Origin of the sequence: Catenulispora pinisilvae, assembly GCF_015356865.1 — a bacterium.
GTDB classification, from domain to species: Bacteria; Actinomycetota; Actinomycetes; order Streptomycetales; family Catenulisporaceae; genus Catenulispora; species Catenulispora pinisilvae.
In genome coordinates this window covers 1-47,258 of record NZ_JAAFZA010000061.1, presented here as the reverse complement: position 1 = coordinate 47,258, position 47,258 = coordinate 1, and the positions used below count along the sequence as shown (strand labels likewise).

General features: G+C 69.4%; 35 protein-coding genes. 20 read left to right on the top strand and 15 right to left on the bottom strand.

Translation table 11 applies throughout. The features are described from left to right. Nucleotides 1-389: 389 nt before the first annotated feature. From IZR01_RS18880 to IZR01_RS18865, 4 genes are all read left to right on the top strand, one after another. Nucleotides 390-2,603, top strand: coding sequence for a M9 family metallopeptidase (locus IZR01_RS18880; RefSeq protein ID WP_323747039.1), 2,214 nt, complete (start codon nt 390-392; stop codon nt 2,601-2,603). Nucleotides 2,604-2,679: 76 nt separating this feature from the next. Further along, entirely contained in the window at nt 2,680-4,380 is a 1,701-nt protein-coding gene (locus IZR01_RS18875; RefSeq protein ID WP_228559754.1) for an alpha/beta hydrolase, read from the top strand. Nucleotides 4,381-4,539: 159 nt separating this feature from the next. Continuing rightward, entirely contained in the window at nt 4,540-6,237 is a 1,698-nt protein-coding gene (locus IZR01_RS18870) for a DEAD/DEAH box helicase (protein ID WP_194924580.1), read from the top strand. A gap of 182 nt (nt 6,238-6,419) precedes the next feature. Continuing rightward, nucleotides 6,420-7,985 carry an oleate hydratase gene (locus IZR01_RS18865; RefSeq protein WP_194893168.1) on the top strand — a complete coding sequence of 522 codons (1,566 nt, stop codon included), beginning with the start codon at nt 6,420-6,422 and terminating at the stop codon, nt 7,983-7,985. A gap of 8 nt (nt 7,986-7,993) precedes the next feature. Here IZR01_RS18865 and IZR01_RS18860 read toward each other — a convergent pair whose 3' ends face one another. Then, nucleotides 7,994-10,357 carry an ATP-binding protein gene (locus tag IZR01_RS18860; protein WP_194893169.1) on the bottom strand — a complete coding sequence of 788 codons (2,364 nt, stop codon included), beginning with the start codon at nt 10,355-10,357 and terminating at the stop codon, nt 7,994-7,996. Between the two features lie 191 nt (nt 10,358-10,548). Between IZR01_RS18860 and IZR01_RS18855 the strand changes: the two genes are divergently transcribed. Continuing rightward, complete coding sequence (locus IZR01_RS18855) at nt 10,549-10,947, top strand: hypothetical protein (protein ID WP_194893170.1); 399 nt, start codon at nt 10,549-10,551, stop codon at nt 10,945-10,947. A gap of 42 nt (nt 10,948-10,989) precedes the next feature. On the opposite strand, the gene IZR01_RS18850 is transcribed toward IZR01_RS18855, so the two are convergent. The 3 genes from IZR01_RS18850 to IZR01_RS18840 form a co-directional block, all read right to left on the bottom strand. Further along, entirely contained in the window at nt 10,990-11,547 is a 558-nt protein-coding gene (locus IZR01_RS18850; protein ID WP_194893171.1) for a cysteine hydrolase family protein, read from the bottom strand. Between the two features lie 7 nt (nt 11,548-11,554). Beyond that, nucleotides 11,555-13,195 (bottom strand): MFS transporter, encoded by a 1,641-nt coding sequence (locus IZR01_RS18845; protein WP_194893196.1) that lies wholly within the window; start codon nt 13,193-13,195, stop codon nt 11,555-11,557. Nucleotides 13,196-13,323: 128 nt separating this feature from the next. Then, a complete protein-coding gene (locus tag IZR01_RS18840) occupies nt 13,324-13,773 on the bottom strand; it encodes a MarR family winged helix-turn-helix transcriptional regulator (RefSeq protein WP_323746227.1) in 450 nt (149 codons plus the stop codon). Nucleotides 13,774-13,993: 220 nt separating this feature from the next. Between IZR01_RS18840 and IZR01_RS18835 the strand changes: the two genes are divergently transcribed. The 3 genes from IZR01_RS18835 (at nt 13,994) to IZR01_RS18825 (ending at nt 20,995) form a co-directional block, all read left to right on the top strand. Continuing rightward, on the top strand, nt 13,994-15,646 hold the full coding sequence (locus IZR01_RS18835) for a protein kinase domain-containing protein (RefSeq protein WP_194924579.1): 1,653 nt from the start codon (nt 13,994-13,996) through the stop codon (nt 15,644-15,646). Nucleotides 15,647-15,676: 30 nt separating this feature from the next. After that, a complete protein-coding gene (locus IZR01_RS18830; RefSeq protein WP_194924578.1) occupies nt 15,677-17,257 on the top strand; it encodes a TNT domain-containing protein in 1,581 nt (526 codons plus the stop codon). Nucleotides 17,258-17,533: 276 nt separating this feature from the next. Then, on the top strand, nt 17,534-20,995 hold the full coding sequence (locus tag IZR01_RS18825; RefSeq protein WP_194924577.1) for a glycosyl hydrolase family 65 domain-containing protein: 3,462 nt from the start codon (nt 17,534-17,536) through the stop codon (nt 20,993-20,995). Nucleotides 20,996-21,055: 60 nt separating this feature from the next. On the opposite strand, the gene IZR01_RS18820 is transcribed toward IZR01_RS18825, so the two are convergent. Both IZR01_RS18820 and IZR01_RS18815 read right to left on the bottom strand, forming a co-directional pair. Next, nucleotides 21,056-22,408 (bottom strand): amidohydrolase family protein, encoded by a 1,353-nt coding sequence (locus tag IZR01_RS18820; protein WP_194924576.1) that lies wholly within the window; start codon nt 22,406-22,408, stop codon nt 21,056-21,058. After that, entirely contained in the window at nt 22,408-22,815 is a 408-nt protein-coding gene (locus IZR01_RS18815) for a MarR family winged helix-turn-helix transcriptional regulator (RefSeq protein ID WP_194893176.1), read from the bottom strand. The genes IZR01_RS18820 and IZR01_RS18815 overlap by 1 nt, the downstream gene beginning before the upstream one ends. 76 nt (nt 22,816-22,891) lie before the next feature. On the opposite strand from IZR01_RS18815, the gene IZR01_RS18810 reads away from it, so the two are divergent. Both IZR01_RS18810 and IZR01_RS18805 read left to right on the top strand, forming a co-directional pair. Next, a complete protein-coding gene (locus IZR01_RS18810) occupies nt 22,892-24,103 on the top strand; it encodes an amidohydrolase family protein (protein WP_194924575.1) in 1,212 nt (403 codons plus the stop codon). Nucleotides 24,104-24,175: 72 nt separating this feature from the next. Continuing rightward, the gene (locus IZR01_RS18805; protein ID WP_194924574.1) at nt 24,176-25,129 is read left to right on the top strand and encodes an amidohydrolase family protein; all 954 of its coding nucleotides are present in this window, start codon (nt 24,176-24,178) and stop codon (nt 25,127-25,129) included. Nucleotides 25,130-25,170: 41 nt separating this feature from the next. Here IZR01_RS18805 and IZR01_RS18800 read toward each other — a convergent pair whose 3' ends face one another. The 4 genes from IZR01_RS18800 to IZR01_RS18785 all read right to left on the bottom strand — a co-directional run bounded on the left by IZR01_RS18800 (nt 25,171) and on the right by IZR01_RS18785 (nt 28,183). Next, entirely contained in the window at nt 25,171-25,656 is a 486-nt protein-coding gene (locus IZR01_RS18800; RefSeq protein ID WP_194924573.1) for a ricin-type beta-trefoil lectin domain protein, read from the bottom strand. Between the two features lie 131 nt (nt 25,657-25,787). Continuing rightward, nucleotides 25,788-26,882 (bottom strand): hypothetical protein, encoded by a 1,095-nt coding sequence (locus tag IZR01_RS18795; RefSeq protein ID WP_194924572.1) that lies wholly within the window; start codon nt 26,880-26,882, stop codon nt 25,788-25,790. A gap of 21 nt (nt 26,883-26,903) precedes the next feature. Then, nucleotides 26,904-27,095, bottom strand: a complete 192-nt coding sequence (locus IZR01_RS18790; RefSeq protein ID WP_194924571.1) for a hypothetical protein — start codon at nt 27,093-27,095, stop codon at nt 26,904-26,906. 185 nt (nt 27,096-27,280) lie between these two features. Next, entirely contained in the window at nt 27,281-28,183 is a 903-nt protein-coding gene (locus IZR01_RS18785; RefSeq protein ID WP_194893182.1) for a LysR family transcriptional regulator, read from the bottom strand. A gap of 128 nt (nt 28,184-28,311) precedes the next feature. Between IZR01_RS18785 and IZR01_RS18780 the strand changes: the two genes are divergently transcribed. The 5 genes from IZR01_RS18780 (at nt 28,312) to IZR01_RS53335 (ending at nt 38,203) form a co-directional block, all read left to right on the top strand. After that, nucleotides 28,312-29,259 (top strand): YhjD/YihY/BrkB family envelope integrity protein, encoded by a 948-nt coding sequence (locus IZR01_RS18780; protein WP_194924570.1) that lies wholly within the window; start codon nt 28,312-28,314, stop codon nt 29,257-29,259. 104 nt (nt 29,260-29,363) lie between these two features. Beyond that, entirely contained in the window at nt 29,364-32,348 is a 2,985-nt protein-coding gene (locus tag IZR01_RS18775) for an ATP-binding protein (RefSeq protein ID WP_194924569.1), read from the top strand. A 145-nt stretch (nt 32,349-32,493) separates the two neighbouring features. Next, complete coding sequence (locus IZR01_RS18770) at nt 32,494-32,685, top strand: hypothetical protein (RefSeq protein ID WP_194893187.1); 192 nt, start codon at nt 32,494-32,496, stop codon at nt 32,683-32,685. A 29-nt stretch (nt 32,686-32,714) separates the two neighbouring features. Beyond that, the gene (locus IZR01_RS18765) at nt 32,715-35,300 is read left to right on the top strand and encodes a peptidase S8 and S53 subtilisin kexin sedolisin (RefSeq protein WP_194924568.1); all 2,586 of its coding nucleotides are present in this window, start codon (nt 32,715-32,717) and stop codon (nt 35,298-35,300) included. A gap of 71 nt (nt 35,301-35,371) precedes the next feature. Beyond that, nucleotides 35,372-38,203 (top strand): protease-associated domain-containing protein, encoded by a 2,832-nt coding sequence (locus tag IZR01_RS53335; RefSeq protein WP_194924567.1) that lies wholly within the window; start codon nt 35,372-35,374, stop codon nt 38,201-38,203. 111 nt (nt 38,204-38,314) lie between these two features. Here the strand turns inward: IZR01_RS53335 and IZR01_RS54805 are convergent, their stop codons facing one another. Continuing rightward, a complete protein-coding gene (locus IZR01_RS54805) occupies nt 38,315-38,626 on the bottom strand; it encodes a hypothetical protein (protein WP_228559750.1) in 312 nt (103 codons plus the stop codon). Here IZR01_RS54805 and IZR01_RS18755 point away from each other — a divergent pair. After that, complete coding sequence (locus IZR01_RS18755) at nt 38,598-39,116, top strand: peptidylprolyl isomerase (RefSeq protein WP_228559748.1); 519 nt, start codon at nt 38,598-38,600, stop codon at nt 39,114-39,116. The two genes, IZR01_RS54805 and IZR01_RS18755, sit on opposite strands and share 29 nt — an antisense overlap. A 180-nt stretch (nt 39,117-39,296) precedes the next feature. Beyond that, the gene (locus tag IZR01_RS18750; RefSeq protein WP_194924566.1) at nt 39,297-39,779 is read left to right on the top strand and encodes a hypothetical protein; all 483 of its coding nucleotides are present in this window, start codon (nt 39,297-39,299) and stop codon (nt 39,777-39,779) included. A gap of 49 nt (nt 39,780-39,828) precedes the next feature. On the opposite strand, the gene IZR01_RS18745 is transcribed toward IZR01_RS18750, so the two are convergent. Next, nucleotides 39,829-41,019, bottom strand: coding sequence for a nitric oxide synthase oxygenase (locus tag IZR01_RS18745; protein WP_323747038.1), 1,191 nt, complete (start codon nt 41,017-41,019; stop codon nt 39,829-39,831). A 279-nt stretch (nt 41,020-41,298) separates the two neighbouring features. Here IZR01_RS18745 and IZR01_RS18740 point away from each other — a divergent pair, with 279 nt between their 5' ends. Next, on the top strand, nt 41,299-42,015 hold the full coding sequence (locus IZR01_RS18740) for a response regulator (RefSeq protein WP_194893192.1): 717 nt from the start codon (nt 41,299-41,301) through the stop codon (nt 42,013-42,015). Here IZR01_RS18740 and IZR01_RS18735 read toward each other — a convergent pair. Both IZR01_RS18735 and IZR01_RS18730 read right to left on the bottom strand, forming a co-directional pair. Next, complete coding sequence (locus IZR01_RS18735) at nt 42,012-42,938, bottom strand: ribosome-inactivating family protein (RefSeq protein ID WP_194893193.1); 927 nt, start codon at nt 42,936-42,938, stop codon at nt 42,012-42,014. The genes IZR01_RS18740 and IZR01_RS18735 overlap by 4 nt on opposite strands. Nucleotides 42,939-43,419: 481 nt before the next feature. Next, nucleotides 43,420-44,016 carry a GrpB family protein gene (locus tag IZR01_RS18730; RefSeq protein WP_194893199.1) on the bottom strand — a complete coding sequence of 199 codons (597 nt, stop codon included), beginning with the start codon at nt 44,014-44,016 and terminating at the stop codon, nt 43,420-43,422. A gap of 154 nt (nt 44,017-44,170) precedes the next feature. Between IZR01_RS18730 and IZR01_RS18725 the strand changes: the two genes are divergently transcribed. Beyond that, entirely contained in the window at nt 44,171-44,851 is a 681-nt protein-coding gene (locus tag IZR01_RS18725) for a class I SAM-dependent methyltransferase (protein WP_194893194.1), read from the top strand. Nucleotides 44,852-45,397: 546 nt separating this feature from the next. Here IZR01_RS18725 and IZR01_RS18720 read toward each other — a convergent pair. After that, nucleotides 45,398-46,303: a helix-turn-helix transcriptional regulator gene (locus IZR01_RS18720; RefSeq protein WP_194900062.1), complete on the bottom strand. Its 906-nt coding sequence runs from the start codon at nt 46,301-46,303 to the stop codon at nt 45,398-45,400. Nucleotides 46,304-46,437: 134 nt separating this feature from the next. Between IZR01_RS18720 and IZR01_RS18715 the strand changes: the two genes are divergently transcribed. Continuing rightward, on the top strand, nt 46,438-47,258 hold an 821-nt coding region (locus IZR01_RS18715; RefSeq protein WP_194924564.1), incomplete at its 3' end, for an MBL fold metallo-hydrolase.

The window sequence follows — 47,258 nt, the reverse complement described above, 5'->3', positions numbered from 1 at the left end:
ACCCCGCAAACTCCACCCGCCCGAAAAAGAGGCCTCCTACCCGTTCAAACCGAACCGCCCACAGCGCTGCGGTCCGGATCAAACCCGCACCGGTTCACCCCCACCTCCGCCGCCGATGTTGTGATCGACAGCCGCGAGGTGCTGTATCTCAGCCCGTTGCCCGCTATCCATCTCAGTGCAATGTTACGTATCACGCCTCGCACTCGCCCGGAGGCGCCACCCATTCCCGAGGGAGCACCATGCCCCATCGATCACCCCTGCCCAGAATCATGGCCGCGGCAGTGGCGGCTGCGGGCCTCGTCGTCGGTTTGCTGGCCAACCCCGCTTCCGCAGCCGCTCATCCGTCGGCGCATCCGTCGGCTCAGGCCCCGGTGACAATGCACGCGTCGGTGACAACGCACGCCCCGGCGACACCGCACGCCGCCAAGACTCCGCCGTTGACGGGTGCGGACACCGCTGTCGACACGCAGCAGACCGCGGATCGGACCACGCCCGAACCCGCTGTGCTCCGTGGCGCTCCCGTGAAGCTCGCGGCAAGCGCACCCTCGCCGGGATCGGCGACGGCGCGCAAGGCGACGCATGCCGGCGGCACGACCACGTCGTCCACGAAGGCCACGTCGTCCACGAAGGCCGCGGTGACTTCGTGTACCACCGCCGACTTCGCTGATAAGAGCGGCGCCGCGCTGGTCTCCTACATCGAGTCCGTCGACTGGGTCGCCTGTATCAACCCCCTGTTCTCGCTGAGCGGGTCGGACGCGAGCGCGGTGTTCAACGAGGCCAACATGGTCACGGTGGCGAACGGTGTGGGCGCCTCGGCGGCGTCCTACACCGGCGACGACTCCACTGGTCTGTATGAGCTGCTGTACTTCATGCGGGCCGGCTACTACGTCCAGTCGCAGCCGAACTCCGGAGTCCCCGCCTACGACTCCACGCTCTCCGACGCGATCAAGTCCGGGCTCACGACGCTGTTCAACAGCCCGCACTTCAGCGATGTCAGCGCCGGCAACGGCGAGGTGTTGGGCGAGGCGGTCATCACGACTGACAGCTCGCAATTGCAGGGCGACTTCCTGGACGTCTACAGCCACATCCTCAACAGCTACACCAGCGCGTGGGATGCCTACCCCACCATGGACAACGAGCTGAACAACGTCTACACGCCGCTGTGGAACGGAACCTGGAACCCGGCGTTCGTCACGGCCGTCACGGCCAATCCCGCCGTCGCCGACGCGCTGTCCACCTTCGCGCTGAACCACCTGTCCCTGCTGGGCGGGGACAACGACGTCCTGGACAGCAACGCCGGTAACGACCTGGCCCGCATGGTCGGGATCACTGCGCTGCAAAGCAAGATACGGCCGCTGGCCAAGGGGCTGCTCACCGCCTCCTCGATCACCGGCCCGACCGCCAGCCTCTGGGTGCACGTCGCCTACCAGACCGGCCAGTACGACGACCCGTCGCAGTGCTCGTACTACGGCACCTGCAACCTGACCGCGCAGCTCACCGCGGCCTCGCTGCCGATCTCCTACCCGTGCAGCAACTTCACCATCATGGCCGAGTCGCTGACGGCGCAGCAGCAGAGCGACGTCTGCACCAGCCTGGCCAACGAGGTGCCGTACTTCCAGAACCTCGACCACGCCACCGGGCCGATCCCCGGCCAGTACTTCAACGTCAAGATGGTCATCTACGGCAGCCGGGCCGACTACGTCACCTACTCGTGGGCCATCTTCGGCAACTCGACCGACAACGGCGGCGAGACGCTGACCGGCGAGCCGACGGATCCCAACAACGTCGCCTACTCCATCCTCTACCAGGAGCCGACGGACAACGGCTTCACGGCCAACGCCTGGAACCTCAACCACGAGTTCGCCCACATCCAGCAGTCGATCTACGACATGAAGGGCGACTTCGGCAGCCAGATCGCGGTGAACGACGTCTGGTGGATCGAGGGCCAGGCCGAGTACGTCTCGTACTCCTACCGCGGGGTCACCGACACCGACGCGGCCACTGAGGCGGCCAAGCACACCTACACCCTCAGCCAGCTGTTCCAGAACAACTACACCGTCGACGACACCACCCGAACCTACCCGTGGGGCTACCTCGCGGTCCGCTACATGTTCGAGAAGCACCCCGACGTCATCAACAACATGCTCAGCGACTTCCGCACCGGTGACTACACCGCCGGCTACGCGGTCTACAACAGCATCGGCACCGGCTACGACGCCGACTTCAACTCCTGGCTCGACACCATCGCCAACGGCGGCGGCGGGACGACCCCGCCGGCCTGCTCGGACTCCAATCCGCAGGCCATGGGCCAGAACTGTTCCCGCTCCAACCAGTCGGCGACCGCCGGCAACACCGACTACCTGTGGGTCGACCTGCCCGCCGGCACCAGCACGCTGACCGTCGCCACCAGCGGCGGCACCGGTAACGCGGCCCTCTACTACGACCCGGACACCTGGGCCGGCCCCAACTCCTACACCGCCAGTTCCACGAACTCCGGAACCACCCAGAGCATCACCGTCACGAACGCCACGGCCGGCTACCGGTACCTCAGCCTGTATGCGGTCTCCGACTTCAGCGGAGTCACCGTATCCACTCAGTACTGATACCGCTGTCGAAGCGTGGGCCGGGCGGTCACAAGCCGCCCGGCCCACGGGCGTCCATCCCCATAGAAGGATCGAGATGAAGAAGACCGCGGTCATCGCCATTGCCGCCGCTATAGCAACCGTCGCCGCCATCTGCGCCGTACCCGCGTCCGCGGCACTGGCCGACCCGAACGCCGCGCTTCAGGCCGAAGCCGCCAAGGACACCGGCCAGGGCACGTTGAACTGGGCGTCGTGCAATGACCCGACGACGCCTGCTCTGCAATGCGCCATGCTGGAAGTCCCGGTCGACTACAGCAAGCCGCACGGCCAGAAAATCAAGATCAAGGTGGACCGGCTGCCGGCCACCGCACCCAAGGCCAAGCAGCAGGGGCCGATCCTGCTGAACCCCGGCGGCCCGGGTGACAGCGGCCTGTGGATGCCCGCGTACATCGCCGGACAGATGCCGGCTGATGTGGCCTCGGAGTACGACTGGATCGGATTCGACCCGCGCGGCACCAACGCCAGTGATCCCCACGTGACCTGCGATGCGAGCTACTTCGACGCTGAGCGCCCGGACTATCAGGTGTCGCAGGGGACCTCGCAGGCCTGGCTGGAGAAGGACGCGAAGTACGCGGCCGACTGCGCGGCCAACTGGAGCTGGCTGCTCCCGCACATGACGACCGTGGACAACGCGCGCGACCTGGACAGCATTCGCCGGGCACTGGACGTCTCGAAGATCTCCTTCTACGGGGGATCGTGGGGTACCTCGCTCGGCTCCACCTACGGGCAGCTGTATCCCTCGCATGTGCGGCGCATGGTGTTGGACAGCATCGTCGGGCCCACGATCACCTGGTACGACCACAACATCCTGCAGGACGAGGAACACCAGCGCCGCTTCGAGGCCTTCGCCGAGTGGACCGCCAAGGCCGACGACGTCTACCACCTCGGCACCACCCCCGACGCCGTCATCAAGAACTACAACGCCGTCGAGCAGGCGCTGCGCACGAACCCTGTCGACGCTTCCCCGGCCCCGGGCAAGATCGGCCCGGCCGAGTTCGAGGACACGTTCTACGGCGGCGGCTACAACTTCCTGCGCTGGCCCCGCATGGCGACGGTCCTTTCGGCCTACCAGGTCGACCACGACACCCGGCCGTTGAACATCGCCTACAACCGCTACGCCGCCCCAGGCCCGGACGACGGCTCATTCCCGAGTTACAACGCGGTGCAGTGCACTGAGAACGCCTGGCCCCGGGACTGGGAATCCTGGAAGAAGGACCAGGCCGCGGTCAATGCGGTCGCGCCCTTCTACACCTACAACAACATGTGGTACAACGCAGCCTGCATGTTCTGGCCCTACCAGGGCAACACGGCCGGCCGCCTGCCGATCACCGGCAAGGGCCTGCCGCCGGTGCTGCTGTTCCAGGCCACCGAGGACCCGGCGACACCGTATGCGGGCGCTGTCGCGATGCACCAGGCCCTCCCGAGTTCGAAGCTGGTGGTCCAGAACGGAGGCAGCTTCCACGAGATCCTCTTCCACGGCGACGCCTGCCTCGACGACACGTTCATCGCCTATCTGCGGGACGGCACCCTGCCGAACGGCAAGGGCTTCATCGCCAAGACCTGCGCTCCCGAGCCCGATCCGGCCCCGGCGTACATCGATCCCACAGCGGCGGCCGCGAAGAGCGCGCAGACCGGCGCGACTACGTCGACCACCGCGACCACTTCGACTACCGCAGCCACGTCGACCACCGCACGAACCCCGGCCAACGATCCGGAGGCGATCGTGGGCCGGTCTTGAGACCCGTACCCAACCGACCCCGTGGTCGAAAGCCACTCGATCGGTCGGTATTGTGCGCTCTGCGACCTACCGGCGGCTGCGCGGCGCGATCATTCACGGGATACTGGCAGCGGCGGGGGTGTGTCGGGAAAGTGCGATCTGGATGACGAAGGGTCTGTCATGGCAACGGCCACCGCCGAGGAGCAGGCCGGTTTCGCTGACCTCGGTCTGAAACCGGAGATCCTGGACGCCCTGTCGGCGCTCGGCTATGAGGAGCCCACGCCGATCCAGCGCGAGACCATCCCGAGCCTGCTGGACGGCCGTGATCTGCTGGGGCAGGCCGCCACCGGCACCGGGAAGACCGCCGCGTTCGCGTTGCCGGTGATCCAGCACATCCCGCGGGACCGCAAGGGCTCCGATCCTGCCGGCCTGGTGCTCGTGCCCACCCGGGAGCTGGCCATGCAGGTGTCGGAGGCGGTCCACCGCTACGGGGCCGGGCTCGGCGTCCGGGTGTTGCCGGTGTACGGCGGGCAGCCGATCGTCCGGCAGCTGCGGGAGCTGCAACGCGGTGTCGACGTGGTGGTGGCGACGCCGGGCCGGGCGCTGGACCACATCGCGCGCGGGACGCTGCGTCTGGACGGGCTCAGGACCGTGGTCCTGGACGAGGCCGACGAGATGCTCGACATGGGGTTCGCCGAGGACATCGACGCGATCTTGGACAACGCGCCGTCCGAGCGCCAGACGGTGCTGTTCTCCGCCACGATGCCGCGCCGGATCGACGCCCTGGCCAGGCGGCACTTGAAGGATCCGGTCCGGGTGCGGATCGAGCGCGAGGAGCCGGCGGCCGGCGAGGCCCCGCGGGTCCGGGAGATCGCGTTCGTGGTGCCGCGGGCGCAGAAGGCGGCCGCGCTCGGCCGGGTGCTGGACGTGGAGGCGCCGGAGGCCGCGATCGTCTTCTGCCGGACCCGCGAGCAGGTCGACCAGCTCTCCGAGACCCTCAACGGCCGCGGGTACCGCGCGGAGGCGCTGCACGGCGGCCTGAGCCAGGAACAGCGGGACCGGGTGATGGGAAGGCTGCGGGCCGGGACCGCGGATCTGCTGGTCGCCACCGACGTCGCCGCCCGCGGACTGGACGTCGAGCAGCTGACGCACGTGGTCAACTACGACGTGCCCTCCGCCCCCGAGTCCTACGTGCACCGGATCGGCCGGGTCGGCCGGGCCGGCCGCGAAGGCGTGGCCATCACGCTGGCCGAGCCGCGTGAGCACCGGATGCTCAAGTCCATCGAGCGGACGATCCGGCGGCGCATCCCGGTGGAGAAGGTGCCGACCGTCGCCGATCTGCGTACCCGCCGATTGGAGCTGACTCAGGCCGCGTTGCGGGAGAGCCTGCTGGAGGACGCAGACCTCGACCGGTTCCGGGTCGTGGTGGAGACCCTCGCGGACGAGTTCGACGTGATGGACGTGGCCCTGGCCGCGGTGAAGCTGGTGCACGAGGCGGGCGGCTCGGCGACGGACGAGGAGGACATCCCCGACGTGGCGGTGCCCGAGCGGTCGCAGGCGCAGCGTGCGGTGCCTGGTGGCCGGGCGCCTGACGGCCGGGCGTCAGGTGGACGCCGGGAGCGGCGCCAGCCCGGCGCGGGCACGGCACGGCTGTTCGTCGGGGCGGGGCGGGCAGCGGGCATCCGGCCGCAGGACCTGGTCGGCGCGATCGCCGGCGAGTCGCGGCTCAGCGGCCGGGACATCGGGGCGATCGAGATCGCCGACCGCTTCTCCCTGGTCGAGGTCCCCCAGGACGCGGTCGAGGAGGTCATTCAGGTGCTGCGGCGCGCGACCATCAAGGGGCGTCGGCCGATCGTTCGCCGGGACCGGGATCGATGAGCCGTCCGGTGGCGGGCGGCGATGGTGCCCGCGTCGATCGGGTGCTCTAGCCGGCGCGGTTCGCCCTGGTGGGTGTCCGGTAGCCCGAATGCGTGGATCTGGCGCGCTTGGTAGCGCACGCACATACCGTCGGCCCCGTTGTGTGTCGGTGACGCGTGAACCGAGGAGAGCGGGACTCAGCCATGGCGAAGGCGTATCTGGTCGGCAGCGGCATCGCGTCCCTGTCCGCGGCGGCGTTCCTCATCCGCGACGGTGGGTTCGCCGGGGCGGACATCGTGATTCTGGACGAACAAGACCGCGTCGGCGGCAGCCTGGACGCGTCCGGGTCGCCGGAGACCGGCTACACGATGCGCGGCGGCCGGATGTTCGAGCTGCATTTCCAGTGCACCTATGATCTGCTGGCCTCCATCCCGTCGCTGGACGACCCCACCAAGTCGGTCACCGAGGACACGTTCGCGTTCCACGACGATTTCGCCTGGGACGACCACGCCCGCCTGGTCGACGCCGAGGGAAAGGTCATCGACGCCCATTCGATGACGTTCACCGAGCGCGACCGCCTGGAGCTGGTGAAGTGCGTGGCCACGCCGGAGCGGATGCTGGACGGCAAGCGCATCTCGGATCTGTTCCATCCCGAGTTCTTCACCACGAACTTCTGGGCGATGTGGTGCACCACCTTCGCCTTCGAGCCCTGGCACTCGGCGATCGAGTTCCGGCGCTACCTCAACCGGTTCGTCCACCTGTTCAAGACCTTCGACACCATGTCCGGGATCTACCGCACCAAGTTCAATCAGTACGACTCGATCGTCCGGCCGCTGCTGAAATGGCTGACCGACCAGGGTGTCACCGTCCAGCTCGGCACCCGCGTCACCGACATCGGCCTGGCGGACGGCAAGGCCCTGACCGCCGAGTCGCTCACCTGGGAGCGGGCCGGGAAGGCCGAGCAGATCCCGCTGGCCGGCGACGATCTGGTCCTGGTGACCAACGGGTCGATGACGGCGAACTCGACCCTCGGTTCCACCGACACCGCCGCCGTCCTGGACACGGCGGCCGCCAGCGGTTCGTGGGCGCTGTGGGAGTCTCTCGCCGCGAAGCGTCCCGGGCTCGGCAACCCGAGCGTGTTCACGTCGAGCGTCCCGGACTCGACCTGGGAGTCGTTCACCGTCACGACGAAGGATCCGATGTTCTTCAAGCTGATGGAGGAGTTCTCCGGCAGCGAGGCCGGCAAGGGCGGCCTGATCACGTTCAAGGATTCGAAGTGGCTGCTGACGATCGTCTTGAACCATCAGCCGCACTTCCGCGAGCAGCCCGCCGACACGTTCGTGTGGTGGGGATACGCCCTGTTCCCGGACAAGGACGGCGACTTCGTGAACAAGCACATGTCGGCGTGCACCGGCCGGGAGATTCTGGACGAGGTGCTGCGGCATCTCGACTTCGCCGAGCGCGAGCAGATCCTGGACGGATCGATCGTCCGGCCGGCGCTCATGCCGTACATCACCAGCCAGTTCCTCGTCCGCTCGCACGGCGACCGCCCCGACGTCGTCCCGGCCGGCTCCACCAACTTGGCGTTCATCGGCCAGTACGCCGAGGTCCCCGATGACGTCGTGTTCACCGTCGAGTACTCGGTCCGCACCGCCCAGACCGCCGTGGCCGCCCTGCTGAACCTCGACACCGGGCCCAAGCCCGTCTACAAGGGCCAGCACGACCCCAAGGTCCTTGTCGAGGCGTTGCAGACCCTGCACAGGCGCTGACAGCCCTTTCACCCAGGGCTGCGAAACAGTGAGGTCTGTGCCGTGAACGTCGCGTCGAGGTCGGCCCGAAGCCTTCGAAGATAGGCGTCATCGACGTCGTCGACGATGAGCGATGCCTCCTCCCAGGCCGCGCGCGCGTCGGCGTGGTGACCGAGGCCGAGCAGGGCGCTGCTCAGGCCCAGCAGGCTCTCGGCGCGGCCGGTGTGGTCGCCGATGGTTCGGCGGAGGTTCGCAGCCTGAGCGAGGAGTCTGACGGCTTCGCGGCTGTTGCCCTGGTCGCGCTGCGAGGTGCCCAGTTCGTTGGTGGCGTAGGCGAGGGTGTAGAGCTCGTCGGCGGCCCGGGCGATCTGCACGGCCTCGGTGAGGTGGCGGTCGCCTTCAGCGGGTCCGGCGCACTGCCGGAGGATCAGACCCAGGTTGATCAGGTCTTTGGCGATGAGGTCCGGTTCGCCGATGCCGCGGGAGATCGCGAGTGCCCGCTCGATGAGGCTCGCGGCTTCCTGCGGGCGGTCGGCTTTCACCAGTGCCGCGCCGTAGGCGGTGTAGGCGTTGTTGAGGATCCGGGGATCTTGAAGGTGCTCGGCGGCTGCCACGCAGCGCTGTCCGGCGTCCAGGGCTTCGTCTTGAAGATGCAGCCGTCCCAGGGCGAAGGCCAAGGTGCTCAAGGCTCGCGCGTTGCCCGCTATGTCCCCGATCCGTCGGGTGCGCTGTTCGATGATGCGGCATAACTCGGCCTGGTCGGACCACAGCATCTCCGCGAAGAGGTACTCAGAGGTCTGTAGGGCCAGCGCATGTGCCTCCGGCCCCGCGAGGGCGGTATCGGCCAGGGTGACGGCGGCGAGCAGGTTGGGGCGTTCATCACGGAACCAGCGTTTGGCGGCGTCCAGGTCGTCGAAGGCTGGTATCGCGCCGTAGGCCGGGATCTCGGGCAGCGCCCGTTGCAGTGCACGTGGCGTTCGGTATGGCAGGTGGTCGGCCGCTGCTGCCACCGCGTGGATATACCAGCGCAGGCATCGAGTGACGGCCGCTGTCTGTTCCTCCGGTGAGAGTTCCCGGACGGCGAGCTCAGCGGCGAAGCCCCGCAGCAGGTCGTGAAGGTGGTAGCGGCCGGGACCCGAGGTCTGGACCAAGTACGAGTCGACCAGGGTCTCCAATGTCTCCTGCGCCCGGTCCTCATCGATGCCGGCGAGCGCGGCGGCCGCCGCGGCGCTGATGCTCGGCCCGGTCACCAAACCGAGCAAGGCGAACAGATGAGAAGGCGAAGGCCGGGCGTCGGCGTCGGGCGGGAGCGCGGCGAGGCTGACCTCGAAGCTCGTCCGGACGGCCAGGTCGCCGATCCGCAGCTCGTCCAGCCGGCGGTTCTGGTCGGCGAGCCGGGTGGCCAGGGTCGCGACCGACCACGACGGCCGGGCCCGCAGTCGCGCGCCGGCGATGCGCAGCGCGAGCGGCAGACCGGCGCAGGCGTGCAGGATCTGGGCCGTGGCCGACGGTTCCGCGCGCAGCCGTTCGGCCCCGACGACCTCCTCCAGCATCGTCAGCGCGTCGAACTCCGCCAGCGGCTCCAAGTCGAGCCGGACGCCGCCGGGCAACTCGGCGAGGCGATTGCGGCTGGTGACCAGGACCGCGCAGCCGGCGGTCGCCGGGAGCAGCCGGGACAGGTGGGCGGTGTCCTTGGCGTTGTCGATGACGATCAGCATCCGCTTTCCGGCCAGCAGGCTGCGGAACCGGGCGGCGAGGGCGTCGGTTCCGGCCGGCTGCGCGTCGGCCGGTTGCGCGTCGGTCGGTGTGCCGAGTTCGCTGAGCCAGCCGCGCAGGACGTCGGCGGGGTCGCGCGGGGTGGCGCCCATGCCGTGCAGGTCGACGAACAACTGGCCGTCGGGAAACCGGCCGGCGAGCTGATGGGCGACGGCCACGGCCAGCGAAGTCTTGCCCACCCCGCCGCTCCCGGTCACCGCCGCGATCGCGGCCTGCCCGGGCCGGCCGGCGTCCTTGGTCAGGGCGCTGCGAAGGAAGCCGATCTGCTCGGCCCGCCCACTGAAGTCGCCGATGTCCGCGGGGAGTTGTGCCAGGCGGGCGGCCGGCGGCGGTGCAGGTGTCGGTGCCGGGTTCAGGTTCAGGTTCAGGTTCGGGTCCGGGTTCGAAAGAGCACGTCCGGCGTCCGGAACCCGGCCGTAGTGGCTCAGCAGGCCGCGGACTCGCTCAAGCTCGGCCAGCCAGTGGGAGACGTCCCCGCCGCAGGCCGTGACGAACGCCGCGGTGACCTCACGGCTGGGCAGGGTGTTTCCGGCCGCGGCCCGAGACAGGGTGGCGATCGAGAAGTGCGTCCGGGCGGCCAGGGTCTGGTAGGACGGCGATCCGGCGGCCGCGCGCACGCTTCGCAGTCCCGCCGCGAACGCTGAAAGCGGGCCGTCCGCCTCTCTGAGAGGTCTTTCCCTGCGTCCCATCGCGGCGGCATCCCTTGAGGCGTCAGTGAGTTGTTTCAAGATTTTTGCACGGCCGGGCCAACAATCTGACGCCTCCCTAGGCTCGGGGGCGTCCTCGAACCAGAACGGGAAGGGAAACCATGCGCACTCGACGCATTCTCGCCACCGCCGCGACCGGGCTCACCGCGGCCGCGATCACCATCGGCGTTCCGGCCGCCGCGTCCGCGTCCAGCGGCGGCGGCTGCACCACCCGTAACGGCGTCGCGGCCTGCATCAGTGCCGACGGAACGGGCGTGAAGCCCGACGCGTACCTCAACTCCCTGCCCGGCGGGTGCTCGTCGGTCCTCATGTACGTGATGAACGACAACACCGGAGACCTGGTCTGGCAGACCAACCTGCCCTGTAAGACCGGTCACTATGGCCCCTGGCATCTGACCGGCTCCAACGGGACCGGCTACACCACCTACATCGAATACACCTCCAAGACGAGTGGCCAGTCGGAGGAAGTCGTCTCTCCGAACGAGCGGTTCAGCAACTAGCCTCGTCCTGAAGCGGATCAGCTGCCTCACCCGCCGACGGTCTTACCCGCCGACGGTCTTGGCCCACTCCTCGACGGTGCGGACGTCGGCCTGCCGCGGGAACACCTTCTCGGTGAGCACCCGGTGCACCTCCGGGTCGCCGTCCAGGCAGCCGTCGGCCAGGACGGTGAGGCCGAAGTCCAGGTCGGCGGCCTGGCGCAGGGTGGACAGCACGACGCCGCTGGTGGCGATGCCGGTGAGCACCAGGTGCCGGACGTCGCCGGCCCGGAGCACGAGGTCGAGGTCGCTGCCGGTGAACGCGCTCACCCGCTTCTTGGTGACGATGACGTCGCCGGGCAGCGGGGCGACGTCCGGGTGGATCTGGGCACTGACATCGCCCTCGGCGAACCCGCCGCGCTGCGCCAGCGCGCCGAAGGTCTTGTTGTGACGGCTGATCTCCGGATGTCCGGGGCGGAACCCGACCACCACGTAGACGACGGGGATGCCGGCCGACCGGGCGGCGTCGATCGCGCGCCGCAGGCGCGGCAGGTAGTCGGCGTCCGGGTGGCGGTCCATGATGGCCTGCTGCACGTCCATCACGAGCAGGGCGGTCTCCGGCATGTTTTGCTCATCCTTCTTTCGTCGGGACGACCGGCTGTTCCGGTCCGGCCTGGTGGTGGCGGCCGCGGAGCACCGAGGCGAGTGCCCCGATCAGTGACATCGCCGCGGCCGCGCTGAAGACGGTGACCAGTCCGTGGTGGAAGGGCCCGGAGACCAGTTCGGGGAAGAACCGGTTGCCGGTCAGGGTCTGGACGCTGTGTGCCGGCAGGGTGTGCAGGACACCGCTGGGCGCGAGGAGCTGGGCGATCGGGTTCTTGCCGAGGAACGTGGCGAACAGCGTGCTCACCGGTGGCAGCCCCGCGACCTGGTGGGCTGTGTCCGCCGGCACGCCTTGGGCTTGAAGGCCGGTGCTCAGGGTGCGCGGCAGCGAGCTGGCCAGACCCGCGATCATCAGGGAGAAGAACAGGCCGATCGACAACGCGGTGCCGGAGTTCTGGAACGTCGCGCGCATCCCGGAGGCGACGCCGCGCTGATCCGGCGGCACGCTGCCCATGATCGCCGAGGTGTTCGGGGCCGAGAACATCCCCTGGCCGATTCCGCTGAGCAGAAGCAGGGCCGCGAACGCCGGGTACGGGAAGTCCACCGGCAACAGCAGCAGGCCGACGAACGCGGCGGCGACCAATATCAGGCCGGTGGTGGAGAACAGCCGCGCGCCGAACCGGTCCGACAGGTACCCGGACAGTGGTCCGGCGATGAGGAATCCGACGGTCAGCGGGAGCATGAAGATGCCGGCCCACAGCGGGGTGCGTTCGAAGTCGTAGCCGTGCAGCGGCAGCCAGATGCCTTGCAGCCAGATGATCAGCATGAACTGAAGCCCGCCGCGGGCGATCGCGATGAGCAGCGCCGCCAGGTTCCCGGCGGCGAACGCGCGGATGCGGAACAGCCCGATGTTGAACATCGGCTCGGCGATGCGCGTCTCGGCGACGCAGAACACGACCAGCAGCAGCACCCCGCCGATCAGACCGCCCAGGACCCAGGGATTCGTCCAGCCCGTCGAGTGGCCGCCGTAGGGCTGGATGCCGTACGTGATGGCGGCGAGCAGCGAACCGGCTCCGGCGGTGAAGGTGATGTTGCCGACCCAGTCGATGCGGCCGGGCTTGCGGGTGCCGACCTCCCGCAGGCTGCGGTAGGACCAGATGGTCCCGATCACGCCGATCGGCACGCTGACCCAGAAGACCGCGCGCCAGTCGATGGCCGCGAGCAGACCGCCGGCCAGCAGGCCCAGGAACATCCCGGCCAGCGCGGTGATCTGGTTGACGCCCAGGGCCATACCGCGCTGTCGGGCCGGGAAGGCGTCGGTGAGGATCGCCGCCGAGTTCGCCGTCAGCATCGACCCGCCGACGGCCTGCACGACGCGGAACCCGATCAGCCACAGCGCGCCGCTGCCGCCCTTCAGCGGGTCGACCGACAAGGCCAGCGAGGCGCAGGCGAAGATCGCGAACCCCATGTTGTACATCCGGACCCGGCCGAACATGTCGCCGAGGCGGCCCAGGGCGACCACGAGGACCGCGGAGACCAGCAGGTAGCCCAGGATCATCCAGAGCAGGTAGCCGATGTTGCCGGGCGCGAGCGGATCCAGGTGGATGCCGCGGAAGATCGCCGGCAGCGAGATGATGACGATCGAGCCGTCCACGGCGGAGATCAGCACGCCCAGCGTCGTGTTGGACAGCACGACCCACTTGTAGCGGTCGTCCTCGGCGCCGACACCCGCGTCGCGGACACCCTTGTCGCGGCCGTCCGCGGCGCGGACGCCGGAGCGGTCCTTCGGCGCGGATCTCACAGCCGCTCCGCGAGCCGGTCCAGCAGCGGCAGCACGGCGAGCATCGTGTGTCGTTCGGCCGGCGTGAACTCCGTGTCGAGGGCCGCCGCTATTCGCTGTACCGATTCCGACCGGCGGTCCGCGAGCAGAGCCCGGCCCGCGTCCGTCACGGCGATGACCACCCGGCGGCCGTCGCCGGCGTGCTGCCGACGGCTCACCAAGCCCCGCTGCTCCAGGTTCGCCAAGGTCGCCGCCATGGCCTGCGGGCGTACCCGCTCGGACTCGGCGAGCGAGCCGGGGGAGTCCGGGCCCTCCCGATCCAGCCGGGACAGGACGGACAACTCGGAGAGCGCCACGTTCCCCACGGCGTGGGCCTGCCGCACACTGCGCGCGATACGGCCCACGACCAGCTGTAACTCCGCTGCCAGCTCTTCCACGCCGGTCGCGCGTCGAGTGATCTCGTCCACAAGTAGTTACTTTAGTTTAATTAAGTCGATGTAACTACCCGTGTGACTGACAGTTGCCGCCTTGACAACGCCCACCTGGTAGGCCTACCAGGCCTGACGAGCCGGGCACCGCGCGCCGCGAGGACCGGTCCTGGGGCTTTCGCTACACCCTGATCATCCGCTCTGTTAAGGTCCCACCCGGGCCAGGCGACGGGGCGAGCGGATAGCAGGGGGAGTCGGGATGAAGCCTTTGCAGGATTCTGATCCCCGGAGCATCGGCCCCTACCAATCCCTCGGTGTGTTGGGCGCGGGCGGCATGGGGCGCGTCTATCTCGGTGTCGACGAGGACGGCCATCAGGCGGCTGTGAAGGTGGTCTACGCCGACCTCGTCCGGGACGAGGACTTCCGCAAGCGCTTCACGCGCGAGGCGTCCGCGACCGCCGCGGTGAGCGGGCGGTTCATCGCCCGGATCGTCGCCGCAGACTTGGAAGCCACGCCGCCGTGGCTGGCCACGGAGTACATCGACGGCCCGTCGCTGCACGATGTGGTGGCCAAGCAGGGCGGCGCGCTGCCGCCGAGCCGGGCGCAGGAGATCGCCGCGAGTCTGGCCGAGGCGCTGGACACCATCCATGCGGCCGGGGTGGTGCACCGCGACGTCAAGCCGGCCAACGTCCTGCTCGGCCCGGACGGGGCCTACCTCATCGACTTCGGCATCGCCCGCGAGGCCGCCGCCAGCACCATCACCCGCACCGGGACGGTCGTCGGCACGCCGCCGTTCATGGCGCCGGAGCAGATCCGCGGACATCGGACCCTGGGGCCGCCGGCGGACATCTTCGCGCTCGGCGGCGTGCTCGCCTTCGCCAGCACCGGGCGGCATCCGTTCGGCGAGGGCGACAACACCTCGCTGGCGTACCGGATCGTGCACGAGGCGCCGGACCTCGACGGGGTCGAGGACGAGATCGTCAAGGCTCTGATATTGGCGTGTCTGGCCAAGAAGCCCGAGGACCGGCCGACGGCCGGCCAGGTCCAGGCGCGGCTCAGCGCGGTGGCGACGCGGATGCTCGGGGCGCCGGCGGAACACGGGGCCGCCTCGGAGGCCACGGTGGCGATCGACGGCGCCGAACCGCTGCCCCCCGCCGAGACCCCGACCGAATCCTTGCCTCCGACCGAATCCCTGCCTCCGACTGGACAACGTCGCCGACGCTGGACCATGGTCGCCCTGGCGACGGCCGCGGTCCTGGTCGTCAGTGCCGGAATACTCGGGGCGGGTCTGGGCGGCAGCAAAGGGCCGAGCGATTCCGGCAAGGCGGCGCTCGGCGGCGGCAAGTACCCCGGTGCGGCGACAGATTCATCTTCTTCGTCCAGTTCGCCGGCGCCCGGTGCCACGAGTCCCGACCCGCCGGTCGGCACGCCGGGATCCCATTCGGCCGCCCTGCCGTCGACGACCGGCACCACGACCGTCTCGCAGACCTCCACCACCTCACAGTCGGTGCCGAACCCCACGACGACGAGCTCTTCGGCCCGGAAGCCACCGTCTTCCCCGCCGACCAGCAAATCCGTTCCCCCGCCGCCGGCCAGCAGCCAGCCCCACGGAAGCGCACCCCAGCCACCGACCGGCGCGACCGCCACGGCCGGGACGTTGAGCAACTTCAGCGGCTTCGTGGTGACCATCGCCTGGCAGCCGGTGAGCGGTGCGACCAGCTACGACATCCACTACACGAACAACGGCACGTCGACCGGCGGCACGACCACGGACACCATCTACCACGCCGCCGACAACAGCTACCCGGTGACCGGTTGGCAGGCCTACCCGACGGGATATTGCTACTCCGTCCGCGCGGTGAACGCGTACGGGGTCTCGGCTTGGGACTCGGGCAGTCCGAACTGCGACTGAAAAGGCCTGTGGCGGAAAGGAAGACTCTCGATGGCACGTGATCACGACCAGTGGCAAGCGCTCACTTACGAGGCGGGATACGCACTCGTCGACGCGGCTCCGGAGGGCTGGCGGCAGATCGAGCTGTTCAGCCGGGTCACCGCCGAGTCGCAGGACTTCACGCTCACCGTGCTGATGGCCGACGGCGGGCGGGCCGCGGTCGAGATCCCGGCCGCGGCGACCCAAGCGGTGCTCGGCATCCGTGACGCCTACTACGTCGAGGGCGAAGGCACCTGGTTCTCGATGCGGTTCCTGATAGACGCGCCGAGCAAGCTGCACCTGTTGTACAACCTGGACTGGGACCCGGACTGGGAGCCGGGCGTGGACCCCTCCGCCTGGGTGCGCGACCTGGAGCGCTATCCGCGCGACGCGTTCCACCTTCCGCCGTGGCTGCGGGAGAAACTCGCCGAGGCCGGGGCCGAGGTCCCGCCGGCGCCGCCGGAAGTGGTGGAGCTGCCACTGGATCCCGAGGGCCAGAACCAGATCTGGATGGACCTTTCGAACCGCATTGTGCTGACCGTGCCGGCCGACTGGCAGCAGGTGCTCCTGACCTACCGCGTCGTCGGCGACCACGTCGAGCTGCCCGTGATGGTACGCCGAGCCACCGATGGCGGCTTGTACCTCTGGGAGCCGCCCGCGGAGGTCGCCGAGATGCTGGCGAAGCTGCGGGCCGGGATGTACCGGGAGGGCCGCGGCACCTGGTTTCAGGTCGGCGGGACGATCGATATGAGATCGCACACGGAGTTCGCCTATGTGTGGGATACCGAGCCGTCCTGGGACGGGGCCCCGCCGACCGCGGCGCTCGCGCGCGAGCTGGAATTGTTCCCTCGGACGGGCGTGAACCTGCCGGAGTGGATCGCCGAGCGCGTCGGCGCGGCGGCCGGGGCGACACTGGGTGCCGTGACCGACCCGAAGACGGCCGAGACCGAGGCGTTGCGCGCGGCCGAGGACGCCGCCGCGGAACTGGGCCTGGATCCCGCCCGCTACCGGATCGGCGAGGTCGCCGACGGGGCCTGGTGCCTGGTGTCCGAAGCGAACGGCTGGGCGGTGTTCCTCGCCGTGGGCGGGGAACGCTTCCAGGGCGCGGAGTTCGCGACCGTGCAGCACGCGGTGCGGTACTTCGTCGGGCACCTGTACCTGAACCGTTCCGCGTTCCGGGACGAGCTGGCGCCGGACGCCAAGCGGCGCACCGATGAGTGGCCGATCCAGCCGCTCGGCGGCGATGCGGGACTCCAGGTCTACAGCGGGAAGCGGATCCTCACCCTGCCGCCGGGCACCGAGATGGACCGCTACGGCGAACCGGCGGGCAACACGCTGTACGCCGTGGGCACCGAGTGGACGTACCGTTCGCAGCCGTCGAACGTCCGCGAACGCGAGTACCACGTGTACCGGCTGCGCCGCCCGGTGCGCGGGATCGTCGGCTCGCCGATCCCCTGGTACGACGAGGCGGGTGGCGGCACCGTGTATGTGCTGGAGCGCTCGGTGGCCGACCTGCTCGCCGACGGTTCGCTCGAACCCGTCGAACAGCCGACCGTTCGCCAGCCGACGGTCCACCCGCCCGCGCAGGGCTAGGGCTAGGACACCGCGAGCAACGCGAAGGTCGGCAACGCGAAGGTCGGCAACGCGAAGGTCAGCAATACGAAGGTCGGCAACGCGAAGGTCGGCAACACGAAGGTCGGCGACGCCACGGGACCAGTCCGGGAGTGCGACGCCGGTCGATCTTGACACGCAGGTAAGCGGTCTCCATAGTTCATACCTGTTTCATCCCGTGTCATTCTTGTCTCATCCTGTTGGTTTCTCATGGGTTGGGTACGCCGGCTCATGGGCGCCGCTGAAGGAGTCGACCGCATGAGATCCGCGCCGCGCAGAAAGCTGCATGTCCGTGTCCTGCGACTGTGCCACGTCGCCACCGCGGCGGTCGTCGGGCTGGCCGTGGCCTTCACACTGGCGGAGGCGCCCGCCGCCGGGGCCTTGCCCGCGGCGGCTGCGCGGGGCCAGGGGGCTGCTGCGGACTCATGGGTGCTGAGCAACACCTCCTATGCGCCGGGCGACTACACGCAGGAGCCGTTCGTGGGCAACGGCTATCTCTCCCAACGGGTGCCCGCCATCGGCGCCGGTTTCGAGGGCGACGGCGATCTCGGCACGGGCAACTGGCCGTTGGGCAATCCTCGTTCGACCACCGCTCTGGTCGCCGGGGTGTACGAGACGGACGCCGGCGACGCGACCGACTACATCTCCACGTTGCCGACCTGGTCGGACCTGTCCTTCAGCGTCGACGGCCACGTGCTGGACGCCCGGGTCCCGGCCAGCCAGATCAGCCGGTTCCGGCAGACGCTCGCGATGCAGTCGGGCACTGTCACCACCACGTTCGTGTGGACGCCCGCGCCGGGCCGGTCCGCGATCGTGACGTTCGAGGTGCTGGCCAACCGCGACCGCATGCATCTGGGCCAGGTTCGGGCGAGCATCACGCCGATGTGGAGCGGGAGCCTTTCGGTCGTCTCCCTGCTCAACGGCGCCGGTGCGCAGCGGATCACGCCGACGGTGCGCGCGGTGGACACCTCGGCCGACACCTCGACCGTCCAGCTGACCACGCCGGGGCGCGCCACCGCCGTCGCGGAGACCGCCCGGCTGGTGGCCGGCCCGGGAGTGAAGGTGTCTCAGCGCACTGCCGTACTGCCGGCTGACGACGCCGCCACGGCGGGGGAGCAGTGGGCGGTGCCGGTGCGGGCCGGTTCGAGCTACGTGTTCACCAAGTACGTCGGCATCTCGACGTCCAACGATCCCGGCGACCCGCTGAGCGTGGCGCGCGACACGGTCGCCCAGGCCGTCGCGACCGGCTGGCAGGGACTGCTCGCCGCCCACACGGCGCAGTGGGCCGCGCTGTGGAAGCGGCACGTGACGGTCGACGGCCAGCCCTCGGTGCAGGCGGCGGTGAACAGTTCCTACTACCTGCTGTACTCAAGCCTGCGGGCCGGCGTGAGCTACAGCATCCCGCCCGCCGGGCTCTCCAGCGACAACTACGGCGGTGAGATCTTCTGGGACGCCGACACGTGGATGTTCCCCTCCCTGCTCGCGCTGCATCCGGAGCTGGCGAAGTCCATCGTGATGTTCCGCCACGACACCATCGCCTCCGCCGAGGCCAACGCCCGATCGGCCGGCTACCAGGGCGGCTCGTGGGCCTGGGACAACGGTCCCAGCGGAACGTGCGGCGGCCTGGCGCCGTGCAGCGGCTATGAGGACCACCTCCAGTCGGACATCTCCCTTGCCCAGTGGCAGTACTACCAAGCCACCGGCGACAAAGCCTGGCTCGGCAGCGATGGCTTCCCGGTCATCAAGGACGTCGCCGAGTTCTGGACCAGCCGCGTGAAGAAGGGCTCTGACGGCAAGTACCACATCGACGGCGTCACCGGTCCCGACGAGTACACCGCCGGCGTCAACGACGAATCGGCGACGAACGCCGGGGCGATCGTCGCGCTGCGCGACGCCGTGGCCGCGGCGCAGGCGCTGGGTGTGGCCCCGGACCCGGCGTGGTCGGCCATCGCCGCGAACGTCTACGTCGCGACCGACGCCGACGGCACCCACCCCGAGTACCCCGGATACACCAGCCAGACGGTCAAGCAGGCGGACACCGTGCTGATGACCTATCCGTTCGGCTACGTCACCGACACCAAGACCGCCGCGGCCGACCTCGACCGGTACATGCCCGTCACCGACCCGGGCGGCCCGGCGATGACCGCGTCGGCGGAGGCGGTGATCGCGGCCCAGGTCCAGCAGCCGGGCTGCCTGGACTACACGCTGTTCCAGGACTCCTATCTGCCGTTCCTGCGCGGCGGGTTCGACCAGTTCAACGAGACCCAGTACCTGACGCCGTCCGGCGGCCAGAGCAACCCGGCGTTCGATTTCGCGACCGGGGCCGGCGGATTCCTCCAGACCCTCTCCTACGGATTCGCAGGACTGCGGTGGAACAGCGACGCGCTGTGGCTCGACCCGACCCTGCCGCCGCAGCTCTCCTCCGGGATCACCATCGCGGGACTGCAATACCAGGGCCGTAGCGTCGACGTGCGCATCAAGCCGGGACAGACACTCGTCACGCTCACCTCGGGCGCGCCGATCACCCTCGACTCGCCCGCCGGCCCGCGGACTCTGGCACCGGGCCGACCGGTCGCCCTGGCGACCGCCCGACCGGACCTGAGCCCGACGGACGACGCCGCCCGGTGCCAGGCCGCTTCGGCGTCGTCGTCGCAGACCATTGACCAGCCGGCCGCGGCGGTCGACGGCAACAGCGTCACCACCTGGGCTGCGGCCGATACCGACTCCTCCTACACGGTGACGCTGGCCCACCCGGTCAAGACGGGCCACGCCCACGTTCTCTGGGGGCCGACGAGGCCGGCCGCCTATGCGGTTCGCGTGCAATCGCCTTCCGGGAGCTGGCAGCAGGTCGCCACCGGGTCCGTACCGGCGGCCGGAGATCTCGACCCCACTTGGTCCCCGGTGCCCGCCCGCGCCATCGAGCTCACCTTCGCCGGAGGCAGCCCGGCCAGCATCGCCGAACTGAACGTGCCGAACGCGGCGGCCCCCGACTTGGTGACCGCGCTCAGTACACCGGAGGCAATGGCGCCCGGCTCGTCGGCCGAGATCACGCAGACGGTGAAGTCGGTGGGGGGAGCGGACGCCACGAACGTGAGTACCGCGTTCTCGCTGCCGACCGACTGGACGGTCACCCCCGAATCGGTCGCGACGACCGTCCCCAAGGGCGCGACCGTCGTCGACAAGTGGACGGTGAGCGCGCCGGCCGGCCAAGCCCCGGCCCGGGTCCCGGTCACCGCGACGACCACCTGGCAGGGGACGAACGCCGTCGACGCGGCCACGTCCACCACCGCCGTGTACGTGGCGGCGCCCGTGCCGGCCGGCACCGCGGCCCAAGCCGAGAGCTCGATACTGAGCGGCGGCGCGTCCGTCGCGAACGACCACACCGGCTACACCGGCACCGGCTTCGTCGGCGGCCTCTACACCGGCGCGGCGATCACGGCCGTCGTCTCCGTGCCGAGCGCCGGCCAGCACCAGGTCACCGTCCGGTACGCCAATTGGACCGGCGGCCAGAGCCCGCCCTACCTCACCACCACCCGGACGATCAGCCTGGCCGCCGGGGGATCGACCCAGCAGTTCTCGCTCCCCGTGACCGGCGGTTGGGACACGTGGTCGACGGTCACCGCCGACGTCAGCCTCCCGGCGGGCGACGACGTGATCCAGCTCCTCGTCGGTCCGAACGACTCCGGGAGCGTTAACGTCGACAGCGTGCTTGTCGGGTGAGGAAACTGAGTCCCCATCACCATGGGCTCCAGTAATCGACGGCGATGACTTCCGCTGTGTTCAGTGGCGCACGAGGTGGCCGGCGCTGATGACGGCGCGGTGGTGGCGCAGGCCGGTCAGGTGGGCGATGTCGGTGAGTGGATCGGCGTCGAGGAGGATCGCGTCGGCGTCCGCGCCGACGGTGATGGTTCCCATGCTGCCGCGCTTGCCGATCTTCTCCGCCGCTCGGCTGGTGGCGGTGGCGATGATCTCGGTGCTGGGCAGTCCGGCCTTGGCGAACAGTTGCAGCTCGCGCAGGAGCCCGTGGGCGGGGGTGGGCAGGACTGGCGCGATGTCGCTACCGGCGACCAGTTTGACGCCGGCCTCATGGAACAGGTGCAGGGAGCGCATCGCGTAGTCGAACCGGATCTTCATCTTGTCGGCCGGGTGGTGCGGGAACGGCTTGCCGTAGCCGGGGCGCGCGGTGATCTCCGCTACGCCGTCGGGCTGGAGAATGCCGTCCGCGATGAGCTCGTCCAGGTACGCGGGGTCGCCACCGCGGCCCAACTGTTCCCACGTGACAATCGTCGGGCAATAGTGGGTCCCCGCCTCGGCCAGGATCCCGGCGAGTTGCTCGGCCTCGCCCAGATCGGCCGGATCCCACGGGATGGGGGAGTGCTCGATGCAATCGGCGCCGGCCTGCACCGCCTCCCGGAGGTCCGCGCCGGTCGCGATGTGGACGAGCACTTTCTTACCCGCGTTGTGGGTGGCCTCGATGATCGCGTCGAGCGCGGCCCGGGGGAGCCGCCGGCCGGCGCCCCCGGTGGCGCCGTCGAACATGCACTTGACGTAGTCGACCTGGCCGAGCAGTTCCTGAACGTGCCGCCGCGCGGTGTCGGCATCGTCGATCTGGAACAGCCCTCCGTTCTCCAGGCCCGCCACTTTCACGAACTCGGGCCGACCGCCCCGGCTGTCGTGGCTGTCGTGGCTGTCCCGGCTGTTCGCGGGCCAGCCGTTCACCCCGGTGAAGCCCGCCCGAGCACAGAACACCGCGGGCGCTGTGCCGTTGGCCCGGCCGGTCTCGCGCTCACTGCGCGGCAGCAGGTAGAGGCCACCGAGATCGCATACCGATGTGATGCCCGCCTGGAGGTACTCCGCCAGCGTCTTGCGCATGTAGGCCGGTATCTCGGCCACCGGCATGCCCATCTCGGTCAGGTGGGTGTGGGCTTCCCAGAGGCCGGGCAGCAGGTAGCCGCCGCGGCCGTCGAGGACCGGCTCGTCGTCCCAACCGCCGGACGCCGCCGAGGAACTGGTGCCGCTGCCGGTGCCGGTGGGACGGATGTCGGCGAACCGTCCCGCGTCGATGAGGACGTCCATCCCGGACCGTGGGGTCTCGCCGGTGCCGTCGATGACGGTCACGTTCTTGATGATCATCAGCCCAGCCGCTCAAGCAGGTCGCGCAGCACGTGGACCTCGTCGTCCGTGAAGCTGGACAATGCCGTTCGCATGCTCTGCGCCACTAGGCGGTCGCACTGTCTCAATATCTCGACTCCCTTCAACGTGGCCTGATGCAGGATGGCCTTGCCTCGGACGTTGCGCCGCTCGACCAGCCCCCGCTGTTCCAAGCGGGTGACGACCGACCCGGCGGCCTGGTCGGACTGGCCGGTCAGCAGCGCGAGCGCGTGCGTGGAGGAGTCGGGGTGCGTGGCCGCCGCGTTGAGCATGCCCCACTGCGGCAGGGTCATCTCGAACTTGGCCAGCGCCGCCTCGCAGGCGGTCTGCTTGCGCAACTGGGCGCGCCGCAACAGCACCGCGATCTCGATCATCTCGTCGTCGTCCACGCCATTGAGCCTACCCAATGTCCACCAACCCGTATACCCTAACTAGTATATACGAGCCAATGGATAGGAGTCGATCATGGACGAGAGCTTCGTCATCAGCGGGGCGCAGGTCTTCGACGGAGAGAAGAGCCGCGGTCGAGTGGACGTGCGGGTCGTGCGCGGGGTGATCGCGGCGGTCGGCGGGCCGCGCCACCCGGACGACCAGGTGATCGACGGCGTGGGGGCGACGCTGCTGCCCGGCCTGATCGACGCGCACACCCACACCGATGAGGCGTCGTTGCGCCAGGCCCTGACTTTCGGGGTCACCACCGAGCTCGACCTGCTCTCGATGGCCGAGCAGATGGGTCCGCTGCGTCGCACGGTGGCCCGGTCCTTCGACCTGGCCGACGTGCGCAGTGCCTCGGTCGGGCTCACCCCGGCCGACGGGCATCCGCACCAGCTGCGCAAGGGGCAGGGCGACCCGGCCTGGCCGACCGCCGGGTCCGTCCAGGAGGTCCCCGGGTTCGTGGCGGACCGCATCGCAGAAGGCGCCGACTACCTGAAGGTCCTGATCGAGGACGGCCAGCTCCTGGGCGGCCCCGTGCCGGTCCTGGCGCAGGATGTGCTGGAAGCGGCGGTTCGGGAGGCGCACGCGAACGGGTTGAAAGTCCTGGCCCACGCCCTCACGATCGAGGCGACGGAACGCGCCGTCGACGCCGGCGTGGACGCGCTCACCCACCTGTTCGTGGACGCGCCGCACACCCCGCGGATCGTTTCGCGGATCGCCGAGGCCGGCGTCTTCGTCATCCCGACGCTGAGCACGCTCGCGTCGATCACGGGGCAGGGCACCGGAGCGGAGTTGGCCGCGGACTCCCGCGTGCGGCCCAAGGTCCCCCCGGTGTGGCTCGAAAGCCTGGCCGAGACCTGGCACACGGCGCCGGAACCGAACTTCGCCTTCGCGCTGGCGACCGTCGCGGCGCTGCGCACCGCGGGGGTCGACGTGCTGGCCGGTACGGACGCGGCGCATCTCGGCGCCCCCGGCACGGCGCACGGTGCCAGCTTGCACAGCGAACTCGGCCTGCTCGTGCGCGCCGGGTTCACGCCCGTGCAGGCGCTCAACGCCGCCACGGCGCTGGTCGCGCGGCGGTTCGAGTTGGCCGACCGCGGCCGCGTCGAGCCCGGACTGCGTGCCGACCTGGTACTCGTCGACGGCGATCCGACCGAGAAGATCGACGACACGCTCTCGGTGCGTGCCGTCTGGCGCCAGGGCGTCCGCCTCGCCGTCGACCCGGTCGCCGCGACCGCCTGATCCGGCCAGATATCGAGACATCCAGACATAACGGCACAGCAGCACAGCAGCACAGCGAAACGGAGCGACGAGATGAACGAGCCCGGACTGATCGACGTCCACGCCCACTTCACCACCGAGGACTACATCAGCATCGCGAAGGAGAACGGGAGTCGGGAGCCGGACGGGATGCCGGAGGCCTACTGGCCCCGGTGGGATGTGCGGACCCACCTGAAGCTGATGGACGAGGCGGGCATCGCCATGTCAGTGCTCTCCATATCCTCCCCCGGCGCGCACTTCGGCGACGACGCGGCGGCCAGGGCGCTGGCCCGCGAGGTCAACGAGGTCGGTGCCCGGATCAAGCGGGAGCATCCCGGCCGCTTCGGCCAGTTCGCATCCCTGCCGCTGCCGGACATAGACGGCGCGCTGGCGGAGATCCCGCACGCCTTCGACGAACTGCACGCCGACGGCGTCGTCCTGATGACCAACAGCGCCGGCCGCTACCTCGGCGACGAGCGGCTGCGCCCGGTGCTCGCCGAGCTCGACCGCCGAGGCGCCGTCGCCTTTCTGCACCCCACCAGCTGCGCCGGCCACGAGTCGCTCGCCCTCGGGTATCCGCGCCCGATGATCGAGTTCTTGTTCGACACCGCCCGGACCGTCGTCGACCTCATCCTCACCGGCACCGCGCAACGCTACCCCGGTATCCGGTTCATCGTGCCGCACGCGGGCGGAGTGCTGCCGCTGCTCGCCGACCGCCTCGAACTGTTCCGCTCCATCAGCGGCGACACCGACGGTCCCACGGTCGGCGAGGCGCTCGCAGGCCTCTACTACGACCTCGCCGGCACCCCCACCGACCGGCAGATGAAGGCGCTGACCAGCATCGCCACCCCGGACCACCTGCTCTACGGCAGCGACTACGCCTGGACCCGTTACGACCAGGCGCTGCGCGCGACAGCGGCACTCGACGGCGTCCAGGCGCCGGCCGGGCAGTCCTGGCGGCACCTCACCACCCAGAACGCGCGCAGCCTCCTCGGGCTGCGCGAGTAGGCACTCGGCCCGGGCCGGGCACCGGCGTGCGCGCAGGGGGCTCAGTTCGAGATGACCTGGACGACGAGCTCGAACGGGCCGCCCTGCGACGGGTCCTGCAAGCCCACGTACTTGGGAAGCAGGCTGCGGTCCTCAACCATGTTGCGGAACAGGAAGTTGCCGGAACCCGGATCCTGGATCGTGTAGTAGCCGCTGGTGAGCTGGCCCGGGTCCTTGATCGCGGCGGCGTCGTCGCCGTCCTCGTCGGAGAACCCGACGAAGTTCCAGGAGATGACCGGGAGCCCGGAGCCCGCGGGTGCGACGATCGCAGGCGACGGCCGCGACAGCCCGGAGCCGCCGGTGGTGCTGGCGTCGCTGAGGACCAGGCCGCTTGCCTGGTCGGTCAGGACGAGCGAGCCGTCCGGGCCCGCCGCGACCACCCACGTGGCGGCGCCGGGGTTGCCGGGCAGCAGGGTCGCGTAGACCTGCTGGTTGATGATGCAGACAGACGCGCCGTGGATCTGGATTTGGACGAGCGTGTCGGACACGGGGAGTCCTCCGGGGCAGCGAGTGCGGGACGCACGATTCAGAGCTCTGACATAAGCGATCGTTGCCGGGCGAAGCCTGGCGCGTCAAGAGCGCAGCGTGTTCGTCTCATCGCTCTGGGTCGCAGTCGCAGTCAATCCGCTTGAGGGGCTTGGGCCAAGGTCACGAGGCCGTCGCACATCTCAATGGTCGCCTGAACGAGCTCATCCAGGGTGTCGCGATCGTCTTTGAGCCTGCCGTCGAGCCAGGCCAATTCGCTCACAGGGCCTCGTCCTTGACGCGCTTCAGCGAGCTCCATGAGGTGGTTCCTCCGTTCCTCCACCAACTTCCGCTTCTCATTCACGGTTCTGGCGACGTCGACTATTGCGAATCCTCCTCCGATCACCGGTGTGCGTGCGAGTACTTTCGGGAGGATCAGCGGCCCGTATTGCCCGATGGCGGTCGTGATCGCGCCATAGAGGAACTGGGTGGCGCCGGCCCGCAGGACGATACCCCCGGCATCGTCCACCGCTTTGAAATAGTCAGTCGCCTCCAGGTAGGTCACCAGGTACGCGTTTCGACTGTCCATGTATCCAGCAATCGCCTGGAACGTTGCCGCGACTTGAACTCCGGCAAGGAACCCGCACTGCGCCATCGTGTCAAGAAAGTCTTCGGCCCTGGCGAGATCCTCCTTGTTCTTATTGAGCTTGTCGAGTGCGCCAGAGATTTCTTCTGTCGGGATCGCGTCTAGGGCGTTCGCGTCTCCGCTTTCCAATGCCTCGCGAAGCCGGTCGTATGTGGCAAGGACGCTTGCTGCGTCTGGTACCCCCGTGCGTAGGACGGGCAGCTCCTGTATTTGCCTTATCGTCCGAACCATCAACTCCGTGAGTGCGGCCTTCATGGTCGCCGAAACGGCGGCGAGTAAGGGGACGAACGTGGTCGCATGCGGCAACCAGCGTTCGATTTCGACCTCGACTCGCTGGGCCTGTGCGACGTGGACTGGCTCTTGGCCGTATTTCGGCAGGGCGATGAGCTGTAGGCGCTCCTGGGCTTTGCCCACGAGGAAGGGGCCGACTCTGTCGAATGCGGCGATCTTCCGTGTGCACGCGCGGTAGCCCCTGCGAACGAGGTAATCGGCCTCCCGTAGCGCTGCGGCGTTCTCTTCGTACGTCATCCGACTGCCGTCGGCCTTACCGGCCGGGCCTATCGCGTATTCGGCTGGAAAGGGGACTTCGCGCAAAGCGGTCACAGAAAACTCCTTCCGGTGTGGTCAGCTCACGGCGCGGTGGAAGTAGAAGGACTCGTTGTTGGCGGGCCCGGCCAGGGTGAGGAAGGCGGCGTTCAGCAGGACGCCGGTCAGCAGGACGCCGGTCAGCAGGACGCCGGTCAGCAGCGCGAGCAGTCCGCGCCGGCCACCAGTCCGCCCAGTGGCCTCGGCACTGTTCAGACGTGGGTGGTGCATACGTCTCACTATCACAGACTTCGTGCCCTGCGATGCTGTATCTGAGTACTGATTTATTCGGGCCGGGTGCGAAGCGCGCCCGCTGCGGTCTTCGGTCTCGTCATCGCGGACATCCGTCTCGCTCGGCCTCTTGCGCGTCAGTCCGGTTCGGCGGCAGTCCGGTTCCGCGGCAGTCCGGTTGCGCGTCAGTCAGCCAGCCAGTGCAGCTCGTGCGCCAGGGTTTTGGCGACGGCACGGATGCGGCGGTGTAGTGGCGACTGCTCGCGCGGGAGGACCAGGTGGATCGTCAGGCTGGGCGCGCCCCGCAGCGGTCGCCAGGTGAGACCGGCCGGCGGTGCCGTGGCCGCGGCTTCTCCGGCCGGGGCGAGGGTGACCCCGTCGTGCAGGTCGCGCTGAGACATGTCGAAAGAGACCGCGGGCGTGTGGAATCGAGGGTGCGGCCCGGTGTCTTGGAACAGTGCGGCCAGCTGATCGTGGATCACGGGGTTGGCCGCACGGTCCGGGAGCCGCAGCGGATACCCGGCCGCGTCGGCGATCTCGATCTCCGGGTGTTCGGCCAGCGGATGGTGCTGCGCCAGCTGGACCCCGATGCGCGCACGCCGCAGCAAGAACCGGCGCACGCCAGGGCCCGGCTGCTCACCGCGGGTGATCCCGGCGTCGATGCGGCCGTCGGCGACCGCGGGGGAGATCTCCGGTGTCGTCATCGGGACCGCGCTGACCGCGAGTCCGCTGTTGCCGCGGATCAGCCTGTCCACCAGGGCCGGTGCCGTCTCGGCCCCCGTGCTGAGGCTGTATCCGATGCGCAGCGTGCCCAGTTCACCGGCCGCCGCGCTCCGGGCGGTGTCCCATGCCCGGTCCAGCGCCGCCAGCGCGGGCGGCGCGGACTCCGCCAAAGCCGCGCCGGCCGTGGTCAATACGACGCTACGCGTGTCGCGGACCAGCAGGGCCGTACCGAGTTCCGCCTCCAACCGGCGCATCCGGGCGCTGAGTGCGGGCTGTGCGATACCGATCCGTGCGGCCGCGCGGGTGAAGTTCAACTCCCGCGCCAGCACCAGGAAGTACCGCAGGCTCACCGTATCCGGCGCCACGTGCCCTCCCCGCCGATTGATAACGATCCGTTCTGAGTCTATCGCGTACCGGTCTTTCCCCCGGCCTCGCATCAAGCCCTAACCTGCGCGTATGGCGATTCAACTGACCGCGGTACTGGACGGCCGTCATGCATAAGTTGCTGGTCCTGTATTCCAAGCCCGCCGACCCTGACCACTTCCGTGACTACTACGTGACCAACCACCTTCCACTGATCATGAATTGGCCCGGCCTGCTTGCGTGGCGGTACAGCTTCGATGTGGCGGCGATCCAGGGAGAAGCGCCGTTCGCGGTCTTCGAAGCGGAGTTCGCCGACGCCGCCGCCATGGCCGCGGCGCGGGCGACGCCGCAAGGCCGGCGGGTGACCGCCGATGTCGCCAACTACGCCACCGGGGGTGTGGTCGTCATCGACTATCCGGTGCATGCCCTGGTGAGTCATGCCGGGACGGTCGGGGTGGTCGGCGCGGTGGTGCTGATGTACCTCGGCCTGAACCTGGTCGCGGCGCTGCGGCCGGCGATCCGCGAGATCTGGTTCGGATTCCAGCCGCCGGCCGAGGGGCTTGAGAACCTGCTGGTGACGAAGCTGAAGGACGCCGTGTCCCTGCTCGGGCTCGGGGTCGCGCTGGCGGTGTCGGTCGGAGCCTCGACCCTCGCGACCTCCGTCATCGGCCACGTGTCGGGACCGCTCGGCCTGGTCGGGCAGCCGGTCGGCCGGCTGTTCCTGCGCGGTGCCGGGCTGGCGGTGGGCGTAGGCGCGGGCGTCGTGATGTTCGCCTACCTGTTGGTGGGCATGCCGCGCCTGGAGATGCCCCGGCGGGTGGCCCTTCAGGGTGCGCTGATCGGTGCCGTCGGATTCGAGGTGCTGAAGGCTCTGGTCGCGTCCTACATCTCCGGCGTCGCGAGCAAGAGCATGTACGGTGCGTTCGGCGTCCCCGCCGCGTTGTTGTTGTGGATATATCTGGTGGCCAGGCTGTTGTTGTTCTGCGCCGCCTGGACCGCGACCTGCGACCCTGACCGGCGGTCAGCGGTGAGCTTCAGACCCCCGGGGACGGAAGAGGCGCCCGAGCAAGCGACCTGATCGGAGCGGCCGAGAGCCGCCGTGTTCTCCGGGATCTGCGCAGGGTTCCCAAGATCCTCACGCTGTGCGACGATGCGCGGGAACGACCAGCCACAGGGAGCGCAATGGCCGGACACGCGAGCGGGGATCAGGGAGTTGGCGTTCCGCGCGCGGCCATCGGGCCGCCGCGCTTCATCGGCCGGGACGGCGAACTCGACGCGCTACGCAGTGCCCTGACATCCGGGACCGCCGTCGTGCTCATCGAGGGCGAGGCGGGCATCGGCAAGAGCCGGCTGCTCGCCGAGTTCCTCGACACGACGCAGATTCTCGAGACGATGCAGACCGGCACGACGCAGACCGGCACGACGCAGACCGGCGGGGCGTCGTCGCGCACACTGGTCGCGGTTTGTCCGCCGTTCCGGCGGCCGCACACCCTTGGCGCGTTGGTGGACGCAATCCGTCAGAGCACTGACAAGGTCGCCGGTCTGGGGCTGAGCCCGCTGGCCGGGGCGCTGCGGCCGTTGTTCCCCGAATGGGCCGCCGAGTTGCCCGCGGCGCCCGAGCCGGTTGAGGACGCGACGGCGGTGCGGCACCGGCTGTTCGGCGCGCTGTGCGAACTGCTGGACCGGACCGGCGTCGCGGTGCTGGCCGTGGAGGACGCGCACTGCGCGGATGAGGCCACCCTGGAGTTCCTGCTGTTCCTCTGTGCCCGCCGCACCCGGCGGATCAGCGTCATCGTGACGTACCGGCCGGAGGACCTGCCCGAGGACTCGGCGGTGCGTCGGCTGTCCTCATTGTCGGCGCCGAGCACCACGCGGCTGCGCGTCGCGCTCGGCCCCCTGGACGTGGCCGCGACCGCCGGCCTGGTCTCCTCCATGCTGGCCGGGGCGCAGGTGTCGCCGGAGTTCGCCCAGTTCCTGCATCAGCGTACTGACGGCGTCCCCCTCGCGGTCGAGGAATCGGTCCGGCTGATGGGCGATCGCGCGGACCTGGCCCGGCGCGACGGTGCGTGGGTGCGCCGGGAGATCGAGGACATCGACGTGCCCGCGACCATCCGGGACGCGGTCCTGGAGCGCTTCCACCGGACCTCGCCGGCGACGCGGACCCTGCTGGAAGCGGCGGCGGTGCTCACCGATCCCTCGGCCGTGGGGCTCATACTCGCGGTATCCGCCCTGGGCGAGGAGGACGCGCAGGCCGCGCTGGACGAGGCGGTCGGTACCAGGCTGCTGACCGAAGGCCGTCGCGATCTGCTGGCGTTCGGCCACGTGCTGGCGGGTCGCGCGGTATACGAGTCGATCCCCGCAGCGCGGCGGCGCACGATGCACCGCAGAGCCGGAATCGCGCTCCGTGACGTCTCACCGCCACCCCTCGCCCAGCTGGCGCGCCACTTCCGCGCCGCCGGGGACACGCAGGACTGGTCCACCTACGCCGAACAAGCCGCCGATCTGGCACTGGCCTCCGGCGACGACGCCACCGCGGCCGGGCTGCTGGGCGAGCTGATCACCGAGGTACGCCTGCCCGGCGCGACGGTCGTGCGGCTGGCCCGCAAAGTGCGCCTGACCGCGCCCGAGGACTCCGACCGGATCCGGGACCTGATCCGTTCACTGCGCGCGGTGCTGGCCGAGCAGCACCTCGACGACCGGGGCGAGGCCGAGGTCCGCGCCGAGCTCGGCAGACTGGAGCTCCTGGTCGAGAACATCGCCGCGGGCCGCAAGGAGCTTCAGCGGGCCGTCCCGCACCTGAGCCACGACCCCGTGGCCGCCGCGCAGGCGATGATCGTGCTGGGCTGGGCCATCGGCGAGCCCCTGCCGAACGAGACCTACCTCTACTGGCTGCGCCGGGCCGCGGAGATGATCGCGCTGCCCATGCCGGAGAAGGACCGCAACCGGCTGCGCGTCAACCGGGCGGTGGGCCTGCTGACCCTGGGGGAGCAGGAGGGCTGGGCCGAGGTGGAACGGATTCAGTGGGACGCCCCGCACACCGCCGAGCACCTCGGAATCGCGAACAACCACTACAACCTCGGCGTGATGGCCTTGCAATGGGGACACTACGACCTGGCGCGGCGCCACCTGGCCAGCGCGCGCGAACTCGCCGAACGCCACCCCTACCAGCGCCACCTCACCCTGGCGCTGGCCGCCGAGGCCGGCTTGGACTGGGCCACCGGCCGTTGGGACGGCCTGGCCGAGCGGCTGCACGGCATCGTCGAGGCCGCCGCCGGGGCGGCGACCAGCCACCTGGAGGTTCGGCTGACCAGCCATCTGCTGGCCGCCGCGCGCGGCGACCGGCTGACGGCCGAGCAGGGCTTGTCCGAGGTGCTGGCCGGGAGCGGGGAAGCGCCCGGTTGCGCCCTGGCCGCGGCGGCCGCCCTCGCGGCGATGGCGCTCGCGGACGGCGACGCCGACAGAGCCCTGATGCTGACTCAGGAACCGCTGGATCTGGTGACCGGCAACGGGATGTGGCTGTCCGCGGTGGATCTGGTTCCGGTCCGGATCGAGGCGTTGACCGCCGCCGGCGGCGCGCGCGACATCGAGGCGCGGCACCTGGTGCGCGGGTTCTCCGAGTGGCTTCACGGCCGGGACGTACCCGTGGCGAGGGCGGCCCTGACCTGGTGCCGGGCCCTGCTGGCGCAGTCCCGCAGTGAGCACGAACGCGCGGCGGCGCTGTGCGCGCGGGCTGCTCTGCTGTGGGACGCGCTGCCGCGTCCGTACGCCGCTTCGGCCGCACGCGAGCGCCAAGCCGCGTGCCTGTCGGCGGGCGATCGCCGGGAGTCCGCGCTGCCCTTGCTGGAACAGGTGCTCGCCGAATACCGGGAACTCGGCGCCGACGCCGACGTTGTCAGGGTCGCCGCTACCCTGCGTGCCCACGGCGTAGACGCAGCCCGGCCGCGGCCGGCTCGGCGCGGCTACGGCGACCGGCTCTCGCCCCGCGAGTTGGAGGTCGCCGGACTGGTGATCGGCGGCCGGACGAACCGGGACATCGGCGAGGTGCTGTACCTCTCGCCGCGCACGGTGGCCCGGCATCTGGACTCTGCCATGCGCAAGCTCGGCGTCTCCTCCCGGACCGCGCTCGCCGTGCGGCTGGTCGAGCTCGGCCTGGGACCCGCCTCGTAGCGGTCCCCGCGACCCCGCCCTACTCCGGCGCGCCCGACTTTGGGTCGGGCGCGCGGCGAGATTGGGTCATCTGACGCATCCTCCGGACCCCGCGGCGCATCGACGCTGGACGGATCAACGACGTGTCCTGAGAGGGGATCGCTTCATGGACCGGCACGACCCGAATCCTGTGCCCGCCGAGGAGACTCCGGCAGACGGCCCGGAGCCCGCTGAGCCGGAGCCCGCCGCCGAGGACGTGAGCACCGGTGATGCCACGGCGCCCGAGCCCGCGACCGAAGCGGAAGCCGTGCGCGGCCAGGGGACGGTGCGTGAACCCGACCACTATCGACCGCTCTGAGAGCCCATCGACTGCAAGGAGCTCGATCCATGCGCATACCTCGTCTCCTAAGATCCAAGCCCGTCCTGACCCCGGTGGCCATCGTGGCGGTGGCCACGCTGCTGGGAATGGGCCTGAACCAGCCGGCCCGTCCCGCGCCGAGCACCGTCCCGGTGGCGTCCGGAACCGCGCGCGTCCAGCTGACCGCGAGCACCAACGCCGGCTGTAACACGGCGCCGCGTAAGGGATACGCGCGTTGTATGTCCGTCGTGCAGACCCCTGACAACCACGTGGTGACCCCCGACGCCGCCGGGCCGCCGGTCGCCGCGCTCGGCCCCGCGGACATCCAGAGCGCCTACCGGCTTCCGGCCAGTCGCGGCGGCGGCCAGACGGTGGCGCTGGTCGACGCTTACGGTGACTCACACGCCGAAGCCGACTTGGCCGCCTATCGCGCGTATTACGGACTGCCCGCCTGCACCACCGCGAACGGCTGCTTCAAGAAGGTGGACCAGAGGGGCGGTTCGAACTACCCGGCCGACGACTCCGGCTGGGGCACCGAGACCACCCTGGACCTGGACGCGGTGTCCGCGGCCTGCCCCGCCTGCAACATCCTGCTGGTGCAGGCCGACGACCCCGGCATGACCAACCTCGGCGCCGCCGAGAACACCGCGGTGGCGCTCGGCGCGAAGTTCGTCTCGAACTCCTACGGCGCCGACGAGGACCCGAGCGAACTGGCCAACGACGCGTACTACGACCATCCCGGCGTGGTGATCGCGGCGTCGTCCGGCGACGTCGGCAACGTGGTGGAGTACCCGTCCGACATCGGCAACGTCGTCTCGGTCGGCGGCACCCAGCTGAGCAAGGACGCCTCGACCCCGCGCGGCTGGACCGAGACCGCATGGGGCTCCGGCGGCTCCGGATGCTCGACGATCTCCCCCCAGCCGGGCTTCCAGGCCGCGCTGAACACCGGCTGCTCGAAGCGGGCGACCGCGGACATCTCCGCCGACGCCTCCCCGGCCAGCGGCCTGGCGGTCTACGACACGCTGGGGCAGGGCGGCTGGCTCCAGGTCGGCGGCACCAGCCTGGCCTCGCCGCTGGTCACCGCGATGTACGCGCTGGCCGGTCCGCCGGCGGCGGGCACCTACCCGGTGACCTACCCGTACCACGACGCGAATCAGGCTGCTGACCTGTTCGACGTCACTCAGGGCACGAACGGATCGTGCGGCAACGTGCTGTGCACCGCCGGCCCGGGCTGGGACGGTCCCACGGGCCTGGGCACCCCGAACGGCGTGGGCGCCTTCACCCTCGGCCAGCAGGGCGACATCGTCGGACAGGTGACCGACGCCACCACCGGGGCCCCGGTCACCGACGCCGTGGTCACCGCCTCGCCCGGCGGGTACCTCACCCACGTCGACGCCACCGGGCACTACGACATCGGCGTCGGAGTCGGCGCCTACACCGTCACCGCGTCGTCGTACACGTACACGGCAGCGAGTAAGACCGCTGACGTCGCCGTCGGCGCCCACGCCGCCGTGGACTTCGGGCTCCAGGCCAAACCGCACGCGACCGTGACCGGCACGGTCGCGGACGGCTCGGGACACGGCTGGCCGCTGTTCGCCCGGATCACCATCGACGGCTACCCCGGCGGCCCGATCTACACCGACCCGTTCACCGGGCACTACAGCGTGACTCTCGCCGGCCAGTCCTCTTACAAGGTGCACGTCGTCCCGGTCTACCCGGGCGTCGTCGGCACCCCGGCCGACGGCTACGTCCAGCTGGACAGTGACCTGACGGTCGGCACCGGCGACAGCAGCAAGAACTACGCGCTGACGATCGATCAGACCTCCTGCGACGCACCGGGATACGGCCCGAACGGGCTGTCCGAGACCTTCGCCGGTGCCCATGACGCCACCCCGGTCGACGGCTGGACCACCTCCGGCTCCCCGTCCGGCTGGCGCTTCGACAACCCGGGCGACCGCTCGGCGGTGACCCCGCTCGAAGGCCGCTTCGCCGTGGCGGACACCGCGGCTGCGCGGGGACGGATCGACGCCACGCTCACCTCTCCGGCAGTGGACCTGACCGGCCAGAGCGCACCGCATCTCAGCTTCCTGTCGGGCTACTACGGCGCGGACGGGCAGAGCGCGCAGGTCGGACTGAGCACCGACGGCGGCCGCACCTGGACCAACGTCTGGCAGCGGACCACGGCCAACGGCGCGGGCACCATCGATCTGCCGATCCCGCAAGCCGCGGGCAAGAAGGACGTGCGGGTCCGGTTCCACTTCACCGGCAAGCCCGGCGGCTGGTGGTGGTCGGTCGGCGACGTGCTGGTCGGCACCCCCACCTGCACCGCGCGCCCCGGCGGCCTCGTCAGTGGCCTGATCACCGACCACGCGACCGGCAAGCCCGTCCAGGCGAGCATCGTCACGGACACCGCCGCGCCGGGGCGCTCCAGCATCGCCGGGCCGACCGACGAGGCGACCGTCTCCGGCTTCTACTCGCTGTTCCTCGACGCCGGCCGGCAGCGGCTGACCGCCGCCACCCCCGGCTACGCCACGACCACGGCCACCGTCGGCGTCTCCCCGAACGCGATCACCCGGCTGGACTGGGCACTGAACGCTGCGGGAGGCGCGCGATGACAAGACCACTGGAGAGCAAACTGATGAATTCACCACGGCGCCAGCCCGCCTGGAGGCGGCCGGGTTCGCGAGTGCTCATCGCCGCCATCGGCATCAGCCTGGTGGCCTTGCCCGGCGCGGCGGGTGCCGCGAGCGCGGACTCCGCGACTTCCATCGCCGCCGCGCCGGGGCTCGCCTCGCAAGCTCCGGCACCCGGCCCCGCACTTGTACCAGCCGGTGCCTCGGGTCTGTCGGAGAGCTCTTACACCGTCACATTGCCGACCGGCGACAAGGTGGCCCTTACGCGGGACACCAGCGGCGGGTATCAGGCCTCGGCCCTGCCCGGGACCACCTCCAGAATCACCTTCTCGGACCTGGGAAAGAGCGCCGCGCAGGCTGACGTGTCCGCCTATCCGGACTCTGCGATGGGCTACGTCCAGACACACTTGATGGACCGCCAGGCGTTCGACGTGACCTGGCTCGCCGCCCACGGCGACACCGGCGCGAACGCCCGGATTCCGCTGACCCTGCACTTCGGCGGCACCAGCAGCGCCGCGGCGCTGTCGACCGCCGCGGGCAAGCTGGCCGGCGCCAAGGTGCTGCACGCCGACGCCGGGACCGGAGACGTCGATCTGAGCGTCAACGCGGCCGACGCCGGCGCGTTCTGGACCGCGCTGACCGGCGGCACCGCAAACGTCGCGGCTGCGGCTGCGACCGCGCATGCGCGGCCGGCGTTCACCAGCGGCGTCACCGGAGCCTGGCTGACGGACCACAAGACATCGGCCTCGGCGGTGCCGACCGACGCCCCCGCCTCCACCGTCACCTGGACCATCACCAAGAAGAAGGGTGAGGCGGACTTCTGCGCGCCCTTCGCGTACCTCCAGGGAATCCAGGCCGCCACTTCCTGCCCCTACTACCCGACCTTGGTCGCCCTCACCGGCGCCGCCGCGGGCCAGGAGTTCATCCCGACCGCGTACACCTGCCTGGACACCAATCCGTGCACCACGTACTCGGTGACGTTCGACGCGCCCAGCGGCGTCTACCTCGCCGAGGACATGGGCGCCCAGTTCTACTCCCACGGCCTCCAGCAGATCGTGGACGAGGTCGCCCCGCAGATCGTGGTGTCCGGGGACACCGCCGTCAGCACCGATCTCGACGCCGCCGCCAAGTACTCGGTGGACGCACCCCGCTCCGCTGTCGATCTGACCCACTACATCAACACCACCCGGCCTGGCCCGGACGGTGTCTACTACGCCATAGAGATGCCGGATGACTCGGGCCAGGACAACATCTGGACCACCCCGACCTCGCCGGTCACCATCGGGAGCTTCCACCAGAGCACCTTCTGGCTGCGCGGCCAGGCCCCGTTGTCAGCCGCCGTCACCGGGCCGTCGAAGGTGACGCTGCACCCGTACTATCCGACCTACAGCAATCTGAACGCGGACGAGCCCTCCTTCCAGCGCTTCGCCGGGACCACCACGGCTCAAGTGGTGAACGTCGGGACCGGCACCGCCGCCGACTTCGCCAAGGTGGACGTGCACGGCCGACTTGTGCTGATGCGCCGCGCTTCCGGTTCGCTGTGGATCGACGCTCAGCAGATGACGGCGGCTCTCCAGGCCGGAGCGGCCGGGGTGCTGATCGATCCGCGCGACGACGATCCGGCGACGCTGCCGGTGGTCCCGGTCAAGCCCAGCTGGTGGTGGACCAAGACGGCGCCGGTGCAGATCCCGTTCGCCACGATCACGCCCGACGACGCCGCCGCCCTGACGGCGCTGCTCGGCAAGGGCCCGGCGACGGTGAGCATCACCGACCACGGCAACAGCCCCTACTTCTACAACCTGGCCTTCAACGAGGAGCGGCAGATACCGGCGACGCTTCACTTCTCCGTCGATGACAACCGGCTCGCCCAGCGGACCACCGCCTTCCACAGCACGAAGCCGGCCACGATGGAAGAGTTCGAGTCCATCGTCCACCCTGACGACTACTTCCAGCTGACTTTCCCTTCGGTGTTCGCCCCGGCGCCCTCGACGGTGCAGCAGTACTACGGACCTGTCGCCCCGGACCTGATCTGGATGCGCGGCGCCCGCCTGAGCACGGACAACTCGGTTCCGTTGGTCGTGGCGCACACGGTGTTCGACGCGCCCGGGAAGGGGAGCGAGGACTGGTTCGCGGCCCCCCGGTCGGTGGGAGCGCCGTCGACACCGGCGAACGTCGAGCAGACCGGCTTGCCGATCGGCAGGCTCGGCAGTCCCACCTGTGCCTTCTGCCGCCTCGGCGACACCTTCTACCCGCTGACCTACTTGGTCGACGGCGCGAACCCGGCACTGATCGACGGTCCGTACATCTTCGCCGCGTCGGCGACCCACTTCTACCAGAACGGAGTCGAACTGCCCGCGCAGCAGCCGAACGGGATACCCGTCTACCAGCTCTCCGACCAGCCGGCCACCGACCGTCTCACCGTCGATGAGAGCAACCTGCACAGCGACTGGACCTTCTCGTCGCGGCGTCCTCAGGCCGACGGACTGCCCCAGCCGTTCGGCTGCGTCGGCGTTCTGCTCGGCCAGAGCGATCCGTGCGGCGCCGACCCGCTGATCCAGCTGCGCTACAACGCCTTCACCGACGCCGGCGACGCGGTGACCGCCGACGCCCGGCACCGGATCGAGATCACGCCGTACTCCATGGTCGACCCGTCCAAGCCCACCGCCGTCACCAGCATGAAGGTCTGGACCTCGGTGGACGGCGGCGGTACCTGGACCGAGCGTGCCGTGTCTCGCTCGTCCACCGGCGCCTTCGACGTCGACTACCGGGTGCCGGCGCTGTCCAAGACCGACGGGGCCGTGTCGGTCAAGATTCAGGCCGCCGACGCCGCCGGTGACTCGGTCACCCAGACGCTGCTCGATACCTACTCCCTCACGGCCGGCTGACTGCCACAGCCCGGCTGATGTGCCGAAGGCGGCCTCGCTCCCTGCCGGGGGCGAGGCCGTCCTGAGGGAGGCCGTCCTGAGATCGGTGGGATAGCCTGCGCGCGTGAAGTTTCATCGACGCCGCATGATCGGCATCGGCGTGTTCGCCGCAGCGGCCGGGCTCCTGCTGTCGGGCTGCGCCTCCACCGGCACGATCGGCTCCGCTGCCGGGTCCTCGGCGACCTCGGGGTCCACCGGGGGTACGGCCTCGGCTCCCGACACGGCCTCGACCTCGGCTTCAGCCCCGGACAGCGGCTCCGGATCCGCCCCGGACACCGCCTCGGCCCCGGACACCGCCTCGACTTCGGCTCCCGCCGCGTCGGGCGGCTCCCAGAGCTGGGCCAGCGAGCCGCCGATGACCATCGACCCGGCGAAGCCGTACACGATGACCCTGCACACGAACCAGGGCGACATCGTCATCTCACTCAACGCGGCCAAGGCGCCGCATACAGTGAACTCCTTCAACTTCCTGGCCGGTCAGAAGTTCTTCGACGGGAGCCGCTGCCATCGCCTGACGACCCAGGGCATCTACGTGCTCCAGTGCGGTGACCCGACCGGCACCGGCACGGGCGGCCCCGGCTACCAGTTCCAGGACGAGAACCTGGCCGGCGCCACCTACCCGACCGGCACCGTGGCGATGGCGAACGCCGGTCCGAACACCAACGGCAGCCAGTTCTTCATCGTCTACAAGGACTCCCCGCTGCCGCCGAGCTATACGCCCTTCGGCACCATCACCTCCGGCCTGGACGTCGTGACCAAGATCGCCGCCGGGGGCGAGGACGACTCCATCGGCGCCGGCGACGGCCGTCCGAAGATCGACGTGGTGCTGAACAGTGTCACGGTCACCGCGGGCGGAGCGGGCACCCAGGCCTGAGCCCGGGCCCGGCCTGGTTCTGGGGTCCTGGTCCTGGGCCGCCGTGCGGGTAGGCCGGGCCGGTGTTTGGATTTCGCGAGCGTTGCCCGACATCGGGCCGATGGGAGTCGATGTCGGAGGGCGGCCGTCTACTGTGAAGGGGCCGGTGAAGATCGCCGGATCGTCAATGGGAGTAGACCGGTGGCCCACCGCACCAAGACTGCGCGCACCAAGACGGCTCGCACCAAGACCGCCCGCGCCAAGACCGCCCGCACCACGGGGCTCGTCCTAGCACTCGCCTCGGCGGCCCTCGGGGTCTCGGCGTGCTCGTCGGCTTCATCGGCTCCCGCGGCGTCGGTGTCGGCCAGGACCACCTCCTGCGGCGACTTCGCCACGCTGATCGCGACCGCGGTCGAGAACAACAACGGCACCACGGACCAGGCCACCGTCCTCAAGAACGGGCAGGCGCTCGCCCAGAGCCTCACCACGGAAGCCGCCAAGGCGACCGATCCGAACGCCCACACGGCCATGACCGCGTTCGCCGACGACTACGCGTCGCTCATCGCGGCCATCCGGAAGGCCGACGCCGATACCGGCGACAAGGCGGCGGCAGCGGACGTCACCGCCTTGTCGGCGAAGATCACGACGGATTCGGCCGCGGTGAAGACCGTCTGCGGGAACTGAGACCCTCTCGCACTCACACACCGCCGCGCCGACCTGTGTCAGCTGCCCGTCAGCTGCCCCACGAGGCCTCGCCCACCGCGGGCGCTGATTGCGGAAAGAAGTTCGGGCACACCAGCGTCGGCTCGTAGCGGCGGTCCCAGACCGGGGTGGCGGAGCCGCCGATGGGCGGGACGATGAGCTCCCAGTGCGCCGCGGTGTCCCGTCCGGCGGCCTGCTCGCGCTGTTCGTGCCGGACGAACTGCCGGGTGGCGAAGTGGTGGTCGATGACTGACACCCCGGCCTGTTCGAAGGAGTGGATGACGGCGGCGGTGAGTTCGACCAGGGCGCGGTCCTTCCACAGTGTGCGGTCGGTACTCGTGTCCAGGCCCATCCCGCGGGCTACCTGGGGCAGCATGTCGTAGCGTCCGGTGTCGGACAGGTTGCGGGCGCCGATCTCGGCGGCGGTGTACCAGGCGCTGAACGGCGCCGCGGTGTAGTCGACGCCGCCGATGCGCAGGCACTGGTCGCTGATGCTGGGGAAGGCGTGCCAGCGCAGCCCCAGGTCGGCGAACCAGTCCAGGGCGGGGTGGCGCAGCGGTATTTCGTGGACGACGTCGGCCGGCAGGTCGAAAAGCCGCGGGGGTTCGCCGGGCATCTGGATGACGATCGGCAGGACGTCGAAGCGTCCGGGCTTGCCACGGCCCCAACCCATCTCGGTGAGGCGTTCGGTGAGGTCGGCGGTCTCGGGGTCGCCGAGCACCGAGCCGTCGGCCTGGCGGTATCCGGCGTAGCGGACCAGCTGGGAGTTCCAGATCCGGATGCCCTCGCGGCCGGGTTCGCGAGGGGCGAAGACGGTCATCAGCAGGCGGACCCGGCCGCCGTCGAAGGCTTCGCGCAGCTGCTGGACCAGTGCGGCGAAGACGTCCTCGGCGGTGGTCAGATGACGCATGTCGCAGATCGCCAGTGCTTTCCAGTAGAACTTGCCGATACAGCGCGGGGTGTTGCGCCAGGCGATGCGGGCTCCCCAGCGCAGTTCCTCGACCGTGTGCCGGTAGGTGCCGGTGGCCTGGATCTCGGACCGGACCTGTTCGATGCGGTCGACACCGTAAGGGCCGAGACAGCCAGGGTCGAGGCTGATGCCCTCATCGCGCAGTTGTCGGAGGAAGTCCTCGGCCTCCGTGGCGATGTCGGGGGTGGAGCCGCCCTGGGATTCGTAGCCTGCGGCGGGGCAGGACGGCGAAAGAACGCTGTCAGCACTCACGTCAACCTTGCCTTCTAACGGCCGGAACATTCGGTAATCCGGAAGTTACAAGGGGTTCCGCCCCGGGGGGAAGATCGCTCATGGCGATCGCATAGGTCGCATATGAGAATCAAGACACGCAGGGAGTCACAGACCGCTTGCCCCTCATCACGCGATCGCGGGCAGGGTATTTGCATAGTCGCGGATCGCGTTTGCGTCACGTGAGCGGTGCGGTGCTTTCCCTTGTCCGCGACGTTCACTGTAAAGACGTAGCCCCGCCACCGAAAGGGAACGGCGCAAGTGACGAAGATCCTTGTCGTGGACGACGAGCCGCAGCTCCTGCGAGCTCTGCGCATCAACCTGAAGGCCCGCTCGTACGAGGTCGAGACGGCCGAACGCGGTGTGGACGCCCTCGCGGCCGCGGCGCGCCGCCTTCCCGACCTCGTGCTCCTGGACCTGGGCCTGCCCGACATGGACGGCGCTGACGTCATCCTGGGCCTGCGCGGTTGGACCCAGGTACCGGTGATGGTGCTCTCCGGGCGTACCGACCAGTCGGAGAAGGTGCGTGTACTCGATGCCGGAGCGGACGACTTCGTCACCAAGCCGTTCTCCATGGAGGAGCTCATCGCCCGGCTGCGGGCGGTGCTGCGCCGCCGAGACAGCGCAGCCGATGGGGCCGCCCCGGCCGAGGCCCAGTTCGTCATCGGGCCGAGCACCGTGGACCTGGCGGCGCACACCGTGACGCGTGACGGTGCCGGTGTGCGACTCACCCGCACCGAGTGGGCCGTGCTCGAACCGCTGCTGCGGCACCCGAACCAGCTCCTCAGCATCGCCCGCCTGCTGAGCGAGGTCTGGGGCCATGCCGTCGGCGACAGCGGGCATCTGCGGTTCCACATCGCGCGATTGCGGCGCAAGCTCGAAGCCGACCCGCAGCATCCGGTGCACCTGCTCACCGAGTTCGGAACCGGCTACCGTTTCGTCCCGGGGACTCGGGTAGCCGGAGGCCCGGCTCTCTAGAGTTCGGTTTTGGCCCAGTTGCCGTTTGGGTCGTACCCGACGTAGGCGGCGGCCAGCAAGATTGCCATCCGGGCCGCCACATCGTTCCAGTTGGAGAACGTCCCTACGCCGTTAACGTTCACCGGCCCCGTATTGGGATTCTGGGACACGCCGAACCCGTACTGGGAGATCTGGTCCCATGAATTCTCCAGGTATTGCTGCAGGATCGGCAGCCCATTGTAGAAGCCGCTCCAGGAGACCATGGTGGCCGCCATCACGCCGTAGACGTCCCAGAAGCGTGCCGACTCGGACGTGTACTGGATCATGTACATCAGCGACCGGGCGATGGCCTGCTGGTTGGAGCCGTAGGGGTACCCGGTGTTCGCCAGGTTCACCACCGATCCCACCAGGTCGTTGAACGATATCGGCATCGATTCCCGACCCCGGCCCGCGGCCTGGACCATGCTGTTGTAGTTCGAGCCGAAATCGAGAATGCTCGTGGCCCGACTCGCGGGCAGCAGACTATTGTTGCCGATGCTCTGGAACACGCTCGCCATGTTGAAGGTGGGAGTTCCGTTCACATAGTCGGCGAAGTAGTACGTGATGTTGTCGGTCTGCGAGGTGAAGCCCCGCACGTACAGATCGCCGGGTGTGAGCCACAGCCACAGCACCTCGCCTCCGGGGGCGGTCACGTCGACCCGGATCAGCGCGTTGGACGACGGCTGCGTCACGTACACGCCTTGCCGGTACGGGTGTCCGGCGGCGGCCCGCAGGCTTGAGATGAAGCTCCCGTAGTCGGATTGCGCCGTCGGACTCGGCGAGCTCAAGTTCAAGTAGACGTGCCCGACGCCGTTGGCGGGGGTATCGGCCTTCGCCGCGTTCGCGCCCGTGAACACGGCCATCATCGCGAGGGAGATCGTCACCAGGAAGGCCGCGATTCGCAAGCGTACTTTCCGGTCTTGCCCGGGTAGGGAGGACAAGCCCATTGTCCACACTTCTTTCTGCGGGGATAGCTGACGTCTTTCGGAGCAAGGCTCAGGATGCTTACGCCGAAACGAGTCATGCGTTCGGGTGGCACATGAAGGACCGTGCCGACAAAAGGAAGGATGCGGCGCCCGAACCTTTGGCGTCAAGGGGTACTCATGCGATGCAAATCTGATCTTGGCCGCAGTTACTCCGGCGATATTTGACTGATCTTGCCGGGGTTGAACCGATCGCTGCCGAGGTCCGTTCTATAGATCGCAGCGCCCTGCCACGCCGGGAGTCGGCGCGGTGCCCTGGCAGCGAAATGAGGGGTCTTGAAACTCAACCGATTCCCCTGGTGGGCTGCGTATGGCCACACTGCACGACCACGCCGTCGGCAAGATCATGCATGCTCAGGTCGTGACGGCCGGCGACGGCTGCGATCGACGCGCTATTCCTGGGCTACTTCATGCCGGCGGCGCGAAACATCTGGTCGTAGATATCCCGGAGCACGTCCTGCTTGCGGCGGTTGTAGTCCATCACATGGCCTCCGCCGGGAATCGCCTGTCGCTTTGCCTGCTCATACCGGTCACGGTCATCCGGATGAGACCGCAGCCAGTCGCGGAACATGATCTGCCTGATTGTTTCCGGGCAGTCCGGGCCGAACACGTGCAGATTCACCTTCGGATCCGGCAGCGACAGACATCGATGCTGATAGAAGGACGGCTCTCGGATGATGAGGATATAGCCGAGCCGTTCCAGGGGCTGCACGTAGTGGTCCTCGTCCGCCGGGTCGGCCACCGTCAAGTCGATGTCGATGACGTCCTTGGCGGCCAGTCCGGGTACTGAGGTGGATCCGATGTGTTCGACGACGAGGGCCGTCGCGCCGAGTGCCACGCGGATCTCATGGGCGAGTCGTACGAAACGGTTGGGCCATTCGTGGTTGTAAGGCACGATCTCAACCGCGGCCTGCTCCGGTGGACCCAAAACCCACGGATCCTCGTCCGGATCCGGCTCGTGATGACGGGTGATCGCCTCATGAGTCGGCACCGGCCACATCCTACGGGCGCGATCGACGGCCGACGCTGATGACTCGCCCACCGGCTCCCGCGTGTTCTTCGTGACGACAATCGGATTCAGAGCTACTCGGCCGGCTCCGGCTGAGGGGGAACGATCTCTATGCGGAGCCCGTTAGGCGGTCATGGAGTTGAGAATGCGTGCGGGGCACCAGGGGACCGGGCCGGGGGCGATCACTCCGGACGGTTGCGCCGTCGAGCTGTACACGCGACTGCCGGTCCGGGACGAGCCGGACATCATCGCCGCGGCCGCGCCGGTCGGCGCGCGCATCCTGGAGTTGGGCTCCGGTGTCGGGCGCGTCACCCACTCGCTTCTTGAGCGGGGATTCACGGTCACCGCTGTGGACGAATCCCAGGAGATGCTGGAGTACGTCCACGGGGCGCGAACGGTGCGCAGCGCGATCGAGGGCCTGGACCTGGGAGAGGTCTTCGACGTGGTGCTGCTCGCGTCATACCTTGTGCACAACGCGGACGTGGAAGTCCGTAGCAGGCTGCTGCGCACTTGCGTGCGTCATCTCGCGCCCGGAGACTTCGTGCTGATCCAGCGCGAGGGCGAGGGCTGGTATCGGGATCTGCCGCGGGAGAGCGTCGGGCCCGACGGGTTCACCTCGCGGCTCGTGTCCTCAGAGCCGGTCGGCGACGGTGTCTACTCGGCGCGTGTGGAGTACGAGTTCCCGGATGCCGCCTGGACGCAGACGTTCCTTCGCAGGGAACTGTCACCCGAGCAGTTCGAGCAGGCGCTGGCCGACGCGGGCCTGAGGGTTGACGAGTATCTGACGGAAGACGGCGTTTGGGTGCGCGCGGTTCCTGCCGGTTAGTGGTGCGCGCGGTTCCCCTCGACTAGTGCGGTGGCTGGATTGGTTTGCCGTGTTGGTGGTGTGGTTGCGGGTTGGGCGAGAGTCGGGCACGGAGGCCGCCGGTCACGTACGGGGTTAAGGGCGTTGTGAAAAAACCGCCTGTTTTCGTCCGCCGGCTTGTGTACGCAAGGCGCGGTCGCGTGGCAGGGCGGACGAAAACCGGCCGTTTTTTCACAACATGTGTGGTCGGCTCAGCCGTGCCCGGCTTGGGTGCGGGCGCTGCGGTGGTTCTGGTCCCGGCGTCGGGGGTTGGCGCCTGGGTTGTTCGTTCTCGGGGGGTGAGTACACATGTTGTTGAGAAACCGGCGGATTTCGGCTGCCTGCCCGCCCGACCGCCGGGTGCGCGAGAACATTTGGCCGAAATCTGCCGATTTCTCAACAACGCCTTTAAACCCCGTACACGACCGGCGGCCTCCGCACCCGACTCTCGTCCAACAGGTGACCACACCACCAACCCGGTGAACCAATCCGGCCACCGCACTAGCGAGGCGGCGCGGTTCCCGCCGACTAGTTCGGGGACTTCAAGCCCTCTCGCGCCATTGCGCCGCGTCCCTCCTCCACGAGCGTCGCGCTCGACTGCCGCAGCAAAGCGAGAGCGGCTTCCGACGACGAGCCGGCGCGCGCCGTGCACACCACCATGACCTGCTCCGGCGAGCGGATGAGCGCCAGCGACTGCTGCGTCACCGTCACCGAGCCCAGCGTCGGATGGTGCAGGTCGTAGGACACCGGATCGCAGGGCGACACTTTGTGGTCCCGCCACAGGGCGACGAACTCCGGGCTCTTCATCGTCAGCTCGCCGACCAGCTCGGCCAGCAGCTGATCCTCCGGATGCCGGCCGGCCGCGGTGCGCAGGTTGCCCACGACCGCGCGGGCCTTGCGGTTCCAGTCCCGGTAAAGCTCACGGGAGTGCGGGTCGAGGAACAGCATCCGGCTCATGTTCGGGCGGCGGGCCGGGTCGTGCGGGGCGAGCGGATCCACGTGCCCGGCGAGCAGGGCGTGGCCCAGGCTGTTCCAGGCCAGCACGTCGGTGCGTCGGCCGAGGACCAGAGCCGGGACGCCGTCCATCGCGCGCATCAGGTCCCAGGTCTCCTCGGCGACCTTTTCCGGCCGGGGCCGGCGGGTCCGGGTCGTGCGGCGTGCGGCGTCGGCGAGCCGGGTGAGGTGGTCGCGCTCGTGGTCGCTGAGCTGGAGGGCCCGCCCGATGGCGTCCAGCACCTCCTGCGAGGCGCCGCGTGACAGTCCCTGTTCGAGCCGTGTGTAGTAGGAGGCGCTGACGCCCGCCAGCTGCGCCAGCTCCTCCCGGCGCAGTCCGGCCACCCGGCGCGGCCCGAACTGGGGCAGCCCGATGTCCTCCGGCCGGAGTTGAGCCCGGCGTGCCTGTAGGAAATCGCCCAGTGGGCCCGGTCCGTCCATACATGCAGTCTGCCGTGCGGTGAAGGACTCAGCCACTCCCTGCCAGGGGTAGGACAGAGCGGGTCTGGTCCGCCCGGCCGGCGTCGCCGAAGCTCGGAAGCACCCGGCCATGCGCCCGAGCAGCAAGGAAGACCATGGAACAGATCACCCTGGGCGACGTCACCGTCGCTCGCGCCAAGGAGTACTACGGCCCTGTCGGGATGACTCCGGCGGAGTTCTTCCCGGACAGCCCCGATGAAGCCTGGGGCCGGCACCGTACCGTCCTGGCGCCGGACTTCTGGGACCCCGCCGCGAACGAGTGCGCGACGGCGCTCCAGTCCTGGGTACTGCGCAGCGAGGGGCGCACGATCCTCGTCGACACCGGCGTGGGCAATCACAAAGACCGGCCCTACGCGCCGGTCTGGAGCCGCCTGAACACCGACTACCTCGAAAACCTCGCGGCGGCCGGTGTCCGGCCCGAAGACGTCGACATCGTCGTCAACACCCACCTGCACATCGACCACGTCGGCTGGAACACCTACCTCGACGGCCGCACGTGGGTGCCGACCTTCCCGAACGCCACCTACCTCATGCCGCGGCGGGACTACGACTTCTGGAACCCGGCCAACGGCCATGAAACGGTTTTCGGGCGCGGCAACCAGAACGTGTTCGAGGACAGCGTCGCCCCGATCTATCAGGCCGGGCTGGCCGAACTGTGGGACGGCTCCTACCAGATCGACGGGAACCTGCGGCTGGAGTCGGCGCCCGGCCACACCCCGGGTTCGTCCATCCTGACGCTGGAGTCGGGTGGCGATCGTGCGCTCTTCGTCGGGGACCTGCTGCACACCCCTTTGCAAATCATGGAGCCGGACACCAATTCCTGCTTCTGCGAGGACCCGATCCAGGCCCGGGCGACCCGGCACAAGCTGCTGGGCCGCGCCGCCGAGACGAATGCCCTCGTCTCTGTCTCTTATAC

Coding starts and splice junctions, on each gene's coding strand:
- IZR01_RS18790 (WP_194924571.1), bottom strand. CDS start 27,095: ATGCACCACCCACGTCTGAACAGTGCCGAGGCCACTGGGCGGACTGGT.
- IZR01_RS18765 (WP_194924568.1), top strand. CDS start 32,715: ATGCGCATACCTCGTCTCCTAAGATCCAAGCCCGTCCTGACCCCGGTG.
- IZR01_RS18810 (WP_194924575.1), top strand. CDS start 22,892: ATGGACGAGAGCTTCGTCATCAGCGGGGCGCAGGTCTTCGACGGAGAG.
- IZR01_RS18730 (WP_194893199.1), bottom strand. CDS start 44,016: ATGTGGCCGGTGCCGACTCATGAGGCGATCACCCGTCATCACGAGCCG.
- IZR01_RS18770 (WP_194893187.1), top strand. CDS start 32,494: ATGGACCGGCACGACCCGAATCCTGTGCCCGCCGAGGAGACTCCGGCA.
- IZR01_RS18820 (WP_194924576.1), bottom strand. CDS start 22,408: ATGATCATCAAGAACGTGACCGTCATCGACGGCACCGGCGAGACCCCA.
- IZR01_RS18855 (WP_194893170.1), top strand. CDS start 10,549: ATGCGCACTCGACGCATTCTCGCCACCGCCGCGACCGGGCTCACCGCG.
- IZR01_RS18835 (WP_194924579.1), top strand. CDS start 13,994: ATGAAGCCTTTGCAGGATTCTGATCCCCGGAGCATCGGCCCCTACCAA.
- IZR01_RS18755 (WP_228559748.1), top strand. CDS start 38,598: ATGACCATCGACCCGGCGAAGCCGTACACGATGACCCTGCACACGAAC.
- IZR01_RS18870 (WP_194924580.1), top strand. CDS start 4,540: ATGGCAACGGCCACCGCCGAGGAGCAGGCCGGTTTCGCTGACCTCGGT.
- IZR01_RS18780 (WP_194924570.1), top strand. CDS start 28,312: ATGCATAAGTTGCTGGTCCTGTATTCCAAGCCCGCCGACCCTGACCAC.
- IZR01_RS18830 (WP_194924578.1), top strand. CDS start 15,677: ATGGCACGTGATCACGACCAGTGGCAAGCGCTCACTTACGAGGCGGGA.
- IZR01_RS18720 (WP_194900062.1), bottom strand. CDS start 46,303: ATGGACGGACCGGGCCCACTGGGCGATTTCCTACAGGCACGCCGGGCT.
- IZR01_RS18805 (WP_194924574.1), top strand. CDS start 24,176: ATGAACGAGCCCGGACTGATCGACGTCCACGCCCACTTCACCACCGAG.
- IZR01_RS18850 (WP_194893171.1), bottom strand. CDS start 11,547: ATGCCGGAGACCGCCCTGCTCGTGATGGACGTGCAGCAGGCCATCATG.
- IZR01_RS18725 (WP_194893194.1), top strand. CDS start 44,171: ATGCGTGCGGGGCACCAGGGGACCGGGCCGGGGGCGATCACTCCGGAC.
- IZR01_RS18865 (WP_194893168.1), top strand. CDS start 6,420: ATGGCGAAGGCGTATCTGGTCGGCAGCGGCATCGCGTCCCTGTCCGCG.
- IZR01_RS18875 (WP_228559754.1), top strand. CDS start 2,680: ATGAAGAAGACCGCGGTCATCGCCATTGCCGCCGCTATAGCAACCGTC.
- IZR01_RS18825 (WP_194924577.1), top strand. CDS start 17,534: ATGAGATCCGCGCCGCGCAGAAAGCTGCATGTCCGTGTCCTGCGACTG.
- IZR01_RS18775 (WP_194924569.1), top strand. CDS start 29,364: ATGGCCGGACACGCGAGCGGGGATCAGGGAGTTGGCGTTCCGCGCGCG.